This window comes from Silvimonas sp. (assembly GCF_031291215.1).
GTDB classification, from domain to species: Bacteria; Pseudomonadota; Gammaproteobacteria; order Burkholderiales; family Chitinibacteraceae; genus Silvimonas; species Silvimonas soli.
This window is the reverse complement of sequence record NZ_JARLJK010000144.1, coordinates 112,626-169,146: the sequence shown is the minus strand read 5'-3', so window position 1 is coordinate 169,146 and position 56,521 is coordinate 112,626. Positions and strand designations below refer to the sequence as shown.

General features: G+C 58.6%; 54 protein-coding genes and 1 tRNA gene (2 of these 55 only partly in view). 22 read left to right on the top strand and 33 right to left on the bottom strand.

All coding sequences use genetic code 11. From position 1 onward, the window contains the following. Positions 1-82: the end of a hypothetical protein gene (locus P4L78_RS20040; protein ID WP_309330257.1), read on the top strand. Its footprint begins 404 nt before the window's first position; the window shows 82 of its 486 coding nt (coding positions 405-486); its start codon lies off the left edge, out of view; the stop codon is at positions 80-82. Between the two features lie 47 nt (positions 83-129). On the opposite strand, the gene P4L78_RS20035 is transcribed toward P4L78_RS20040, so the two are convergent. After that, a complete protein-coding gene (locus P4L78_RS20035; protein ID WP_309330255.1) occupies positions 130-741 on the bottom strand; it encodes a LysE family translocator in 612 nt (203 codons plus the stop codon). A 144-nt stretch (positions 742-885) separates the two neighbouring features. After that, positions 886-4,608 (bottom strand): methionine synthase, encoded by a 3,723-nt coding sequence (gene metH, locus P4L78_RS20030; RefSeq protein WP_309330253.1) that lies wholly within the window; start codon positions 4,606-4,608, stop codon positions 886-888. A 308-nt stretch (positions 4,609-4,916) separates the two neighbouring features. Between metH and fabI the strand changes: the two genes are divergently transcribed. The 4 genes from fabI (at position 4,917) to P4L78_RS20010 (ending at position 8,600) form a co-directional block, all read left to right on the top strand. Beyond that, entirely contained in the window at positions 4,917-5,687 is a 771-nt protein-coding gene (gene fabI / locus P4L78_RS20025; protein ID WP_309330251.1) for an enoyl-ACP reductase FabI, read from the top strand. A gap of 286 nt (positions 5,688-5,973) precedes the next feature. Continuing rightward, entirely contained in the window at positions 5,974-6,951 is a 978-nt protein-coding gene (locus tag P4L78_RS20020; protein ID WP_309330250.1) for a quinone oxidoreductase, read from the top strand. 144 nt (positions 6,952-7,095) lie between these two features. Next, positions 7,096-7,671 (top strand): YqiA/YcfP family alpha/beta fold hydrolase, encoded by a 576-nt coding sequence (locus P4L78_RS20015; protein WP_309330248.1) that lies wholly within the window; start codon positions 7,096-7,098, stop codon positions 7,669-7,671. A gap of 2 nt (positions 7,672-7,673) precedes the next feature. After that, positions 7,674-8,600, top strand: coding sequence for a Dyp-type peroxidase (locus P4L78_RS20010; RefSeq protein WP_309330246.1), 927 nt, complete (start codon positions 7,674-7,676; stop codon positions 8,598-8,600). A 324-nt stretch (positions 8,601-8,924) separates the two neighbouring features. On the opposite strand, the gene P4L78_RS20005 is transcribed toward P4L78_RS20010, so the two are convergent. The 4 genes from P4L78_RS20005 to P4L78_RS19990 all read right to left on the bottom strand — a co-directional run bounded on the left by P4L78_RS20005 (position 8,925) and on the right by P4L78_RS19990 (position 13,647). Next, entirely contained in the window at positions 8,925-9,524 is a 600-nt protein-coding gene (locus P4L78_RS20005) for a glutathione S-transferase family protein (protein WP_309330244.1), read from the bottom strand. Between the two features lie 14 nt (positions 9,525-9,538). Further along, complete coding sequence (locus tag P4L78_RS20000) at positions 9,539-10,843, bottom strand: Hsp70 family protein (RefSeq protein WP_309330242.1); 1,305 nt, start codon at positions 10,841-10,843, stop codon at positions 9,539-9,541. Positions 10,844-10,946: 103 nt separating this feature from the next. Further along, positions 10,947-12,320, bottom strand: coding sequence for a tRNA uridine-5-carboxymethylaminomethyl(34) synthesis GTPase MnmE (mnmE, locus tag P4L78_RS19995; protein ID WP_309330240.1), 1,374 nt, complete (start codon positions 12,318-12,320; stop codon positions 10,947-10,949). A gap of 103 nt (positions 12,321-12,423) precedes the next feature. After that, complete coding sequence (locus P4L78_RS19990) at positions 12,424-13,647, bottom strand: multifunctional CCA addition/repair protein (protein WP_309330238.1); 1,224 nt, start codon at positions 13,645-13,647, stop codon at positions 12,424-12,426. 225 nt (positions 13,648-13,872) lie between these two features. Here P4L78_RS19990 and P4L78_RS19985 point away from each other — a divergent pair, with 225 nt between their 5' ends. Continuing rightward, on the top strand, positions 13,873-14,910 hold the full coding sequence (locus P4L78_RS19985) for a zinc-dependent alcohol dehydrogenase family protein (RefSeq protein ID WP_283151264.1): 1,038 nt from the start codon (positions 13,873-13,875) through the stop codon (positions 14,908-14,910). A gap of 70 nt (positions 14,911-14,980) precedes the next feature. On the opposite strand, the gene ilvA is transcribed toward P4L78_RS19985, so the two are convergent. Next, positions 14,981-16,501 (bottom strand): threonine ammonia-lyase, biosynthetic, encoded by a 1,521-nt coding sequence (gene ilvA, locus P4L78_RS19980; RefSeq protein ID WP_309330236.1) that lies wholly within the window; start codon positions 16,499-16,501, stop codon positions 14,981-14,983. Between the two features lie 507 nt (positions 16,502-17,008). Here ilvA and P4L78_RS19975 point away from each other — a divergent pair. The 4 genes from P4L78_RS19975 to metW all read left to right on the top strand — a co-directional run bounded on the left by P4L78_RS19975 (position 17,009) and on the right by metW (position 21,922). Continuing rightward, positions 17,009-17,731 (top strand): 16S rRNA (uracil(1498)-N(3))-methyltransferase, encoded by a 723-nt coding sequence (locus tag P4L78_RS19975; protein WP_309330234.1) that lies wholly within the window; start codon positions 17,009-17,011, stop codon positions 17,729-17,731. Between the two features lie 576 nt (positions 17,732-18,307). Then, a complete protein-coding gene (gene msbA, locus P4L78_RS19970; protein ID WP_309330231.1) occupies positions 18,308-20,089 on the top strand; it encodes a lipid A export permease/ATP-binding protein MsbA in 1,782 nt (593 codons plus the stop codon). Positions 20,090-20,180: 91 nt separating this feature from the next. Then, positions 20,181-21,320 carry a homoserine O-acetyltransferase gene (locus P4L78_RS19965; protein WP_283151260.1) on the top strand — a complete coding sequence of 380 codons (1,140 nt, stop codon included), beginning with the start codon at positions 20,181-20,183 and terminating at the stop codon, positions 21,318-21,320. Continuing rightward, positions 21,317-21,922: a methionine biosynthesis protein MetW gene (metW, locus tag P4L78_RS19960; protein WP_283151259.1), complete on the top strand. Its 606-nt coding sequence runs from the start codon at positions 21,317-21,319 to the stop codon at positions 21,920-21,922. The genes P4L78_RS19965 and metW overlap by 4 nt, the downstream gene beginning before the upstream one ends. A 102-nt stretch (positions 21,923-22,024) precedes the next feature. Here the strand turns inward: metW and P4L78_RS19955 are convergent, their stop codons facing one another. Beyond that, the gene (locus tag P4L78_RS19955) at positions 22,025-22,960 is read right to left on the bottom strand and encodes a peptidylprolyl isomerase (protein ID WP_309330228.1); all 936 of its coding nucleotides are present in this window, start codon (positions 22,958-22,960) and stop codon (positions 22,025-22,027) included. 313 nt (positions 22,961-23,273) lie between these two features. Here P4L78_RS19955 and P4L78_RS19950 point away from each other — a divergent pair, with 313 nt between their 5' ends. After that, positions 23,274-24,269: a Gfo/Idh/MocA family oxidoreductase gene (locus tag P4L78_RS19950; RefSeq protein ID WP_309330226.1), complete on the top strand. Its 996-nt coding sequence runs from the start codon at positions 23,274-23,276 to the stop codon at positions 24,267-24,269. On the opposite strand, the gene P4L78_RS19945 is transcribed toward P4L78_RS19950, so the two are convergent. The 5 genes from P4L78_RS19945 to P4L78_RS19925 all read right to left on the bottom strand — a co-directional run bounded on the left by P4L78_RS19945 (position 24,253) and on the right by P4L78_RS19925 (position 31,220). Next, positions 24,253-25,050, bottom strand: a complete 798-nt coding sequence (locus P4L78_RS19945; RefSeq protein ID WP_283151256.1) for an inositol monophosphatase family protein — start codon at positions 25,048-25,050, stop codon at positions 24,253-24,255. The two genes, P4L78_RS19950 and P4L78_RS19945, sit on opposite strands and share 17 nt — an antisense overlap. A 250-nt stretch (positions 25,051-25,300) precedes the next feature. Further along, entirely contained in the window at positions 25,301-27,688 is a 2,388-nt protein-coding gene (locus tag P4L78_RS19940) for a phosphoketolase family protein (RefSeq protein ID WP_309330223.1), read from the bottom strand. Between the two features lie 380 nt (positions 27,689-28,068). Further along, positions 28,069-29,469: a sodium:proton antiporter gene (locus P4L78_RS19935; protein WP_309330221.1), complete on the bottom strand. Its 1,401-nt coding sequence runs from the start codon at positions 29,467-29,469 to the stop codon at positions 28,069-28,071. Positions 29,470-29,760: 291 nt separating this feature from the next. Beyond that, complete coding sequence (locus tag P4L78_RS19930; protein ID WP_309330219.1) at positions 29,761-30,180, bottom strand: VOC family protein; 420 nt, start codon at positions 30,178-30,180, stop codon at positions 29,761-29,763. 218 nt (positions 30,181-30,398) lie between these two features. Next, positions 30,399-31,220: an AraC family transcriptional regulator gene (locus P4L78_RS19925; RefSeq protein WP_283151252.1), complete on the bottom strand. Its 822-nt coding sequence runs from the start codon at positions 31,218-31,220 to the stop codon at positions 30,399-30,401. Positions 31,221-31,468: 248 nt separating this feature from the next. Between P4L78_RS19925 and P4L78_RS19920 the strand changes: the two genes are divergently transcribed. The 7 genes from P4L78_RS19920 to P4L78_RS19890 all read left to right on the top strand — a co-directional run bounded on the left by P4L78_RS19920 (position 31,469) and on the right by P4L78_RS19890 (position 38,984). After that, a complete protein-coding gene (locus P4L78_RS19920; RefSeq protein ID WP_309330217.1) occupies positions 31,469-32,719 on the top strand; it encodes a sugar ABC transporter substrate-binding protein in 1,251 nt (416 codons plus the stop codon). A 58-nt stretch (positions 32,720-32,777) separates the two neighbouring features. Continuing rightward, complete coding sequence (locus P4L78_RS19915) at positions 32,778-33,668, top strand: sugar ABC transporter permease (RefSeq protein ID WP_309330215.1); 891 nt, start codon at positions 32,778-32,780, stop codon at positions 33,666-33,668. 10 nt (positions 33,669-33,678) lie between these two features. Beyond that, the gene (locus P4L78_RS19910; protein WP_309330213.1) at positions 33,679-34,593 is read left to right on the top strand and encodes a carbohydrate ABC transporter permease; all 915 of its coding nucleotides are present in this window, start codon (positions 33,679-33,681) and stop codon (positions 34,591-34,593) included. Between the two features lie 23 nt (positions 34,594-34,616). After that, positions 34,617-36,548 (top strand): beta-L-arabinofuranosidase domain-containing protein, encoded by a 1,932-nt coding sequence (locus tag P4L78_RS19905; RefSeq protein ID WP_309330210.1) that lies wholly within the window; start codon positions 34,617-34,619, stop codon positions 36,546-36,548. Then, positions 36,541-37,632, top strand: a complete 1,092-nt coding sequence (locus P4L78_RS19900; protein WP_309330208.1) for a sn-glycerol-3-phosphate ABC transporter ATP-binding protein UgpC — start codon at positions 36,541-36,543, stop codon at positions 37,630-37,632. Before P4L78_RS19905 ends, P4L78_RS19900 begins: the two co-directional genes overlap by 8 nt. Positions 37,633-37,907: 275 nt before the next feature. Further along, positions 37,908-38,849, top strand: coding sequence for a sugar kinase (locus tag P4L78_RS19895; RefSeq protein ID WP_309330206.1), 942 nt, complete (start codon positions 37,908-37,910; stop codon positions 38,847-38,849). A gap of 59 nt (positions 38,850-38,908) precedes the next feature. Next, positions 38,909-38,984, top strand: a tRNA-Lys gene (locus tag P4L78_RS19890). 14 nt (positions 38,985-38,998) lie between these two features. Here P4L78_RS19890 and P4L78_RS19885 read toward each other — a convergent pair. From P4L78_RS19885 to P4L78_RS19845, 9 genes are all read right to left on the bottom strand, one after another. Further along, positions 38,999-39,847, bottom strand: coding sequence for a site-specific integrase (locus tag P4L78_RS19885; RefSeq protein WP_309330204.1), 849 nt, complete (start codon positions 39,845-39,847; stop codon positions 38,999-39,001). Positions 39,848-39,930: 83 nt separating this feature from the next. Beyond that, complete coding sequence (locus P4L78_RS19880) at positions 39,931-40,254, bottom strand: helix-turn-helix domain-containing protein (protein WP_309330202.1); 324 nt, start codon at positions 40,252-40,254, stop codon at positions 39,931-39,933. Continuing rightward, positions 40,251-40,493, bottom strand: coding sequence for a hypothetical protein (locus P4L78_RS19875; protein ID WP_309330200.1), 243 nt, complete (start codon positions 40,491-40,493; stop codon positions 40,251-40,253). Before P4L78_RS19875 ends, P4L78_RS19880 begins: the two co-directional genes overlap by 4 nt. Further along, a complete protein-coding gene (locus P4L78_RS19870) occupies positions 40,490-40,915 on the bottom strand; it encodes a hypothetical protein (RefSeq protein ID WP_309330197.1) in 426 nt (141 codons plus the stop codon). Before P4L78_RS19870 ends, P4L78_RS19875 begins: the two co-directional genes overlap by 4 nt. Before the next feature lie 46 nt (positions 40,916-40,961). Beyond that, entirely contained in the window at positions 40,962-43,214 is a 2,253-nt protein-coding gene (locus tag P4L78_RS19865) for a replication endonuclease (RefSeq protein WP_309330195.1), read from the bottom strand. Continuing rightward, the gene (locus tag P4L78_RS19860) at positions 43,133-43,573 is read right to left on the bottom strand and encodes a hypothetical protein (protein ID WP_309330193.1); all 441 of its coding nucleotides are present in this window, start codon (positions 43,571-43,573) and stop codon (positions 43,133-43,135) included. The genes P4L78_RS19865 and P4L78_RS19860 overlap by 82 nt, the downstream gene beginning before the upstream one ends. A 5-nt stretch (positions 43,574-43,578) precedes the next feature. Further along, on the bottom strand, positions 43,579-44,112 hold the full coding sequence (locus P4L78_RS19855) for a replication endonuclease (protein WP_309330191.1): 534 nt from the start codon (positions 44,110-44,112) through the stop codon (positions 43,579-43,581). Positions 44,113-44,194: 82 nt separating this feature from the next. Further along, the gene (locus tag P4L78_RS19850; protein ID WP_309330189.1) at positions 44,195-44,692 is read right to left on the bottom strand and encodes a hypothetical protein; all 498 of its coding nucleotides are present in this window, start codon (positions 44,690-44,692) and stop codon (positions 44,195-44,197) included. Between the two features lie 3 nt (positions 44,693-44,695). Then, on the bottom strand, positions 44,696-44,995 hold the full coding sequence (locus P4L78_RS19845; protein WP_309330187.1) for a hypothetical protein: 300 nt from the start codon (positions 44,993-44,995) through the stop codon (positions 44,696-44,698). A gap of 82 nt (positions 44,996-45,077) precedes the next feature. Here P4L78_RS19845 and P4L78_RS19840 point away from each other — a divergent pair, with 82 nt between their 5' ends. The 3 genes from P4L78_RS19840 (at position 45,078) to P4L78_RS19830 (ending at position 46,706) form a co-directional block, all read left to right on the top strand. Further along, positions 45,078-45,485, top strand: a complete 408-nt coding sequence (locus tag P4L78_RS19840) for a helix-turn-helix domain-containing protein (RefSeq protein ID WP_309330185.1) — start codon at positions 45,078-45,080, stop codon at positions 45,483-45,485. Between the two features lie 5 nt (positions 45,486-45,490). Further along, positions 45,491-45,757: a hypothetical protein gene (locus P4L78_RS19835; protein ID WP_309330183.1), complete on the top strand. Its 267-nt coding sequence runs from the start codon at positions 45,491-45,493 to the stop codon at positions 45,755-45,757. A gap of 139 nt (positions 45,758-45,896) precedes the next feature. After that, positions 45,897-46,706 carry a hypothetical protein gene (locus P4L78_RS19830; RefSeq protein ID WP_309330181.1) on the top strand — a complete coding sequence of 270 codons (810 nt, stop codon included), beginning with the start codon at positions 45,897-45,899 and terminating at the stop codon, positions 46,704-46,706. Between the two features lie 13 nt (positions 46,707-46,719). On the opposite strand, the gene P4L78_RS19825 is transcribed toward P4L78_RS19830, so the two are convergent. From P4L78_RS19825 to P4L78_RS19790, 8 genes are all read right to left on the bottom strand, one after another. Continuing rightward, positions 46,720-47,250 (bottom strand): hypothetical protein, encoded by a 531-nt coding sequence (locus tag P4L78_RS19825; RefSeq protein ID WP_309330179.1) that lies wholly within the window; start codon positions 47,248-47,250, stop codon positions 46,720-46,722. A gap of 36 nt (positions 47,251-47,286) precedes the next feature. Continuing rightward, on the bottom strand, positions 47,287-48,345 hold the full coding sequence (locus P4L78_RS19820) for a phage late control D family protein (protein WP_309330177.1): 1,059 nt from the start codon (positions 48,343-48,345) through the stop codon (positions 47,287-47,289). Further along, a complete protein-coding gene (locus tag P4L78_RS19815; RefSeq protein ID WP_309330176.1) occupies positions 48,342-48,818 on the bottom strand; it encodes a phage tail protein in 477 nt (158 codons plus the stop codon). The genes P4L78_RS19820 and P4L78_RS19815 overlap by 4 nt, the downstream gene beginning before the upstream one ends. Before the next feature lie 8 nt (positions 48,819-48,826). Beyond that, on the bottom strand, positions 48,827-51,424 hold the full coding sequence (locus tag P4L78_RS19810; protein ID WP_309330174.1) for a phage tail tape measure protein: 2,598 nt from the start codon (positions 51,422-51,424) through the stop codon (positions 48,827-48,829). After that, entirely contained in the window at positions 51,424-51,525 is a 102-nt protein-coding gene (locus tag P4L78_RS19805; RefSeq protein ID WP_405051580.1) for a GpE family phage tail protein, read from the bottom strand. Before P4L78_RS19805 ends, P4L78_RS19810 begins: the two co-directional genes overlap by 1 nt. 23 nt (positions 51,526-51,548) lie before the next feature. Beyond that, positions 51,549-51,851 (bottom strand): phage tail assembly protein, encoded by a 303-nt coding sequence (locus tag P4L78_RS19800; protein WP_309330172.1) that lies wholly within the window; start codon positions 51,849-51,851, stop codon positions 51,549-51,551. A 109-nt stretch (positions 51,852-51,960) separates the two neighbouring features. Further along, on the bottom strand, positions 51,961-52,473 hold the full coding sequence (locus P4L78_RS19795) for a phage major tail tube protein (protein ID WP_309330170.1): 513 nt from the start codon (positions 52,471-52,473) through the stop codon (positions 51,961-51,963). 40 nt (positions 52,474-52,513) lie between these two features. Beyond that, positions 52,514-53,695 carry a phage tail sheath protein gene (locus P4L78_RS19790; protein ID WP_309330168.1) on the bottom strand — a complete coding sequence of 394 codons (1,182 nt, stop codon included), beginning with the start codon at positions 53,693-53,695 and terminating at the stop codon, positions 52,514-52,516. A 225-nt stretch (positions 53,696-53,920) separates the two neighbouring features. Between P4L78_RS19790 and P4L78_RS19785 the strand changes: the two genes are divergently transcribed. Beyond that, entirely contained in the window at positions 53,921-54,145 is a 225-nt protein-coding gene (locus P4L78_RS19785; RefSeq protein ID WP_309330166.1) for a hypothetical protein, read from the top strand. Between the two features lie 66 nt (positions 54,146-54,211). Here the strand turns inward: P4L78_RS19785 and P4L78_RS19780 are convergent, their stop codons facing one another. The 3 genes in view from P4L78_RS19780 to P4L78_RS19770 are tightly spaced (at most 33 nt apart) and all read right to left on the bottom strand, a layout consistent with a single transcriptional unit that may run on beyond the window. Beyond that, positions 54,212-54,994: a tail fiber assembly protein gene (locus P4L78_RS19780; protein ID WP_309330164.1), complete on the bottom strand. Its 783-nt coding sequence runs from the start codon at positions 54,992-54,994 to the stop codon at positions 54,212-54,214. Between the two features lie 33 nt (positions 54,995-55,027). After that, positions 55,028-56,284 (bottom strand): phage tail protein, encoded by a 1,257-nt coding sequence (locus P4L78_RS19775; RefSeq protein ID WP_309330162.1) that lies wholly within the window; start codon positions 56,282-56,284, stop codon positions 55,028-55,030. Next, a protein-coding gene (locus tag P4L78_RS19770; RefSeq protein ID WP_309330160.1) for a phage tail protein I crosses the window boundary here: on the bottom strand, positions 56,281-56,521 show its end. The gene runs 371 nt beyond the window's last position; 241 of the gene's 612 nt are visible here — the last part of the coding sequence; its start codon lies beyond the right edge, outside the window — the gene reads right to left on this strand; the stop codon is at positions 56,281-56,283. The genes P4L78_RS19775 and P4L78_RS19770 overlap by 4 nt, the downstream gene beginning before the upstream one ends.

The window sequence follows — 56,521 nt, the reverse complement described above, 5'->3', positions numbered from 1 at the left end:
AAGGGGTAATGGCACGTATTTTTATGAATTTGACGGCAAGCGGTTCAAGTTGCTGGCTGAGCGAACAAAGCCGGCCACGTAGCCATCCCATAAGAAAATACCCACAAGTTTCCCCCTTCGCTCGGCAGGTTAGCGCTCAGTCAACGCAAGCTTGAGCCCCAGACCCACAAAGGCCGCAGCGAAGGTTCTGCGCATCCAGGTCAGCACCTTGGGCCGTGAAATGATGTGGTCGCGAACAGCAGCGGCAAATACGCCGTAAATACTGAATACAACAAACGTCATCGCCATGAAGACCAGCGACAACTGGATCATGCCGGGCAAGGGATGGGCTTCGTTGCTGCCGACAAATTGCGGCAGGAAGGCAAAGAAGAAGATGGATAACTTGGGGTTGAGCAGATTAACCAGAATGGCAGACCAGATGACCTCCATGCTGGAGCGCGGGGTGTTGTCGGTATCAACTTTCAAGGTGCCATGTTCCTTCAAAGTCATCCAGGCCATGTACAGCAGATAGGCCACGCCAGCATATTTCACGGTTTCGAAAGCGACTGCGCTGGTATGCAGCAGCGCCGCGAGCCCGGTAATGGCGGCCAGCATGTGCGGCACAATCCCGAGGGTGCAACCAAACGCGGCGACGATGGCAGCCTTGGCCCCGCGGGTAAGACCGGCAGAAAGTGTGACGAGAACCCCGGTGCCTGGGGACGCAACAATAACCAGAGATGTCAGCAGAAACTCAGGGCTCATCGCTATTCTCCAGATCAATTTCACCAACCCCGGTGACTAAAAACTGTCAGATATCCGGTTAAGCCGGGAGACGGCATGGGGAGGAAGTGCCCAAGCCGTGCAGCTAGAAATGTATGCCGGACAGCCTTTGTTTTACACGGCGTTTTACGCGTTATAACCCAAATTCGGCGCCAAATCCCGCTCCGCCTGTTCCACCGTCACCCCACGCCGTTGCGCGTATTCCTCCACTTGATCCTTGTTCACTTTCCCGACCGCAAAATACTGCGATTGCGGGTGGCTGAAGTAGAAGCCGCTTACCGCCGCCGTAGGCAGCATGGCGTAGCCTTCGGTGAGTTGCATGCCGATGGATGTGGCGTCCAGGATTTCAAACAGGCCGGTTTTGGCAGTGTGGTCCGGGCAGGCGGGGTAGCCGGGGGCGGGGCGGATGCCGGTGTATTTTTCGTCCGTCAGTTCGTCCACGTTCAGGTGTTCGTCGGCGGCGTAGCCCCAGAGTTCTTTGCGCACTTTTTCGTGCATGTATTCGGCAAAGCCTTCGGCAAAGCGGTCAGCCAGCGCTTTGACCATGATGGCGCTGTAGTCGTCGTTGGCGTCTTCAAACGCTTTCACGTGTGGGTCAATGCCAATGCCGCCGGTGACGGCAAAGGCGCCAATGTAGTCGGTTTTGCCACTGTCTTTGGGGGCGATAAAGTCGGCCAGACACCAGTTGGGCTTGCCTGCGGCTTTCACATTTTGCTGGCGCAGGTTGTGCCAGGTCATCAGCGTGTTACCAGACGCCGGGTCATAGATTTCGATGTCTTCGCCATGCACGCTGTTGGCGGGGAACAGCCCGACCACGCCGTTGGCGGAAATCCATTTGCCAGCGATGAGTTGCTTGAGCATGGCTTGCGCATCGGCAAACAGGGCGCGGGCGGATTCGCCGACTACTTCGTCTTGCAGAATCTTCGGGTACTTGCCGAACAGCTCCCACGCGTTGAAGAACGGGCTCCAGTCGATATACGGTGCGATGTCTTCCAGCGGCACGTTTTCAAACTTCATCACGCCCAGTTTGTTCGGTTTGGGCGGGGTGTACGCGGCCCAGTCAAAACCGGTGGCCGGGGCAAAACCATTGGCGCGGGCGGTGGAGATCGGCAAGAACTTGGTGCGATCTTTATTGGCGTGGATGGTACGGATGTTCTCGTATTCCGCGCGCAGTTTGTCCACAAACGCGGGCTTGAGATCGTCACTTAACAAGTTGGAACACACGCCCACGGCACGCGACGCATCCGGCACGTACACCACATTGCCTGCCGGGTAGCCCGGCTCAATCTTCACGGCGGTATGCACTTTGGAGGTGGTGGCGCCGCCAATCAGCAGCGGCAGGGTAAAGCCCTGGCGTTGCATTTCTTTGGCCACGTGCGCCATTTCTTCCAGGCTGGGGGTGATCAGGCCAGACAGGCCGATCATATCCGCACCGATTTCTTTGGCGGTATCCAGAATTTTCTGCGCGGGCACCATCACGCCCAGGTCAGTGACTTTGTAGTTGTTACAGCGCAGCACCACGCCGACGATGTTCTTGCCGATGTCATGGACGTCGCCCTTGACCGTTGCCATCACGATATTGCCCTTGGCCGGCGCGTCTTGCAGGCCCATGGCAATTTTTTCTTCCTCGATGAAGGGTTCGAGGTGGGCCACCGCAGCTTTCATCACGCGGGCGGACTTCACCACTTGCGGCAAGAACATCTTGCCCGCGCCGAACAGATCACCCACATGGTTCATGCCGTTCATGAGCGGGCCTTCAATCACATGGATCGGGCGCTCGGCGTTCTGGCGGGCTTCTTCGGTGTCTTCAACAATAAACGTGGTAATGCCTTTGACCAGCGCGTGGGTGATGCGCTCCTGCAATGGCAACTGGCGCCAGCTCAGGTCTTCCCCCTTGGCCTGGTTGGCATCGCCCTTGAAGGACTCCGCCAGCGCGATCAGCGCCTCGGTGCTGGCCAGCGGGTCGGATTGGTCACCGCGCATCAACACCACGTCTTCGATCGCGTCACGCAGGGTTTGCGGAACTTCTTCGTACACTTCCAGCGCCCCGGCGTTGACGATACCCATCGTCATGCCTTTTTGAATGGCGTGGTACAGGAACACGGCGTGGATCGCCTCGCGCACCTTGTTGTTGCCGCGGAAGGAGAACGACACGTTAGACACGCCGCCAGAAATCTTGGCGTGCGGCAGGTTCTGTTTGATCCAGCCGGTGGCCTCGATAAAGTCCAGGCCGTAGCGGGCGTGTTCTTCAATGCCGGTGGCGACCGCAAAAATGTTCGGGTCAAAGATGATGTCTTCAGGCGGAAAGCCGATCTCGTCCACCAGAATGCGATAGCTCTTTTCGCAAATCTCGATTTTGCGGGCGTAGGTATCGGCCTGGCCGACTTCGTCAAATGCCATCACGATCACCGCTGCGCCGTACATACGCAGCAAGTGGGCGTGGTGCTTGAATTGCTCCACGCCTTCTTTCATGGAGATCGAGTTGACGATGCACTTGCCCTGCACGCACTTCAGGCCCGCTTCGATTACGCTCCATTTGGACGAGTCGATCATAATCGGCACGCGGCTGATATCAGGCTCGGCGGCGATCAGGTTCAGGAAGGTGACCATGGCTTTATGGGCGTCCAGCATGCCCTCGTCCATGTTGATGTCGATCACTTGCGCGCCCGCTTCCACCTGCTGACGGGCGACGTCCAGCGCGGTGGCGTAATCACCGTTCAGAATCAGCCGGGCAAAGGCTTTGGAGCCGGTAACGTTGGTACGCTCGCCCACATTCACAAACAGGTCGCTGTCGCCAATGTTGAATGGCTCCAGGCCAGACAAGCGACACTTGGCTTCAATTTCCGGCAGCTTGCGCGGGGGCAGGTCTTTTACGGCGGCGTAGATGGCGGCGATGTGTTCTGGCGTGGTGCCGCAGCAGCCACCGATCACGTTCACCAGGCCGTGCTCGGCCCATTCCTTGACCTGCGTCGCCATGGTTGCGGCGTCCAGATCGTAACCACCAAAGGCGTTGGGCAAACCGGCGTTGGGGTGGACTGATACGTAGGTGGCAGAAACGCGAGACATCTCTTCTACGTACTGGCGCAGCAAATCCGGGCCCAGCGCGCAGTTCAGGCCAAAGGTCAGCGCATCGGCGTGGTTCAGGCTGTTGTAGAAGGCCTCGGTGGTCTGGCCGGTGAGCGTGCGGCCAGATTGGTCGGTAATGGTGCCGGAGATCATCACCGGCAGGCGCTCGGCCTCGGGGTGATCATCAAAGTATTTGTGGATGGCGAAGACGGCGGCCTTGGCGTTCAAGGTATCGAACACCGTTTCGACCAGCAGCAAGTCCGCGCCACCTTTGACCAGGCCATCAATGGCTTCGGTGTAGCTTTCTACCAGCTCATCAAAAGTGACGTTCCGAAAGCCTGGGTCGTTTACATCGGGCGAGATGGAACAGGTGCGGTTGGTTGGCCCCAGCACGCCCGCGCAATAACGCGGTTTGTTCGGTGTTTTGGCGGTCTGCGCCACGCACAAGTCTTTAACCAGTTTGGCGGAGGCGTAATTCATCTCCCACACCAGTTCTTCCATGCCGTAATCGGCCATGGCAATGCGGGTGCCGTTGAAACTGTTGGTTTCAATGATGTCGGCACCGGCATCCAGATAGGCCTGGTGGATGTCGCGGATGATGTGTGGCTGGCTCAGTACCAGCAGATCGTTGTTACCCTTCAGATCGCTCGGCCAACTGGCAAAACGTTCGCCGCGATAATCGGCTTCTTGCAACTCATAACGCTGAATCATCGTGCCCATGGCGCCATCCAGAATCAGGATGCGTTGGTCTAGCTGTTTTTGCAGGTCGGCGGCACGGGTCATTGGCTTGATTCTCAAGGTGTTATGGCGAAGCTATTCACGTAGGGTGCGCATTCATGCGCACCGTGGTTCCGCGTTCGCACGTTAAAACGTGCAAACCCTACCAGGTGGAAGGCCAGGGCAAGGCGAATCGGCAATTTTAACATGAGGGCGAACCGTGAAACCCAAAGTGTGTGTTGTGTGGTGCGGGTGGTTTACCGGCGGGTTCTGCACCGGATTGTCACCGCTGCAAATATTTCAGCTTGCGGTGATCCAGCGGCGGGCTCATAACGAAAGCTTGCTACACGCTAGCCGCGAGAGGAAATCCATCCATGTCTGAACAAACACTGGCCGGGCAAGTCGCCTTGGTTACCGGTATTGCCAATGCCAACTCGATTGCCTACGGCGTCGCGAAGGCGCTCAAAGCACGCGGGGCGGAGCTGGTGCTGACCTATCTGAACGGCCGCACGCGGGACTTTGTGGCGCCATTGCTGGACGAACTGAAACCCGCGCTGTTTCTGGAGTGCGATGTGCAAGTGCCCGGCAGCATGGAGGCTGTGTTTGCCGAGATCGACGGGCGCTTTGGCAAGCTGGATATCGGCATTCATTCCATTGCTTTTGCGCCGATGGATGATCTGCATGGCCGTATCGTCGATACCTCCCGCGAAGGGTTTTTGCAGGCGATGGATATTTCCTGCCACTCATTCGTGCGACTGGCGGCACTGGCTGAGCCCTTGATGAAAACAGGCGGCACTCTCATCACCATGAGTTACTACGGCGCGGAAAAGGTTGTGCCTAACTACGGCGTGATGGGGCCGGTAAAGTCGGCGCTGGAATCCACCGTGCGCTATATGGCCAACGAACTCGGCCCCAAAAAGATACGCGTGCACGCCGTTTCGCCCGGTCCGGTGCGTACCCGCGCGGCCAGCGGCATCCGTGAGTTTGATTTGTTGATTGATGAAGCCGCCCGCAAAGCGCCGCTGGGTGAGCTGATTGATATTGATGACGTGGGCGCTGCGACGGCGTTTCTGTGCGAACCTGGCGCGCGGCGCATGACCGGCACCACCTTGCACGTGGATGGCGGCATGCACATCTTGGCATGATCGTTGCATGAATGGGCGGCTGGTCGAAGTGAGCACGTAGCCCGGATGAAGTGCAGCGAGAATCCGGGAGCAACATTTGCGAGATGCGCGTTGTTGATCTGGTCGCCTCGGCACCCCCGGATTCTCGCTCAAGCTCTATCCGGGCTACCGACGGGCGTTACGCGATGCGGGCTGGTTACCGGGCAATCTCACCCGGCCATCTGGCAAACGCTATGATGAAAGCAGTCTGGGTCATCAAGACCCAGGCGCCAATAACAAGAACGAAAGCAGTAAAAGGAGAAACGAAATGACGAAAGCCCATGCCATCCGTTTTGAGCAGACCGGCGACGCCTCTGTTCTGCGTTATACCGAAGTCACGCTGCCCGAACTGGCGCCAGGCGAAGTCCGTCTGCGCCACACCGCCGTCGGGGTGAACTTTGTGGATACCTATCACCGCAGCGGTTTGTATCCGGTGCCGTTGCCGTCGGGTCTGGGCCAAGAGGCCGCAGGCGTGGTGGAAGCGCTGGGGCCGGATGTCACCGAGTTCAAAGTCGGTGATCGCGTGGCATATGCGGGCGGGCCGATTGGTTCGTATTCCACCCACCGCAATATCCCGGCAGCGCGACTGGTGCCGGTGCCAGAGGCCGTGCCGGATGAAATCGCCGCCGGTACCTTGCTGCGCGGCATGACTTGCCAATACTTGCTCAAGCGCACCTTCCAGGTTGAGGCAGACATGACGATTTTGATCCACGCCGCAGCGGGTGGCGTGGGCCAGATTGCTACACAGTGGGCCAAGGCGCTGGGCGCCACGGTGATTGGTACGGTGGGTTCGGCGCAAAAGGCCGAGCTGGCCAAGCCGCATTGCGATCACGTCATTAATTATTCCAGCGAACATTTTGCCGAACGTGTGCGCGAAATCACCGCAGGCAAAGGCGTGCCGGTGGTGTATGACGGCGTGGGTGCAGCCACCTTCAATGGCTCGCTCGATAGTCTGGCGCTGCGTGGCATGCTGGTAAGCTTTGGCAATGCGTCTGGCCCGGTGCCGCCGTTTCCACCGGGGATTTTGTCGCAAAAGGGCTCGCTGTACTTCACTCGTCCCTCGCTGGCCCATTACACCGCCACCCGCGAGGAATTGCTGGCCACGGCGGCGGATTACTTTGCGGTGCTGGCCAGCGGCCAGGTCACCGCGCAGGTGCATCAGCGTTATGCCCTGGCTGACGCTGCCAAGGCCCAGCGTGACCTGGAAGGGCGCCAGACCACCGGTTCAATTGTTCTACTGCCGTAAGCGCCAATAATCTGCCGTTCTGACCGATTTGCCCGGCATGCCTGACTATGGCATGCCGGTGTGCAAAGCGCTGCAGCGGCTTCTGGAACAGTTTTGCCAGCGCGCCTAACCGGGCGTTTGAACTGGTCTTGCCGAGGTTCCACCATGGTTCACCTGATGTATCTCCACGGATTTTTATCCAGCCCGTTTTCACAAAAAGCCAATGAAAGCGCCGTCTGGATGGCCGAGCGCGGCTATTCGGACTATTTTCACTGCCCGCAATTGCCCATGGAACCGTACGAGGCCGGCAAAGAAATCCAGGCCGCGCTGGAACGCCTGCACGGCGAGCAGGTCTGCTTTATTGGCAGTTCACTGGGCGGTTACTTTGCCAATTGGGCGGTCGAGGAATTTGGCGGCAAAGCGGTACTGGTTAATCCGGCAGTACACCCGTACATCATGATCAAGCAGTATGTCGGGCAACAGCGCAATTACCAGACCGGTGAAATCCATATGATCGATGCCGCATTTGGCGAGCATCTGAAAACATACGAGCGCAGCGTCAGCGATCCATCGCGTTACTGGTTAATGGTGCAAACCGGCGATGAAACGCTGGATTACCGGGAATCGGTGACCAAATACGCGGGCTGCGCACAAACCGTCATCGAAGGCGGGGATCATTCGTTCCAGGGGTTTGGCGAGTATCTGCCGCTCGTTTGGGACTTTGCACAAGGAGGAAGTTAGTTATGTCTACGCCACAGCGCGGTGTTTTGCCTACCGCGTCCACGCACGCTATTTTTCTGACGATGCGGCGCCGCCTTGGCCGGCGTGGCGATCAAGCATTACGGGCCATTCTGGGCAAGTTTCCGGAACAGATCGACGTACTGGCTGCGGGTAATCCGGATGCGCAAATCAGCGCGGTGGTGGCCATTGGCAGCGATTGCTGGGCAGAAATTTTTGAGCACGGTCGCCCGGCCGGTTTGCGGCAGTTTCCACGTATTCCGGGTGCCATCCACCCGGCTCCCGCTACGGATGGCGACTTGCTGCTGCATATTCGCGGTGAGCGCTACGATCTGATATTTGAATTTGCCGATCACTTTGCCTCGCAAATGGGCGAGTGGTTTGAAGTGGTGGAGTCGATCAGCGGGTTCCGCTACCGCGACCGGCGCGATCTGACCGGTTTTGTCGATGGCACCGAAAACCCGGAAGGCGATGAAGATCGCACCCACGCTGCAGTAGTCGGTGAAGAAGACCCCAACTGGTTGGGTGGCAGCTATGTGCATACCCAGCGTTACGTGCACCGGCTGGAGCAGTGGCACAAGCTGCCGGTGAAGCAGCAAGAAGCAACCATTGGCCGGACCAAAGCCCACAATGTTGAACTGGAAGACGAGCACAAACCGCTCACCGCGCATATCTCGCGCGTGGTGATTGAAGAGAACGGCGAAGAACTGGAAATGCTCCGCCACTCTTTGCCCTACGGCACGCCGGGAGGGGATCGGGGTTTGATGTTTACCTCTTACTGCCGCACGCCAGAGGTGTTCGAAAAAATGCTGACCCGCATGGTCGCCCCGACGTTTGATGGCCGGGTGGATCACATGCTCAATTACACGCGGGCGGTGACGGGCGGATCGTTCTTTGCCCCAAGCCGGGAGGCTTTGGCACGGTTGGGGTGAGCGCTATGAGTAGTGTGCAATACGCCTGCTTGGGTATTGCACCAGCCACTTCGTAGCCCGGATGAACCGTAGTGAGAATCCGGGGTGGAATATCGGTAAATTCAACCGTCCGTGACCTGTTGAACCGTTGCAACCCCGGATTCCCGTTGCACTCCATCCGGGCTACGGACTTGGGTATTGCGCCAGCGATTTTGTAGCCCGAATGAAGCCGTAGGCGGGAATCCGGGGCGCCATATTGGCAAATCAGATGCGTTTACCCATGGCCACATTGTCACCCCGGATTCTCGTTACACTTCATCCGGGCTACAGGTTGGGTTAACTGGCTCAGCCCATCTCCACATAGCCAGGCTGCGATGCAACGCGCTCCAGCCAACCGCGCACCGCCGGGAACGGCTCCAGATCAATCAGCCCTTCATGTGCCTTGTGCGTGTAGGCATACAGCGCGATATCGGCGATCGAGTAGCGCTCGCCAACAAAATAACGGCGCTCGCTCAAGTGCTGTTCCATCACGCGTAACACACTCTCGCTATTGCGGATTTTCTGCTGCAACTCGGCTTCGCGCTCGGCTGGGCGACCGGCAAAGTGCACGATAAACCGCGCCACGGCAATTTGCGGCTCATGGCTGTATTGCTCAAAAAACAGCCACTGCATGACCTGGGCTTGTTCCAGCCGGTCTTCCGGGAACAGCGCTGAGCCCTGCGCCAGGTAATACAGAATGGCGTTCGATTGCGGCAAAAAGCTGGTCGTCGAAATCTGCAATACCGGCACCTGGCCGGCCGGGTTCATCGCCAGAAACTCCGGGCTGCGGGTGGCGCCACCCATCATGTCGACTTCGTTCCAGGTGAATGGTTTTTCCAGCTGGGCGAGGGTGAGTTTGACCTTGTAACAGTTACCCGACTGGGCAACGCCGTGAACGGTATACATCCAGGACTCCGGAATTAGCCGAACTTGCGGCTGGCATCAATGGCCAGACCGGCACCAATACTGCCGAACAAATCACCTTCTACATGGCGCGCTGCGGGCAACAAAGCGGAAACGCGCTGACGCAGCAAAGGCACGCCACTGGAACCACCGGTAAAGAACACGGTGTCGACCTGATCGGCGCGCACGCCCGCATCGGTCAGCAGGTTGTTCACGGTTTGTTCAATGCGGGTGATCTGACCCTCAATGGCGCCTTCAAATTCGTCACGCGTCACGTCGTGATACAGCCCGTCTTCGATGCGATCCAGTTCCAGGTGGTGAATGGATGCATCTGATAGCGCAATTTTCGTTTCTTCCGCGCGCATGGCCAGCCAGTGGCCGGTGCGGCGCTGGATCAGATTCAACAAGCGATCCAGCGAGGTGCGGGTCTGGTCGCCCGAATCGCGGAACACATCCTGCAGTTCGGTCCAGATTTTGCGGGTGTAAACAAAGTTGATGGTGTGCCAGGTCGCCAAGTTGAAGTAATAGCTGGACGGTACTTCCGAGTTGTTCTTCAGGCGGCTGTGATAACCCAGCAGCGGCATGATGGAACTCAGGCTCAGCGATTTATCAAAATCCGTACCGCCAATATGCACGCCGCCATTGGCCAGAATGTCGCCACGGCGCTCCAGCTGGCGTGCGCGTTCTGGCGATAAACGCAGCAGCGAGAAGTCAGATGTACCACCGCCGATATCCACAATCAGCGTCAGTTCTTCGCGTTGTAGTGTGCTTTCAAAGTCGAACGCGGCGGCGATCGGTTCAAACTGGAATTCCACATGTTTCAGGCCGTTGGCGCGGGCGATATCGGCGAGGATGTCTTGCGCCAGTTGGTCGGCGGCAGGGTTGTCATCGACAAAATGCACCGGGCGACCCAGCACCGCGCTATCAAAGCCACGACTGGCCGATGTTTCTGCGCGGCGTTTCAGTTCACCAATGAAGTGACCCAGAATGGTGCGAAACGACAGCGAACGCCCTTGTACTTCGGTCTGCAAATCCATCAAACCGGTGCCCAGAATGCTCTTGAGCGAACGCATCAGGCGGCCTTCGTAGCCTTCCAGATACTCGCCCAGCGCGGCGCGGCCAAAGCTGACGGTGTCTTCTTCCATATTGAAGAACAACATCGAAGGCAGGGTGGTTTTGCCGTCTTCCAGCGCCAGCAGATTTGGCGCGCCCGGGCGAACCCAGCCGACGGTGGAGTTGGACGTACCAAAGTCGATACCGCAAGCGTTGGCGGCGGTAACGGCAAGGTTGTGTTGTTCTGCTGCAGTGACTGAGTGATTCAAGGTGCTTCCTGACTAATCTGAGAGCCGTTAACAAAACCGCCCCAGCTGTGTTGAATGCATTGCTGGAACGATTTTGTTAACGACTCGAGTGCTATTTACTGACTTACTTACCAATACAGAACCGGCTGAAAATCACGCCCAGCAAGTCGTCCGAGCTGAATTCGCCGGTAATTTCGTTCAATGCCAGCTGCGCCAGGCGCAGCTCTTCAGCAAACAGTTCGAGTGCATAAAACGCTTTACCGGCGTTTTCCAGATGCTCCGCGCCACGGCGGATGGCATCCAGATGGCGCTCGCGGGCGATAAACACACCTTCACTGGCGCCATGCCAGCCAGCCATTTGCAACAGCCTGCCACGTAACGCATCCAGTCCGCTGCCAGACTGGGCGGAAACATGCACTTCGTTTTCGCCGACAACACCGGCGCTTTCCCCGGTCAGGTCGATCTTGTTGAAAACGCGCAAGACCGGCAGCGTAGCAGGCAGACGTTGCAAAATAGCTTCGTCGTGCGCGGTGATGCCCTCGCGGGAATCAAGCAATAACAGGGCCAGATCGGCTTTGTCGAGCGCTCGCCATGTGCGCTCAATGCCAATTTGCTCCACCGTATCGGTGGTTTCGCGCAAACCGGCGGTATCAATAATATGCAACGGCACGCCATCGAGCTGAATCAGTTCACGCACGGTGTCGCGCGTGGTACCGGCGATCTCGGTCACGATGGCGACTTCTTCACCCGCCAGCGCATTCATCAGGCTGGATTTCCCAACATTGGGCTGGCCGATCAGCACCACGTGCATGCCTTCACGCAGCAAGCGGCCCTGGCTGGCGGTGGCCAGCACTCGTGCCAGTTGCGCTTGCAGATCATTCAGCTTGCCGCGGGCGTTGGCCGCTTCGAGGAAGTCGATGTCTTCCTCAGGAAAATCAATTGTTGCCTCAACCAGCATGCGCAGGTTGATCAGTTGTTCCACCAGCGTGTTGATCTCACGCGAGAATGCGCCATCCAGCGATTTGAGCGCTGAGCGCGCCGCAGCCTCGGATTGCGCATCGATCAGATCGGCCACGGCTTCGGCCTGTGCCAGATCGAGCTTGCCGTTCAGGAACGCACGTTTGGTGAACTCGCCTGGCTCGGCATGGCGCGCACCCAGTTCCACACAGCGCGCCAGCAACATGCGCAACACCACCGGGCCACCGTGGCCTTGCAGTTCCAGCACGTTTTCACCGGTGAACGATTGTGGGTTGGGGAAGTACAACGCCAGACCCTCGTCGATCACTTCGGCATCCGCCGCTTTGAACTTGGCAAAATGCGCGTGGCGCGGTGCGAGTTCACGCCCGATCAACCCGGCCACAATCGCGCCCAAATCCTGCCCGGATACACGGATCACGCCCACGCCGCCCCGACCGGGAGCAGTGGCAATAGCAGCGATGGTATCAGGGTGATAAAGCACGGTTTGTGAGTCTTTGCTGACAGCTAAGTGGTTGATCATACATGGATTGCCACCTCATGCCCCGGTCATGCCCGGTGCGCGAAGGGCAGGCATTTTAAATCGAAGCGGCCGCTTTGCGATGTTTAATCTGCTACACGGCGCTTCAGACGTGTTTTAGTTCGGTCATTTTTTCAGCAATGGCCTGTTTGCGGGCCGCGGCGACCAGGTCGGGAATCTGCGCTTTATCGGGTGCGGACTGTGCAATGGCACCCGCATCCACGCCACGCGCCGCAGCCAGCAAATCCCGCAAATAAGCGGCTTGCGGATAGGCGCGACTCTCAAAACCCAAGCGCCCACGGGCGTCGGCTTCGCAGGCATCCAGCATCTGGCCAAAGCGATCCGGCTTGCGCAGCCCATCGCAGCGCTGCAACAAGGCCAGCACGGTTTCGGCGCGTAATTCCAGCGCCCGATGCACATTGGTGTGATCACGGCAGACCATGATTGCCAGATCGCGACAATCTGATGGCGCCCGAATGCGCTCGCAGAATTTCTCCACCAGCGGCACACCCTTGGCTTCATGCGCGATATGCGAGGGCAGAATGTGCTCTGGCGTAATCGCCTTGCCCAGATCATGGCACAGCGCAGCAAAGCGCACGGTCAGCGGGTGCTTTTGCTGCGCGGCGTAGTCGACCACCATCATCACATGCACGCCGGTATCGACTTCCGGGTGGTGATCGGCCCGTTGTGGCACGCCAAACAAGGCGTCGATCTCTGGCATAACGCGCGCCAGTGCGCCGCATTCACGCAGGATATTGAACATGCGCGAGGGTTTGTCTTCCATCAGCCCCTTCGCGACTTCCTGCCACACACGCTCGGGCACCAGATGATCTGCTTCACCATTGGCCACCATCTGGCGCATCAAGTCCATGGTTTCGGGCGCGACATCAAAATCAAAACGCGCGGCAAAACGCGCCAGCCGCAAAATACGCACCGGGTCTTCGATGAACGCAGCGGATACGTGTCGCAGCAAGCGCGCCTGCAGGTCTGCCTGGCCGTTGAACGGGTCGGTAATCTGGCCAGATTCATCCTCGGCCATGGCGTTGATGGTCAGATCACGGCGCAGCAGGTCTTCTTCCAGTGTCACATCGGGCGCGGCGTAGACGGCAAAACCGGTATAGCCGTGGCCGGATTTGCGCTCGGTGCGGGCTAGCGCGTATTCCTCGTAGGTTTTCGGGTGCAGAAACACCGGGAAATCCTTGCCGACCGGTTTGTAACCGGCAGCCAGCATTTCATCCGGCGTGGCGCCCACGACGACCCAATCCACATCTTTCACTGGCAAACCCAACAAGCGGTCGCGCACTGCGCCGCCGACACGATAAACCTTCATGGTTGCCTTCTTCGCTCGACCCACAACGCAAAATTAGCTTGAACAAAAACGCAAAGCCACCGGCAATGCGACTTGTGATTGTAGCGCGGGTAGCAGATTCCGGCGGGCAGACCGCTCATCCCATTTATTTACAAGGATATTGATCTGGCTGCGGTCGCATTCGCTGGCCCTTTGTCCAAAGCGCATATGGTGGATTTACCGATTGCATTAGCAAAGGAGATTTTCATGAAAGCACTTATCTACGGCGGCCCTGGCAAAATCACGCTGGAAGAACGCGCTCGCCCGGAGCTCAAGGCTAACGATGATGCCATCGTGCGCATCACCAAAACCACTATCTGTGGCACCGATTTACATATCATCAAGGGCGACGTGCCCACCTGCACGCCGGGGCGCATTCTGGGGCACGAAGGTGTGGGCGTGGTCGACGAAGTAGGCGCCGGCGTTACGGCGTTCAAGCCGGGTGATCGGGTGCTGATCTCCTGCATTACCTCTTGCGGCAAATGCGATTTCTGCAAAAAGGGCATGTACTCGCATTGCACTACTGGTGGCTGGATTCTGGGGAATGAAATCGACGGCACCCAAGCTGAGTTTGTGCGCATTCCACATGCCGATACCAGCTTGTATCCGCTCCCGGCGGGCGTGGAAGAAGAAGCGCTGGTGATGCTCAGCGACATTCTCCCGACCGGTTTCGAGTGCGGTGTACTCAACGGCAAGGTGGAGCCCGGTTCGACCGTAGCCATTGTCGGTGCCGGGCCGGTCGGTTTGGCGGCGCTGCTCACGGCACAGTTCTATTCACCCGCGCGCATCATCATGGTTGATCTGGACGATAACCGCCTGCAGGTGGCCAAGGGCTTTGGCGCGACCGATACCGTCAACAGCGGCAGTACAGACGCAGTAGCGGTCATCATGGCGCTGACTGACGGCAAAGGTGTGGATACAGCGATTGAAGCCGTGGGCGTACCGCCGACGTTTGCCTTGTGTGAAAGCATCATCGCTCCCGGCGGCAATATCGCGGTGCTGGGCGTGCATGGGGTGAAAGTCGATTTGCATCTAGAAAAGCTGTGGAGTCACAACATCACCCTGCGCACCCGGCTGGTGGATACAGTAACCACGCCGATGCTGCTCAAGACGGTGGTTGCCGGCAAGATCGACCCCAAGCGCTTGATTACGCACCACTTCAAACTCACGGATATGCTGGCGGCCTACGAGACCTTTGGTAAAGCGGCTGATAACCGGGCATTGAAGGTTATTATCGAAGCCTGATCTGCGGCATGGCGCATAAAAAAAGCGAGGACATTTGCCCTCGCTTTTTTGTTTTACCGTTGCGGTGCACTCAACCCAGGAACAACTGATACGCCGCGTTATCCGTTTCAATCCAATGTGGATAACCCAGTTTTTCCAGGAAGCTGGCAAATGCGGCGTCGTCTTCTGCCGGCACCTGAATACCTACCAGCGTGCGGCCATAATCGGCGCCATGATTGCGGTAGTGGAACAACGAAATATTCCACGACCCAACCATGCTGTTCAAAAAGTTGAGCAGCGCGCCCGGCCGCTCTGGAAACTCGAAGCGCAACACGCGTTCGTTATCCACTTGCGGTGCATGGCCACCTACCAAATGGCGCACGTGCAGCTTGGCCAGTTCGTTATCGGTGAGATCAACCGCCGCCAGTTTTTCTGCCGCCAGCTTCTCGATCAACTCCGTGACTTCCGCCCGGTTCTGGATTTGCAGTCCGACAAACACGTGCGCCTGGTCTTTGTCGCTGTAGCGATAGTTGAACTCCGTGATATTGCGCGAGCCGATGGCACTGCACAGCGCGCGGAACGCACCTGGGCGCTCGGGCAGCGTGACCGCAATTACCGCTTCGCGCTCTTCGCCTAGCTCTGCTTGTTCGGCCACGTAACGCAAACGGTCGAAGTTCATGTTCGCGCCGGAGGTGATCGCTACAAAGGTCTGCTCGGTCACTTTCTCGCGCGCTACCCAGGCTTTCATCCCGGCAATCGCCAACGCGCCAGACGGCTCCAGGATCGAGCGGGTTTCTTCGAACATGTCTTTGATCGCCGCGCACATGGCATCGGTATCGACCAGGATCACTTCATCCACCAGATCGCGACACAGGCGGAACGTTTCTTCGCCCACCTGTTTCACCGCCACGCCATCAGCAAAAATGCCCACTTGTGGCAGCACCACGCGCTCGCCCAGTTTGAGCGAGAGGTACATGGCGTTGGCATCAGTCGGCTCTACACCGATGATTTTCACGTTCGGGCGCAGACGTTTCACATACGCAGCCACGCCCGCAATCAGGCCGCCACCACCAATCGGGATAAAGATGGCATCCAGTTTGCCGGAATGTTGGCGCAGGATTTCCATGCCGATCGTACCTTGCCCGGCAATGACGTCGGGATGGTCGTATGGGTGGATGAAAGTGGCGCCGGTTTCTTCGGCCAGATTCACCGCGCTCTGATAACAGTCGCTGAACGAATCGCCGACCAACACGGCTTCTGCGCCGCGACGGGTGACTGAATCGACCTTGATGTTGGGCGTGGTGGTCGGCATGAAAATGGTGGCGCGGCATTTGAGCAATTGCGCTGAGTGCGCCACGCCTTGAGCATGGTTACCGGCCGATGCCGTCACCACGCCGCGTTCCAGTTCGGCAGGCGTCAGTTGGGCCATGCGGTTGTAGGCACCACGAATCTTGAACGAAAACACCGGCTGCATATCCTCGCGTTTAATCAACACGTGGTTCCCAATACGGCGCGAAATGTTCGGCGCAATATCCAGCGGGGTCTCAATGGCGGCTTCGTACACGCGCGCGGTGAGGATTCGTTCCAGATAATCGTTCGTGGTGTCTGACATATGTAGTGCCCAACTAATTAAGAGTGGGTAGGGCCTTGCATTGTAGCCATAAGCGCATGCATCAGTCATGGCGCAATCAGCGTGGATTTTGCGCAGTACAGTGGGGAAATCCGCGATGGGGTGTTGGCGAGGGTAATTGGGCGAAGGTAAGGCCGGGTCACCGTGCTGATTTCACAACCACTTTCGTCATCCCCGACCTGGGCGGTCCCTTTGACGGGAATCCAGTGGCAATGCCAACCGGGCACCCGCAGCTTGCGTTGTCCCCCACCCATTTCGGATCTGGTTCTCGTAGCCGGCCAAGCAAGCACAGTCATCCGTTTCCAGTTTCGTAGCCCGGATGAAGCCGCAGACTGGAATGCGGGGACCACCCTGTGCCAACGGACCACGCGCCGCCCCTGCTCCAGCCAATATTGCCCCCGGATTCTCGCTAACGCTTCATCCGGGCTACATGGCCACTTGGGACTCTGCCAGAATACGCACTTCACCGCTTCGCTCCGGATTTGCGCCATGCCCCGCTTTTTTGTAGATCACCCGCTTGCTGTCGATACCGCTTTCAACCTGCCTGAAGGCCCCGCCCGGCATGTGCAGGTGGTGCGCATGCAACCGGGAGAGACGATCACCTTGTTCAATGGTCAGGGCGGCGAGTACGAAGCGCGCATTACCTTGATGGGCAAGCGCGATGTAGCGGTGATCGTGACCGGTTTTAGCGCCGCTGAACGCGAGTCGCCGTTGCATACCTTGCTGATCCAGGCGGTGTCGGCAGCCGAGCGCATGGATTACACCATCCAAAAGGCCACCGAGCTGGGCGTGACTGAAATCCGCCCGATTCACGGCACGCACAGTCAGCAACGCTTGAGCGGCGAGCGGGCGGCCAAGCGGCTGGCGCACTGGCAGGCGGTGGCGCAAGCTGCCTGCGAACAAAGCGGGCGCACGCGGGTGCCGGTGATTCATGGCGTGGCAACACTGGAAGATGTGCTGGGTGATTTGCCGGCTGGAACGACGCGGTTGCTGCTGGCTCCTGAGGCCAGCGCACGCTTGGCCGCCCTGGCCAAACCGGCGGTGGGCGTTGCGATTCTGGTGGGGCCGGAAGGGGGCTTGAGCGAGGCGGAAGAAGCCGCGGCGCGGGAGGCTGGGTTTACTGGCGTCGTGTTGGGGCCGCGAATTTTGCGGACTGAGACGGCGGGGCCGGCGGTGCTGGCGGTGTTGCAGGTGATGTTTGGGGATTGTTGAGGGGGCTGTTTATCAGCAGGGACGGTGTGACTTATACGCACGTGTTTTGATTCAGATTCATCATTTACAGCTTGAGTGCCTGCGGCACGTTTGTGAAAAGCGTTTGATGCCCGGTGGTGACCGGGAGCACGACACCTTTCTTTGCGTCGCCAAAGAAAGGTGTCCCAAAGAAAGGCGACCCGACAGCGCAAGCGCAAACGGGGCCCAAGGTCAAAAGCCGCAACGAACCGTCTGTTTGCGAGAGGTCTTTGCGCGCATCCTGCGTTCCCTCGGTCGGCCGGAGTCTTGGTCTCCGGCTCTCGGTCGGCGTGGTGAATAGCAGCGGGTTGCCAGTTGAAAAGCAAACCAGGTACCTCTGGCACCACAATTACTTCGTCATTCCCGCGAAGGCGGGAATCCAGCGTGACGGCGATTACTAAGCAGCGGTAACAACAAACAGACCCACCCGGCCAATAGACGAAGTGCTTTTCCTCCAAGGTCACTACCGGGCATTCCCGTATACCCAATACAAGCAAAACACTCGTAAGTACCCAGGCCGTTTATAATCAGCGTTTTGCGCCGAGCGAAGTCGCCCGAATGAGCAACAGCAACACCAGTCGTAACCTCTATTTCCGCATCCTGCGCCAGATCAAGCCGTACTGGGGCATGGTGATCATTTCCATGGTGGGCTTGGCGGTGTCTGCCGGGGTGGATGCCACGCTTACCCGCATGCTGCAGCCGTTGGTAGACCACAATTTGCGAGCCGATTCACTGGCGCGGCGCGATGCGTGGATTCTGCCTGCCATCATTCTGGGTCTGGCCGTGCTGCGGCTGGTGTCCAATTTCTCCAGTGATTACTCCAGCGCCTGGTTGTCTTCCCGCGTCATGCACGACTTGCGCGAGCGCATGTTCAATCGCTTCATGCAATTGCCGGTGAAATATTTCGATCAGTCGTCCGTCGGCGTATTGGTGTCGCGCGTGACCTATGACGTGAACCAGATCATGGACGCTGGCGTGCAGGTGCTCACGGTGCTGGTGCGTGATTCCATGCTGGCGATCTTTTTGCTGGGCGTAATGGTTTCCACCGACTGGCAACTGACATTGCTGTGCCTGATTCTGCTGCCAGGTGTGGCGCTGAGTATCCGCTTTGTCGGCAAGCGCCAGCGCAAATTGTCGCGCGCTACGCAGTCATCAATGGGCGAGATGACCAGCATTCTGGATGAATCCCTTTCCGGCCAACGCATCGTCAAGATTTTCGGCGGCTTTAAATATGAAACCGCCCGCTTCTTCAATGTGAATAACCGTGTGCGCTCGCTGGCGGTGAAACGTGCGGCCACGTCTAGCACCAACTCGGGCCTGATCATGTTGCTGATCGGGATCACGTTGGCGGTCATCATTTATTACGCCAGTTTGCGGGCGCAGTCCGGCGTGCTGACGGCGGGTTCGTTCGTGTCGTTCATGGTGGCGATGATGGCGTTGCAACAGCCGATCAAGAACATCACCAAGATCAACGAAAGCCTGCATCGCGGGCTGGCGGCGGCGGAGTCGGTGTTTGCGGTGCTGGATGAAGAAATCGAGAACGATACCGGCACGCATGCTATTGAGCGTGCTCGTGGCGAGTTGCAGATCGACAAGCTGTTGTTCCACTACGGCGACGATACCCGCCCCGCGCTGGATCACATTTCGTTGAATGTGGCGCCAGGCGAGTCGGTGGCGCTGGTCGGCAGCTCCGGCAGCGGCAAGACGACGCTGGCCAATCTGTTGCCGCGTTTTTACGACCCGGTTGACGGCGCAATCCGCCTGGATGGCGTGTCGTTGGCCGATTACAAACTGCTCGACTTGCGCCGTCAGTTTGCCATGGTGAGCCAGGACGTCGTGCTGTTTAACGATACGGTCGCGGCCAATATTGCCTACGGCGATGCGCAACCCTCGCGTGAGCGCATCCATGCGGCGGCTGAAGCGGCATTTGCGCTGGACTTCGTCGAAGCGATGCCCAATGGTTTTGACACCATGCTCGGCGAGAATGGTGTGCGTCTGAGCGGTGGCCAACGCCAGCGCCTGGCGATTGCCCGCGCCATTTACAAAGATGCGCCGATCCTGATTCTGGACGAAGCTACCAGCGCGCTGGATACCGAATCAGAACGCAAAGTGCAGGCCGCGCTGGAAAACCTCATGCGCAATCGCACCACGATTGTCATCGCGCACCGCTTGTCCACCATTGAAAACGTGGATCGCATTGTGGTGATGCAACAAGGCCGCATTATTGAAACTGGTCGCCACGCCGATCTGATCGGCAAAGGCGGCCCGTATGCGCATATGCATGCGGTGCAATTCGCCAGCGAAGAAAGCGTGCCACAGGCCAACCCAGAACAGCTGTAACGAGCGAATGACGAACGGTTTTAACGTCGGGTGCCGTGCCAAGCACCCGATGCGCCAGTCAGAACAAGAATATTGCCAACAGGACCGACCCATGACCAACCCGTCAAGCGTAGGGATTGTGACTGCCCAGAAGGCGGTTTTCGATCAGCCCATCGCTTTGTCCAGCGGTGTGACCTTGCCGCGCTATGAGCTGATGTACGAAACCTACGGCACGCTCAATGCCAATCGCTCCAACGCCATCCTGATCTGCCACGCGCTGTCGGGGCATCACCATGTGGCCGGCCGTTACGAAGAAACCGACAAGGCGCCGGGCTGGTGGGACAACATGATCGGGCCGGGCAAGCCGATCGATACCAATCGCTTTTTTGTGATTGGCGTAAACAACCTGGGCGGCTGTCATGGCTCGACCGGGCCGTCGTCGATTGATCCGGAAACCGGCACGCCGTTCGGTTCGCGTTTTCCGCTGGTACTGGTGCGCGATTGGGTGGAAACCCAGGCGCGGCTGGCCGATCAGTTGGGTATTCATCAGTTTGCGGCGATCATCGGCGGCAGCTTGGGTGGCATGCAGGCGCTGCGCTGGACCATCACCTATCCGCAACGCGTGCGTCATGCGCTGGTGATTGCTTCGGCACCTAAACTGACCGCGCAGAATATCGCCTTCAACGATGTCGCCCGCCAGGCTATCCTCACCGACCCGGATTTTCATGGCGGCGACTTCTACGCCCACAACACCGTACCACGGCGCGGTCTGCGGCTGGCGCGCATGTTGGGGCATATCACGTATCTGTCTGATGATGGCATGGGCGAGAAATTTGGCCGCTTGTTACGCAGCGGTGAATATCGCTACAGCTACGAGGTGGAGTTCGAGATCGAATCGTACCTGCGTTATCAGGGCGACAAATTCTCGGATTACTTTGACGCGAATACCTATCTACTGATGACCAAAGCGCTGGATTATTTCGATCCGGCGCGTCATTACGGCGGCGATCTGGCCGTGGCGATGAAAGAAGCCATTGCCAAATTCCTGGTTATTTCGTTCACCACCGACTGGCGGTTTGCGCCGGAGCGCTCACGCGAGATCGTCAAAGCGTTGTTGGATGCCCGCAAACACGTGAGTTACGCCGAGATTGAATCTGCCCACGGTCACGATGCTTTCCTGATGGAGGATGAGCCGTATCACAAGATCATGCGGGCGTATCTGAACCGCGTGGCAGAGGAGGTCGGCGCATGAATGCACCAATGAACACGCAAAGCCTGCGCCCCGATTTGCGCAATGTGGCCGAATGGATCAAGCCCGATTCCACCGTGCTGGATCTGGGTTGCGGCGATGGTTCGCTGCTGTCCTGGCTGGCGGCCAACAAACGCGTGCAGGGTTATGGCGTGGAAATTGACGTCGATAGCGTCACCGCGTGCATTGAAAAGCACGTGGATGTGATCCAGACCGATCTGGAAAGCGGCCTTGGCACGTTTGAAGACAATACCTTCGATTTTGTGGTGCTGTCGCTGACCATTCAGGCCATGCACAACATTGAAAACATCCTGGCTGAAATGCTGCGGGTGGGCAAAACCGGCATCGTCACCTTTCCCAACTTTGGCTTCTGGGAAAACCGCTGGCAACTGGCGCTGGGCCGCATGCCGGTGTCGGAAACCATTCCCTACGAGTGGTACAACACGCCCAATATCCACTTGTGCACGATCTATGACTTTGGGTTGCTACTGAACAAGCTGGGTATGCAAAGCACGGGTCAGATCGTGATGCATCAGGGTGCCACGGTGCATTTCTTGCCCAATCTGCGCGGTAGTCTGGCGCTGGTGCGGTTCGATAAAGTCTGAACTCACTCAGACTTGGAATAGCTATGAAAAAGGCCGCAGAGATGCGGCCTTTTTGCGTAACGAACCGGCGTTGGGATCAACTTCGGTCGTTATCTGCCAGGTTCAATCATCGTCTATGTCGCTGTTACCACAGCCGCAACCGGATTCGTCTTTCAGGCCCAGTTCGGGCCATTTGACCTCAACCAGTGGCGCGCCGGATTTCGGAGCAACTTTGATGGCGGCGTTCTTTCTCCAGCTATCGAACGGGTCATTGAAGTGGCGTTGGCTGCGAGCTTCCAGCGTCTCCTTCAAATCATCGTGCATTTCGGCCAGTGACGGCAGTTGTTCCGGATAAACCCGGCGCAATCTCAACACTTCCCAGCCCGATACCGTTTTCAGCACGCCAGTGTTTTCACCCGTTTTGAGTGCGAGCACGGCTTTAGCAACGCCTGCGTCATATTCCTGCATTTGCGGCAGGGTGACTTCAACGGAGTCCCGTATGTCACGAGAAGACTCAGGCTGTAACGGGTTGGGTCTTTCGGAAAAGGCGCGTTTGTTGGTTTGCAGCGAGGCCAGAAAATGGTCTGCCGCAGCTTTGTTGCTGAATAGGACGCGTTGCAGTTCGAATTGACGATTCTTGCTGTTTTCCTCGACTTTCTGTTTGTAGAGATCCGCGATTTGCTGCTCCGTGACCGCTTGCGGTACCGGCTGGGCCAGTGCAGCAGCGTACCAATAGCCATTTTGCCCGGCCAGCCGCATGAAGGTGGCAAATTCCGGTAGTTTTTCCAGCGAACGATCTTTAGTGAGTTGTTCAAAATGCTGGCGGTCGAGCACATTGTGGATTGCGGTTTTGAGCAAGCGGCTACGGGCGCATTCGCGCTCTTGCGATGAGATGTCGGCCCCTGTTCCGCAAGTACCTAATCCGAGCTCGGCCTTTTTGAAGGCCTCCAGATCAGATTCGTTGATGATTTCACCATTCACGCTGGCCGCCGGGGCCGCCAGTAGGTGACCACTCATCAGTGCAGCGAGCAGCGCGAGTGCAGGCTTGAAGTTACGCATGACATTTGTTCTTTGTGATTCAAGGGAACAGGCATAGTGCAGCGCATTGCTTTGATCTTCGCGGTAACAAGTCTGAAAATATTGTGGAAAAATCTGAAAAGCTAATGGGTAATGTTTTGACGCAACCACAGGACTTAAGGCGCGGAGATGTATCCGTGTTGAGTCACCACTTATGATGGTCAGAGGCGGATAAGGCGCATACCCACTCTGGTCCGGTTGTTCAGTGCAGTATCATTCCGGACAAATACGTTGCGTTTGCTTGCTGGCAGAATCGCCGTCTCATATTTACTTCGTCTTTTGGCCTGGAACTACCATGACTACTTCGCAGGAAATCCGCTTTGGCATTATCGGCAGCGGCGGCATTGCGCGTCGCTTTGCTCAAGGGCTGGCCCATGTTGATGGCGCCAAATTGACGCAGGTGTGGAATCGCTCAGCGCAAAAAGCGCAGGATTTTGTCGGCGATTTTGGCGGCCACGTGGCTGAGTCGGTTGAAAGCTTGCTCGCTAGCGACATTGACGCCGTTTATATCGCCACGCCGCACACCCGCCATGCGCAATACAGCATTGCCGCGCTGGCTGCCGGTAAAGCCGTGCTGTGCGAGAAGCCGGCGGCGGTCAGCCTCGGTGAGCTGGAAGCCGTGCTGGCGCAGGCTGCGGTGAGCGGCAAGCTGTTTATGGAGGCGATGAAGCCGCCGTTCTACCCGCTGTATCGCAAGCTGCGTGAGACGTTGCTGGCAGACCCGATCGGGCCGGTGCAATTTGTCCGCACCGGGTTTTCCATTCCCGACGTCGAACCTGACAGCCGCTTGTATCAACCCGATCTGGCTGGTGGTGGTTTGCTGGATGTCGGCGTGTACGGCGTGTTCTTGTCGGTAGACTGGCTGGGTGCGGCGAAAGACGTACAGGTGCAAGGCCGCGTTGCCGCTGGTGTGGATACCTTCGCTGCCATCAACAGCCAGCATCACGGTGGCTGGTCACAGGTTTATTGCGGCTTGGGATTGTCTGGCGCGGGCGATGCCATGTTGGCGGCGGCCAATGGTCATGTGGTGATCCACGAAAAATGGTGGCACCCGGAGCGCGCCACCATTTGCTACACCGATGGCCGCAAGGTGGAACTGCATGAACCGGCTGAAGGTGGTGGCTTGAATTACGAGACTGCGCATTTCTGCGAGTTGCTGCGCACGGGCAAACTGCAAAGTCCGGTGCTGTCGCATGAAACCTCACGCTCGATGATCCGCTTGCTGGACCACGCCCGCGAAGGTCTGGGCGTGGTTTATCCGTTCGAGCGCGGTGTTATCGGTTCAATCTGACCCAGTCACGCCAGGGGCCGAATAAAGCGGGTGTGCGGGCGGCAATGGCCGAGCGCTGCATTACGCGGTCGGCCCAGTAGTCATCCAGATTGAGCGTGGCGAGCTGGCAACCGGCTTCTTCGGCAATCAGCGCCCCGGCCGCGTAATCCCACAGTTTTTGTGAGCCGTGCAGCATGATATCTACGCGTCCGGCAGCCAGGTAACACCAGTCAATGGTCGATGCGCCAAAATTGCGCAGGCTGTTGAACGGTGCCACCGAGACCACACGCGTGGGCAGGCGGCCGGTGAGATGCTTGGTTTCGACAATGGCGACGCCGTCTCCGGTTTTGATATCGGGTGCGATTAGTGGCAGCGGTTCGCCATTGCACCATGCGCCGTGGCCCGCTGCGGCGTAATAGCATTCATTCAGTACCGGCAGGTACACCACACCTAGCGCCGATCGGCCTTGGCGCATCAGGGCAATGGAAATGGCAAAGTACGGCAGGCCGTGGACAAAGTTGGTGGTGCCGTCGATAGGATCAACAATCCACAAGCCGTCCGGGTTTTGTTCCAGCAGCGCCAATTGTTCGGCGGTGGTCATCTCTTCGCCCAGCACCGGGCAGTCGACAATCTTTGGCAATCCGTCGACCAATGCGGCCTGGCTGGCCAGATCAGCCTCGGTAAATGTGCTGCCATCCTGTTTGCGCCCGCTGGCCACTTTCAGAAAACGTGGCATGACCTCTCGCGCGGCGACTTCCCGGGCGAGATCACAAATTTGGGCCAGCAGTTCCAGGTCAGACACGGGGTGCTCCAGCTAGGTTGCTTCGAGGTGATTGTATGCGAGCAAGCGCAAATGGTCTTTCGGAATTTGCCGCGCCGCAATAATGGTTTTCCATGGGAGTAGCGTTGGACAACGGGGCCTGCCCCATTTCAACGTGGCCGCGCCAGCCAGTCGCAGACCATGAGGATGACTGGATGGATATAACCGTTCCATAAAAAACGGCCCGCATTTGCGGGCCGTTCTGTTCAACAACCGCTTGCTATCTGATGGCTTAGTAAGGCCACTTCCAGTCACGTACTTCCGGCATGTCGTCGCCGTACTCGTTGATGTAGTGCTTGTGTTCAACGAGCTTGTCTTCGAACTTCTGCCGAACGTGCGCACCCTTCACTGCCAGAGCTGGAACGCGGTCGATCACATCAATCGCCAGCGAGTAACGGTCAACCTGGTTCATCACCACCATATCGAACGGTGTGGAGGTGGTGCCGTTTTCCACATAGCCACGTACGTGCAGATTGTCGTGACCGTTGCGGCGATAGCAGATGCGGTGAATCAGCCAAGGGTAGCCATGGAAAGCAAACACAATGGGTTTGTCGGTGGTGAAGACCGAATCAAACTCATGATCGTCCAGACCGTGCGGATGCTCGACCTTGGGTTGCAGCGTCATCAAGTCGACCACGTTCACAAAGCGGATTTTCAGGTCCGGGAAGTGCTGGCGCAGCAAGTCCGTTGCGGCTAGAGCTTCCATCGTCGGCACGTCACCGGCGCAAGCCACCACGACGTCGGGCTCGGTGCCTTGATCGTTGGATGCCCAGTCCCAAATGCCCACGCCCTTGGTGCAATGCTTGATGGCCTGATCCATGGTCAGGTATTGCAGCGCTGGCTGCTTACCCGCAACCACCACGTTCACATAATGACGTGAGCGCAGGCAGTGGTCGGTTACCGACAACAAGGTGTTGGCATCAGCAGGCAGATATACGCGGATGACTTCGGACTTCTTGTTGACTACGTGGTCAAGGAAGCCTGGGTCCTGGTGTGAGAAGCCGTTGTGATCCTGACGCCAGACGTGGCTGGTCAGCAGGTAGTTCAGCGACGGAATCTGTTTGCGCCAATGGATGTCACGTGTGGTTTTGAGCCACTTGGCGTGCTGGTTGAACATGGAGTCGATCACGTGAATGAACGCTTCATAGCAACTAAAGAAGCCGTGACGACCAGTCAATAGATAGCCTTCGAGCCAGCCTTGGCAGGTGTGCTCAGACAGGATTTCCATCACGCGGCCATCTTGTGCCAGATAGTCGTTGTTGGCGTCTTCTGGCTTGTGCTCGGCCATCCAGTCTTTGCCGGTCACGTCATACACGTCTTGCCAGCGGTTGGATGCCGTTTCGTCCGGGCCAAAGATACGGAAGTTCTTGGCGTCCAGATTTTCTTTCATCACGTCGCGCAGGAACTTGCCCATAACGCGCGTGGCTTCGGCGTTGACGGTGCCCGGCTTTTTGACTTCAACCGCATATTTGCGGAAGTCCGGCATTTTCAGGTCTTGCGAAACCAGACCATGCACATGTTTGTTGGCACCCATGCGCAGGTCGCCCTTCGGCGCCAGTTCACGCAGTTCTGGCTTGAGGGCGCCGTCATCGGTGAACAGTTCTTTTGGTTTGTAGCTCTTGAGCCAGTCTTCCAGATTCTTGACGTGCTCTGGCGTCATGTCGGAGAACGGCACCTGGTGGCTGCGCCAGTAATCCTCAACCTTCTTGCCGTCGATTTCCACCGGGCCAGTCCAGCCTTTAGGGCTGCGCAGAACGATCATCGGCCATTGCGGACGAGTCAGTTCTTTACCGGCTTTTTGTTCTTTCAGGGCTTTCTCGCGGATCGCCTTGAATTCGTCCAGCACGGTGTCCATGGTGGCGGCAAAACGCTGGTGCATGTCGGTGTAGTCATGGACATCTTTACCCACTTCAACAAAGTGCGGCTTGTAGCCATAACCTTCGAACAGTTTTTGCAGTTCTTCTTTGGGGATACGGGCCAGCAAGGTCGGATTGGCGATCTTGTAACCGTTCAGATGCAGAATTGGCAGCACCAGGCCGTCATTGATCGGGTGCAGATACTTGTTGGAGTGCCAGCTGGTGGCCAGCGGGCCGGTTTCTGCTTCGCCGTCGCCGACAACGCAGGCGACCAGCAGATCCGGGTTATCAAACGCAGCGCCAAAAGCGTGGGAAACCGAATAACCCAGCTCACCACCTTCGTGCATCGAGCCCGGTGTTTCCGGTGCCACGTGCGAAGGAATGCCGCCAGGGAAAGAGAACTGCTTGAACAGACGCTGGATACCATCAGTGGTCTGGCCGATGCTCGGATAGATCTCACCGTAAGTGCCTTCCAGCCAGGTGTTGGCAACCAGACCAGGGCCACCGTGGCCAGGGCCGGCAATATAAGCCACCGACAAATTGCGTTCTTTGATCACTCGATTCAAATGCACGTACACAAAGTTCAGACCCGGCGTGGTCCCCCAGTGACCCAGCAGGCGCGGCTTGACGTGTTCGCGCTTGAGAGGCTTTTTCAGAAGGGGATTGTCGAGCAGGTAGATCTGACCAACTGAGAGATAGTTGGCGGCACGCCAGTACGCGTGCATCTTGTCGATGAGGTCCTTAGGGAGAGCTTTTTGAGCCACGGTTCACCTCGTTTCCTGGTTGTGATTGCAAAAACTTTTTTGACAGTGATGACCTTTGCCCTGCTGACAAGACAAAGGTGCCGGGTTGAAGTCAGTCTATGCCGTTTACATAAGAGTCATCTGATGCAGATCAACACGAAGAGTTGCGTTTCTGCTTGCTGTGACAAAATTACCGAGTAACCACCGAGAAATCTCTAACCGAAGATGAAGAAAGACAGCTCATGGTCTTTACCAGTTCCATCGCGGCAAAAAGAAAGCACTGTGCAAATTATCATGGCATATATTTAAAAATATGCACGGTAGGACGGCGTGATTTCAGCTGGCTGACCAAATAAAAAAAGACCGCAGCAGCGGTCCTTTTTGACAGGCGAAAATCGTCATCAGAAATGAAAGAAAATCAGTGTCACCAGCAGGTATAGCGGCATCAGAATGGCACCGGACCAGAGCATGTAACCGAAGAACCCCGGCATCTTGACCTTGCCTTGCTCGGCAATCGCCTTGACCATGAAATTGGGCGCGTTACCAATATAGGTGTTGGCGCCCATGAACACGGCACCCATGGAAATCGCAAGTAGCGTGGATGCCATTGGCCCCATCATGTGCGCCGCATCGCCGTGGGCCAGGTTGAAAAACACCAGGTAGGTCGGGGCGTTATCCAGAAAGCTCGACAGCAGGCCGGTCATCCAGAAATACATGCCATCAATGGGCTCGCCGTTGCTGTTGCTGACCACCTTGACCAGCGCCGCCAGATGTCCCGCTTCACCCGCGCGCAGGATGGCAATGGCGGGCGCGATGGTAATGAAGATCGCCAGAAACAATTTGGCGACTTCCAGAATCGGAAACCAGTTGAACTCGTTGCCAGCGCGGATTTGCTTGGGCGTTAACCACAACGAGATCAGCGCAAAGACCAGCAGCAAGACATCGCGCACCACGCTTTGCAGATCAACCGGCGTGCCATACACGTCAAACTGCACGCCGCTATTCCACACGCCGGACATCAACACTGCGGCAACCACGCCGCCAATCAATGCCATGTTCCACAAGCCGTAGAGCTTGATCGGTTGCGGCTTTTCGGTGGCCACGGGTGCGGGATCACGCTGCCAGAAGCGCCGGTCCAGCACGTAGAACACAGCCAGCAACACAGCCGAGCAGAACAACACGGACGGGAACATGTGTTTCACCGTCCACATGAAGCTCACGCCCTGCAAGAAACCGAGGAACAGCGGTGGATCGCCCAGCGGGGTCAAGCCGCCACCGATATTGGCTACCAGAAAAATAAAGAACACCACCACATGTACGTTGTGCTGACGGTGTGCGTTGGCTTTGAGGATGGGCCGGATCAACAGCATGGCCGCACCGGTGGTGCCCATGATCGAGGCCAGCGCCGTGCCCAAAGCCAGCAGACCGGTGTTCAGACCGGCCGAACCGCGCAGCGTGCCCCAAACCAGAATGCCGCCGGAAATCGTGTAGAGCGCAAACAGCAGCAAGATGAACGGGATGTACTCGCCTACCAGCGCATGCACCACGCTATGCAGCGCCGCATCCGGACCGAAAGCCATGGCAAATGGCACGAGAAAAACCGCAATCCAGAAGGCGGCGATCTTGCCAAAGTGGTCATGCCAGAAATGCGGAGCCAGCAACGGAAAAACAGCAATGGACAACAGCATGCCGGCAAACGGAATCGTCCACGCCAATGACAAATTGGCGCCGTCGGGGCTAGCGGCAAAGGCGGCGGCAGGGAGCAAAAAGGTAAGTAAAGCGGCAAAGCGGTGGATAGTCATGAGCGGGATGGCTGTCCTGAAGAGATGGTAAGTGTCACCGAACAGACGGTGGCATGAGCGTTTTTTTAAGTGTCCGGTGACCCGGCAGCACGCGGTGCGGCGAACGGGTAAACAAAGGCGAGCACAATATTGATTTAGACGGTATTGCCTAGATAGCTACATGGTTATAGCCAGGCGGCCATGCAGTGCAGCATGTTTCGGGTTTTCCCCGCTTAATGCCAGCGGCCAAGCCGGTTTTGTCCTGCCCTGCATAGGACAAGGACAAAACGGACCAGGCCAAAACTGTGCCTGTTACCAGGTGCCCACGTTAGCGCGGGAAGCCCATGGTTCTGCAGCGGGTAGTGCAGCGCCGGCTTGCAGCAGTTCGATAGAAATACCATCTGGCGAACGTACGAAAGCCATGTGGCCATCACGCGGAGGGCGCAAAACTGTTGCGCCGTGTGCTTCCAGCCGGGCACAAGCGGCGTAGATGTCTTCGACCTCATAGGCCAGATGCCCAAAATTGCGCCCGCCGGTGTAAACCTCCGGGTCCCAATTAAACGTGAGTTCGACTTGCGCGTCGGTATCGCCAGGCGCTGCCAGGTAGATCAAGGTAAAGCGGCCGCGCTCGCTTTCTTTGCGCGAGACTTCTTCCAGACCTAGCGCGTCGCGATAAAAACGCATGGATTCTTCCACGTCGGTGACGCGAACCATCGTGTGTAGGTACTTCATTTTTTTCTCCTTGTTCATTGCTCAGGCTGCGGGGCAAACTCAGTCGACCCTTATCCGGGCAACCAGCCAGCTCGCCATTATCGGTTGATTGGATGACACACCCGAATTTTTCTTGAGCGTATGCCAGCGCCAGGCCGGTCAGACAAGCCATGGCGAGATGTGTTCCGTACAGCTTGTCATGCGTACCGGCACGTTACTTCACGGCAACCGTAGTGGTCTTAGCCATGGTTGATATGCGTACGGGTATGCAAAGAGCGAAACGCACCCGGCGTCATGCCCTGGTTGCGTTTGAATATCCGCCGGAAATACACGGTGTCGGCAAATCCGCACTGGCGCGCAATCTCGTCGATGCCGCTGCGGGTTTCGGCCAGCAACGCGGCGGCGTGACGTGTGCGGCGTTCGTTAATGGCATCGGTCAGCGTCTTGCCATATTCGGCGCGAAATACCCGGCCCAGATAATCGGGATTGCAACGCAGTTCGGCAGCAATACTGGATGACGAAATCGCGTCCTGAAACTTGGTTTGTATAACCACGTCGGCTTTGCCCGCCAGCACCGATGCCGCGCCTTCTTCGGTTCGGGCGGACTGACTGGAGCGCGCCAGCTCGCACAATATCAGCATCATCAGTAGGCTCAACGTGGCCGAACGCGCGCCGAATAACTCCTGGTCGTCCAGCAGGCGCCGGAATAAAGCGGTGACATGATCCGGCCGCGCCACGGCGGCGTGCTGGCGCGCTTGTAACTGGCCTTCTTGCGACATGACCGCGAGCGCATCGTGGGTAAAGTGTGCCCAGTAGAACTTGAGATCACGCGAGCTGGGTCGCGTGCCTCGATGATGACGGCCTGGCCACAGTAACAGCGCTTCACCGGCGCGAACCTCGAAGTCGTTTCCTTCCTCGCTCAGATACAGCACGCCCTCTTTGACGAAAACCAGCTCATAAGAATTGAGGATGCGTTCCGGGTGCGTCCACGTCGCGCAGGTGGAGACGAACAAGCCGCCATTCTGCGCATGTAGTGGCAAAGAGGGATCAAACCGCAGCATGCGATGTGTCCTTATAAGTGTCTGAATTATCCATATCTGGCTATCCAGCCTAAACAGTTCCGACTAAGCGTACCGGTATCGATGTCGGAATAGTCCTGTTTTGTGTGGTTTGATTGCTTGTCGCCGCATTGGCGGTCTGTAGTATTGCGGCCAGCACTACATAACGTCCAGTACACAGGTGCAGGTCCATTCAATGTGCTGGCAATGCCGATGGCCAATCTGCCATCCCCTGATCACGGAGCCAAAAAATGAATACCTCTGGAAGGGCAACTCTGCTTTTGGGCGCGAGCCTGATATTTGCTGCGTCGGCCTGCGCCGTTGCAGATGATGCAAACAACGCGACGTTCTGGGTCCGCATGCAGGATTCGTCAGTCGCCACGCCTCTGGTCAAGGCCTGGAACGCCAGCCACAAAGACCAGATCAGCCTCACCATCGTTCCCAACGATGATTTCATGACCAAGTTTGGCACTGCCGCCGCCTCAGGCAACGTGCCGGATATCCTGGCGGTGGATTTGATCTACGTGCCGCAACTGGCCAAAGCCGGGCAACTGACCGATATCACTGACAAAGCCAAAGCACTGCCATTTGCCGGAACGCTGTCCAAAGCGCATATGCGGCTGGCCAATTCCGGCGGGCGTCAATATGCCCTGCCATTCAGCGCGGAAGGCTCCTTGCTGGTTTACAACAAGGGGCTTTTCAAGAAGGCCGGGCTGGACCCCAACAATCCGCCCAAAGACTGGGCCGGGATTGAAGCAGACGCCAAAAAAATCACCGCTTTGGGTGGCGGCGTAAAAGGGTTCTATTTCTCGGGTGCTTGTGGCGGCTGCCAGATTTTCACCTTCACGCCGTACATCTGGGCATCGGGCGGCGACATTTTGAGTGCCGATGGCAAAACACCGACGCTGGACAAACCCGAAGTCAAAAACGCGCTTAATTTTTACCATCGCATGTGGAGTACCGGGCAAATCTCGGCTGGCTCTAAAACAGATGCGGGCCAGAACTTTATCAACACCTTCCTCACCGGCAAGGTCGGCATGGTGGGCACCGGTGCCTTTGCCATTGGCCTGCTCAAACGTGAACATCCGGAAATCGACTTTGGTGTGACGCCATTCCCCGGTGAAAAAGGCGGCACCGCCAGCTTTGCCGGTGGCGATTCGATTGGTATCCCCAAGGGCTCGAAACACCCTGGCACTGCATTTGAGTTCATTAGCTGGTGTCTGACCGAGCCAGTGCAGGTGGAATACTTCGCCAAAAACGGCAGCATTCCGGTGCGTTCTGACCTGGGCAAAGCCTACGTCAACGGCGACCCGCGTTTGCAAGTGGCGTTCGATGCGTTTAGTCAGGGTCAGGCTCCCTATAGCGACAAGTTCAATCAGCTGATCAACGACAACAACGGCCCGTGGGCGACGATGGTGCAGGAAGCCGTGTATGGCGGTGATGTGGATGGCGCCATCAAGAAAGCACAAACGCGCTTTGCCGAAATTCTGGCTGGCAAGTAACTGCTCCTAACGCCGCACTGCGCTGCCACGCGGAGCGGCTTTCCCTCGGGGGATTGCCATGGCTGCTCAAGCCAGTATGACCACGCGCAATGCATGGGCCGGTTATTTGTTCGTGGCGCCGTGCCTGTTGATGATCGCCACCTACTTTTTCATTCCGCTGGGCATGACCTTGTGGATGTCGCTGCATGACTGGCCGTTGTTTGGCGCACGCAGTTTCAATGGCCTGGATAACTACGTGCAATTGGCGCACGACGAATCGTTCTGGCAGAGCCTGCTGTTCACCACCAAATACACGCTGCTGGTGACGCCCGCGTTGTTTTTCGCTGCCTTCATTCTGGCGCTGGTGGTGCAACGCCCGGGGCGCTGGTCAGGATTGTTTCGCACTGCGTACTTTCTGCCGGTGGTGATTGGCATGAGTGCAGCCAGCCTGTTGTGGGTGTGGCTGTACAACGATCAGGTGGGCGTTTTCAGCGCCATTCTGATGAAAGCGGGGCTGCTGGATGAGCCACTGGAATGGTTCGATACCGCCAACGGTGCGCTGTTTTCCATCGTCGCCATGGTTACCTGGAAGATGACCGGCTTCACCATGGTGCTGCTGCTGGTCGGCATGCAGGCCATCCCGGAAGACCTCTACGAAGCCGCGCGCATTGATGGCGCCAATCGCTGGAATCAGTTGCGCTACATCACGCTGCCGTTAATGCGGCAGACCTTTGCGCTGGCGCTGACGGTGTCGGTGATTGGCTCCTATCTGGCGTTCGACCAGTTCTACATCATGACCCATGGCGGGCCACAGAACAGCACCATCTCGGTGGTGTACTGGATCTACCGCGCCGCGTTTACCTATTCCAAAGTGGGCTATGCCTCGGCCATGTCGGTGGTGTTGCTGCTGATCCTGATCGTAATGAGTTTTGTGCAGCTGTATTTGCTGCGCAGTGACGACAACGCCTGAGAGACCGATCATGAACCAACCTTCCCTCACGCTCCCGACCATGGAACACGCAGTCATGCCGGATGACGATGTAGCGGTCGTGGTGCCGCGCGCATTGCGCTGGCGTAGTGGCCTGGTGCTGGCCTTTGCCTTCCTGGTGATGCTGCTGTTTTTATTCCCGGTGTTCTGGTCGATTGTGACGTCATTCAAGCCAGCGGCAGAAGCTTCGGCCTCGCCACCCACGTTCTGGCCCAGCCGGATGTCGCTGCAGAACTACGAAGAACTGCTGCATTTTGGCGCGGGTTTGTGGCGCTATCTGTGGAACAGCACCTGCGTGGCCCTAATGACGGTAGCGGGCGTTGTAGTGCTGTCGGTACTGGGCGGCTACGGCTTTTCGCGCTTTCGCTTCCCGTACAAGAAGCTGATTTTCATGCTGGTGCTGGCCACCATGATGATCCCGTTTCAATCCATCCTCACGCCGCTATTCATCCTGCTTAATTTTCTGCATCTGCATAACACGCTGGGCGGGCTGGCGCTGGTGTACATCACCTTCCAGCTGCCGTTTTCCATTTTCATGATGCGCAACTCATTTGACTGCGTGCCACGTGAACTCGAAGAAGCCGCCACGCTGGATGGCTGCAATGTGCTCAGTTCGTTGTGGCGAGTGATGTTGCCAATCGTGAAGCCTGGCATCGTCACGGTGGCGCTATTTGCCTTCTTTACTGCCTGGAATGAGTTGCTGGTCGCGTTGGTGCTGATCTCGGACGCCGACAAATTCACCCTGCCAGTGCTGCTGCAAAGTGCGCAATCCCAGTTTATGGGCGGCGTGAACTGGGGAGTGATGCAGGCTGGTATCACCATCAGCATTTTGCCCTGCGCCGCGCTGTTTCTTTTGCTGCAACGTTTTTATATCAACGGTTTGATCGCCGGTGCGGTCAAGGCCTAACCCACTCTCAATCCAGGAAAAACATGATGATGACCGAGAAACAGAGCGACCAGCCGCGGGTGGTGGACTTGTCGAAAAGCCCGCATGCGCGCATCACGCCGGTATCGCCGCTGGCGGTAACGCTCGGAGGCGAATTCTGGGGGCCGCGGCAAGAGCGCAATACCCGCGTTTCCTTGCTGTCGCAGTACCAGCAAATGGAAGAGTGGGGCAATTTTGATAACTTCCGCCGCATCCGCAACCCGCAACTGGGGCCGTTCCGGGGCAAGGTATTTAACGACTCGGACGTTTACAAATGGATCGAAGCCACCAGTTGGGCGCTGGCGTTACGTGCCGACGCGCAGCTGCAGGAAAAACTCGATACAGCGCTGGGCCTGATTGAAGCCGCGCAGTGCGACGATGGCTATCTCAACACGTATTACGCGGTGGAACGGGCGCACGAACGCTGGAGCAATCTGCGCGATAACCATGAACTCTATTGCGCGGGCCACTTGCTGCAAGCGGCGGTCGCGCATCATCGCACCCAAAAAAACCGGCGGCTGCTTGATGTGGCTGTCCGCTTTGCGGACCTGATCTGCGAGGTGTTCGGTACGGTGATCGAGGGCAAGAACCCGGGGATTGATGGCCACGAAGAGATCGAGCTGGCACTGGTCGAGCTTTATCGCGAGACCGGCAGCATCAAATATTTGCGTCTGGCCGAACACTTTATCGATGCGCGTGGTTATGGGCATTTGACCGGTGGCTGGTTCGGCCTGGAATACTTTCAGGATCATGCGCCATTGCGTAAACAAAGTGCCATGGCCGGTCATGCGGTGCGGGCTTTGTATTACAACACCGGTGCCGCCGACGTGTTTCTGGAAACCGGCGACCGCTCTTTGCTCAATACCCTGGAAACCATGTGGTCACACATGCAGGGCCACCAGATTTATATCTCCGGCGGTTTGGGCTCGCGTCACCATGGCGAAGCACTTGGCGCGGATTACGAACTGCCCAATGCGCAGGCTTATACCGAAACCTGCGCGGCCATCGGCAGCATGATGTGGAACCAGCGCATGCTGGCCGCCACTGCCGATGCCCGCTATGCCGATCTGCTGGAACACACGCTGTATAACGCCATGCTGCCAGGCTGGTCGCTGGACGGAAAGCGCTACTTTTACGTGAATCCGCTCGCTAACGACGGCAATCACAAACGCCAGGCCTGGTATGAATGCGCCTGCTGCCCGCCCAATGTGGCGCGTACTGTCGCGGCGCTCAGCGGGTCGGTTTACAGCACCAGCGCCGCGGCTGTTTGGGTGCATTTGTATGCCAGTTGCGATGCGCAGATTGAACTTGATGGCAAAGTGATCGGCCTGCACCAGCAAACCCGTTACCCGTGGGATGGTGATATTGAAATCACCATTGATGCCGAACATACCTTTGACCTGATGCTGCGCATCCCGGGCTGGGCCACCACGCAAACGCAATTGAGCATTAACGGCAAGGTGGTGGGCGAAGAGCTGACGCCAGGCAGTTATATCAAGCTCAACCGTGCCTGGCGCGCTGGTGACCAGATTCGACTGTCGCTGCCGATGCCGGTCCGGGTCATGGAAAGCCATCCGCATGTACTGGAAAACACCGGACGCGTGGCCTTGATGCGCGGGCCGCTGCTGTATTGCATTGAAGCCGCCGACCACCCCGGCATTGCCTTGCAGGATATCGAACTGGCCAACGGCAGCGTACAGGCGCAATGGGAGCCTGAATTGCTGGATGGCGTGATTGCATTGCGCGCAGTGGGCAAGTTGCCGGTGCCGGAGCGGCGCTGGTCCAATGTCTTGTATCAAGAGCGAAACGGTGCCGGTCGCCAGTCTTCGCGCGACGTCGCGCTGGTCGCCATTCCCTATTTTACCTGGCATAACCGCAACGCGGGTCCCATGCAGGTCTGGCTCAAACAAGCCGTGACGGAGGCAACCTATGGCTAGCCTGGTGATGCGCAATCTGCGCAAAAGCTTCGATACCACCCATGTCATCAAAGGCCTGGACATGGAAGTAAAACAGGGCGAATTCGTAGTGTTTGTCGGGCCATCCGGATGCGGTAAATCTACCTTGTTGCGGATGATTGCCGGTCTGGAAGACATCACCTCCGGCACGCTGGAAATTGAAGGGCAACTGGCCAACAACTTGCCAGCGGCGCAGCGCGGTATTGCCATGGTGTTCCAGAGCTACGCCCTCTATCCGCATATGACCGTCGCCGAAAACATGGGCTTTGCGCTGAAGATGGCCAAAGTACCTGCCGCCGAGATAGACCGCGCAGTGCGGCGTGCCGCCGAGGTGCTCGACATTACCCGCCTGCTGGCCCGCAAACCCGGCGCGCTTTCCGGCGGGCAACGGCAGCGCGTGGCCATCGGTCGCGCCATCGTGCGTGAACCCAAGGTGTTTTTGTTTGATGAACCGCTGTCCAACCTGGATGCCGCTTTGCGCGTGCAAATGCGCATGGAACTGGCTCGGCTGCATAAAGAGCTGGGAACGACCATGGTTTACGTCACCCACGATCAGGTGGAAGCCATGACGCTGGGCGACCGGATTGCTGTGTTCAACGATGGCTATCTGGAACAGATCGGCACGCCCACTGAACTCTACAACACGCCGCGCAATACCTTCGTGGCCGGGTTTCTGGGCTCGCCCAAGATCAATCTCCTGCCATGTACCCATGTCGAAGCAACCCGCGAGGGCAATCTGGCGACGACCGCCGGCGGGCAGAAACTGAATATCGAAGGCATCGCCTTGCCGGAAGGCTTTGGCCAGGCAGCTACGCTCGCAGTGCGGCCAGACCATTGGCGCCTGGTTACGCCAGATCAAGGGCTGGCGGCGAATGTGGAACTCACCGAGAACCTGGGTGACGCTTTGCTACTGCATACCGCCGCGCAAGATGGCACGCGCATCACCGTAAAAATTTCGCCTGATTTACCTACCCCGCTCGCCGGCGAATCTGTGTTCTTGCAACCCGTGCCGGGGAAAGCCATCTGGTTTGGAGCGGACGGCAATGCATTGAATCGACCCGGATAATCACGCACGTCACGGCACCGCAGTAAATGCCAGGCGCAACAGAGGGCAAGATCATCTGTTTGGCCTGGCATTCGCATTTCTCAAATCGCGTACCCCAAAATACAGAAAAGCAAGTCAGAAACGCCCAGTATTGCCCTCGCGCAGCACCCAACTTCGCAAACGCGTGGATAATTACGCATTGGTTAACCCAAATCACAGACAGGGTTAGCTGCATGGCAGCCGGGTTGCCCCGGACGAATACTGGTCAGTCGTTCCAATAAACAAGGAAGCACCCGATGAGTTCCCCGCAACGCATTGCCTTGATCGGCGAATGCATGATTGAACTGCAGGAAGAAGGGAGTGGCCTGCTGCGCCGCACCTTTGGTGGCGACACACTCAACACCGCCGTATATTTGTCCCGCCTTCTGCAAACGCACGGCGTACAAGTCAATTACGTCACCGCTTTGGGCGATGACCCGCACAGCGAAGCCATGCTGCAGGCATGGCAGGCGGAAGGCATCCAGACCGGTCTGGTGCAACGCCTGGCAGGCCGAGTGCCTGGCTTGTATATGATCCAGGTTGATCCCGATGGCGAACGCCATTTCAGCTATTGGCGCGACACCAGTGCTGCCAAAGCGTATTTTGCTGCCGCAGAGACCCCGCTTGAACAAACGCTGGATCAACTGGATGTGCTGTATTTCAGCGGCATCAGCCTGGCCATCCTGCCCGATGCTGGCCGCGAACGCTTGCTGAGCGCCGCCGCCAAAGTGCGGGCCAATGGCGGCAAGGTCATCTTCGACAACAACTATCGTCCACGCTTGTGGCAAGGGGCAGACCAGGCCCGTCAATGGTATCGCCGCGCCTATGAGGGTTGCGATATCGCCCTGATCACCCTGGACGACGAAATTGCCATGCTCCCGCCAGGCACCGACGTACAAACCGCACTGGCTGCAGCGCTGGCGCTGCCAGTGCCAGAAGTCGTAGTCAAACAAGGCGGTAACGACACTGTGGTCCGCGTTGTGAACCAGCAACCTCAATCTATCCCGCCGACTCGCGTCGCCAAAGTGGTTGATACCACCGCTGCAGGCGATTCGTTTGGTGCCGGCTACGTGGCTGCACGTCTCACCGGGCATACCCCGGAGCAAGCTGCCGCCACCGGCAACACACTGGCTGGCACCGTCATCCAGCACCGCGGTGCCATCATCCCGACCACCGCCATGCCTGCCATCAAACTGTAAAAAAGTGCGGCCCGGTGCTTGACAGCTTTTAAGGCCATATATAATATTGCGGCCTCGTTGGGTTGTTAGCTCAGTTGGTAGAGCAGCGGACTCTTAATCCGTAGGTCGAGTGTTCGAGCCACTCACAACCCACCAATGAATTCAAGGGCTTATGCGCTTTCACGCATGAGCCCTTTTTCATTCTGTGCCGTAAACGTGTCGTCGGTCGTACCAAGTAGGCTGTCCAGCTTGCTGGCGTGGCTATGCATGTGATCTGGTGCCAGATGCGCATACCGCCGTACCATTTCTGCTGATTCCCAGCCCCCCATTTCCTGCAATTCCGCCAGCCCGGTGCCATTCTGGACGTGCCAGGACGCCCAAGTGTGCCGCAGATCGTGAAAGCGGAAATTGGTAATGCCCGCCCGTACCAATGCCGAGCGCCATGCCGAGTTGCTATCAATGCGCATGGGTTCGCCTTTGTAAGTAAATACAAATTCACTGTGCTGACCCATGCAGCCACGAATGGCATTGATCGCTGTCTGGTTCAACGGAACGCCAATGCCGTGATCTGCTTTGGCTTCGTCGGGGTGGACCCATGCAACCCTGCGCGTCATATCGATCTGGTTCCAGCGCAGTTTCAGAATATTGTTTTTGCGCAGGCCAGTGGCCAGTGCAAAAGCAACGATAGGCTTCCAGTGATCCGGAAGCTCTTTCAGCAGCCGCTGGGCCTCACCTGGGTTTAACCAGCGGATACGCCGCTTTGCTTCCTTGTACAGCGTGAAGGCCGGCGCGTTATCCAGCCATTCCCATTCGCGGTGTGCCTTGCGAATGATCGACCGCAGCAAGGCCAGGTAACGATTTCGTGTTGCGCCTGATGCTGGCTTACCACGCTGGCGTAGATTTTCCAGTACCTTGCGGGCAATCTCGTTATTGATCTGATCAAGCGTGTACGGCTTCAGGCCAGCGCGCATGCCTTTGATCCGGCTGCGATCATCGTCAATGCTGCGCTTGTGTTCCATTTCCCGCAGCCACCGGAGTGCTGCTTCGTCGAATGTGCGCTTGGGTTTTTGACCAAGCTGCGCCTCCCGCCACATATCCGATTTCAGGCGGTCGTGAAGCTCCTGCGCCGCGCGCTTGTCGTCGGTCTTAAGGCTCCTTCTAAGTCGCGCTCCATCTGGTTTTGCGATATCGCACCACCAAATCTCACCACGTTGTTTGATTGACATGAGTGCTTCTCCTTAGCCACTCCTGCTGCCGCAGGAGCATTCTGCAACTTCTGGACCATTGCGACCAGATCGATATCCAGATAAATCACCCGCTTGCCGATCTTGGCGCGGGGTACGTCGTTTTCTTTGGCAATCCGGCGAAACGTGCTGACCGGGAGGCGAACAAATGCTGCCGCCTCGTCGACGCTTAATGGCTTCATTGCCGCAGCATTCCGTTGATCCGCGCTGCGGTCTGTTTGCGCTCGTTGTGTTCTTGCCAGTCTTTCGCGCACTCGGTGCAGCAAAAGACGTCATCCGGCGCGGCGGTTGGATCGCTGCACCAAGGACACAAACCGGTGGGCAGCGGGGTGATGCGTTTTGCGCTGGCGCGAATGTTGGCCAGTGCCAGATCGCGCTCCACCATTTCGCGGTCGCTGGCCATGTCGATAGCGCGGCTCATGCGGTCACCTCGCTGGCTGTGGCAAACAGTGGGGCGGCTTCGGTGATCTGCAGCGGCACCAGCACCCAGCTCAGATCACGCTCGCGGGTGCTGTGGGCGATGTACCAGGTAAAACCGGCACGCGGTGCCATGCTCGGGTGCGATTCAAAGCGATCCCAGCCGCTGGCTGCGGTGATGTCGCGCAATTCGTCGAACAGGAATTCGCTGCTGAGGGTGACTTCCACCCGGTGCGGCATGGTCGGGTTGAGATCGGCCCTGATTCCGGCGATGCGGTTCAGGTCGGTGGCCAGCGCTTCAATGCGTTCGATGGTGGTCCGGGTCGTGGTGAAGTCGGCCAGTCGTCTGGCCAGCTCGGCGACCTGGGTCACATACTCTTCATGCGCCGCCTGGATGGCCTGTTCGTAAAAAGTGGGGCGTGTCATTACATTCTCCGGCATGCCTCTGCGGGCTTGTGGGTGCGGTTGGGGATTACGGGCGGATGTCATAGGCATCCGCCCCGATGGATTCGAGCTGCGCCAACTGCTCACGCAGGCGTGCAGCAGCGTTGGGACTCTGGTTTTCCACGCGCGGGATGCTGGCCATGAGGTCGGCAATGGCCTCGGCATGCGATTTGCCGCGCTGTGAATTGATGCGTTCTTTCGCCGCTACCCGGTTCAGGGCCGCTTTGAAGTCGGGTGAGTTGATCCGGGCATCGGTTTCGGCCCTGATCAGCGCCATGTCGGCCTCGAGTTCGGCCAGCAATTGCTGCTGTGCCCGGCGCTCGCTCTCGGGCTGGTTACAGTTATTCACACAAGTCCAAGTGCTCGCGGCTGCGCCGCTGCGCTCAAAATCAACACCAACAGCCACCTCAAAAACCACGGTGCTGGCCAGTTCCTGAATGCGCTTGCTGCTGGTGTCGCGTTTCCAGTTGACGCTCCAGGTATGCAGGCGCGTCTGGATACGTTCGATGATTTCGCCTGCCGGGCTGAAGAGGGCCACGGCATTGCGCACAAAGGTTTCTTCGCCGTACTTGTTGGCGGGCTGTTTCATCTCGCCTGTGCTCTTGTCGGCTTCGGTCAGTGGTTCAAAGCCCACCCGGTAGCCACCGAGCAAACTGCCGTAGAACCGGGTGTAGGCGGCCCAGTCGCCCCGGTCTGCTGCGGCATGCAGGTCATGCAGTACCCGTTCGTCACGGTTGGCTTCGGCCAGCAAATCGGCCTTGCGCAGTTCGCGCCATACGGTCACTGGTGGCTGGCCGAACATCTGGAACTGGCGGATACGGTGGCAGCTCGCCCACTTGGTGACGCGCAAGGCGCCACCGGCAGCGGTCAGGCCCGATTCCCAGTCATCCTCGACAAAGGCACCGTCAATGTTCTTGGCCAGATACTTGGCGACGTAGCCCACGGCACTGCCTTTGCGCGGGTCGATCTTTTCCACCTTGAAGCGCGCTTCGTCGGCGCCGGGTTCTTTGCCGTCCACTTCCATTGCCTTGCCGCGCAGGATGGCCAGCATCTTGTCGGCCTGATGCGGTGCCACCCACACCAGCATGTGCCAGTGCGGGGTGCCGTCGTGATGCGGCTCCGCCACGCGCACGCCATAGATGGCTATGCCGTGGGTTTTCTTTTTGAAGATGGCGCGCGCCTGTTTCCACTTCAGGCATAAATAGTCCTGGGTATCGCGCGGGGAATAGGGTTTGCGGTAATAACGCGGTAGCGCCTCCGGCCCCTTATCAATGGCATCCGGGTCAGCCATGCCGTGCGCCGGGTTGCTGTACGGTTGGCCGTATTTGTCTGACCACGCGTGGTATTTGCTGGGGGCGGTGATGGTCACGAAGTGACCAGCCATGCCCAGCTCCTGCATCACCTCCTCGGTACCGCGAATGCGCACCATCAGTTCGGTGCGGCGGTTGGCCGGATTCGCCACGGTGCGACGGCTCAGGTCGGCCAGGGTGAAGGTGTCACCGTTCTCGTTGGTGGCTTCGGCCAGAGCCAGTGCTTTGGCGTTGTTGGCATCGCGCAGCATCAGCCGCGACAGCGAGCCTTCACTCAGGTACGGATCGCGTTTGCGGTTCACCGAACCGAGTTTTACGGACTCCTGTTCCACTGCGGTGGTGACCAAGCGTTTCAACCGGCCACGCCACCACTTCTCGTCGGCCAGACGCTTCTGTAGCTTGCCGAACAGCTTCTGCAACTGCTTCGGCTTCATGGCTGCCAGTTCGGGCAGCACACCGTGGTCGAGCGCCTTGGCAAACGCTTCCAGCACAAAGCGCGGGCGGCGGATCCAGCGACCACCGCACAGTACCGGAATGGCTTCGCCGGACTCGGCCTGCGAAATGATCCTGGCGCAGTCATCGGCAGCGAGCCGGGCCAGCGTGCCGAGGTCATCGTCGGTCAGACCAATCGGCAGGTTGCCGCAGACCACGGGCAGTGAGGCCACGTATCCACGGACAAAGCTGTTGGCCTGCTGCAGAGCATGGGCGACGGGTTTCTGGCGCAGGCCGTGCCAGTTGGCCAGCAAGGGATTGCGCAGCTGGTCAGGCAAACCTGCCGTCAAGGCATACACGTCATCCAGTTGTCGCTGCGCCACCCGTTCGCGCGTGGCCTTGATGCGCGCCGACGGCGCGTCATCCAGCATTACCAGCGGGGCGGGGCAGTCGATCATCATGCCGCCAGCCTCACCGGTTCTGGCCGACGCAACGGGCTGTGGCGGGTGATGCGCGACAGTGCGCAGTGATCCTTGCATAGCCGGTACCCGGTCGAATGCGACAATTTGCCGCAGCCATTCGGGATGGCGCGAATCTCGGCGGGGGAGATATCGATCACCGGGTGCAGTTCAAAGAAGCGGGCCAGTTCATCCAGCCGGGCGCCGTACACCGCACTGATCTCATGCGCGATGGCGCGTACTTCAAGGATGTGATCCCGGACCTGTTTCAGCAGCGGCAGTTCGTCCGAACGCGGCGCCAGCGACAAGACCGGTGACGGCAGCGACACCGTAGCCACCAGACTGCTCTCGCGCTCGGGCCGCGACGCAAACGCTGCCACCTGCGCGAGCAGCGCGGTACGCGCCGCTGCAGCCTGAAAGGAGTCCGGGATCCGGGACATGAAGCTCAGGCCACGCGACCGGCAAGAATGCCGAAGAAGGTGACCACGGAGATTTTCATGGCGGTGAGCCATGAGGCCAGCAGGGGCAACGGGGTATTGGTGCTGGACAGATACTTGGCCGCATACATGGCCACGTCGCCGCGCTGTAGCTCGGTGACGGTCAGACAGCGATCATCCGGGCACACATCGCGCAAGGTATTGCGCAGGGTGCTGCGGATGGTGTCCACGCTGGCCGGGAAGGTCCAGACGATGACATGCCAGTGGGGCGTGCCGTCGCGGTGCGGCTCGGCCAGCTTCATGCCGGTCCACTGGATGCGTGCGGCGCTGACCGTGCGGCTGGCTTTTTGCCAGAAGGCACGCAGGAAGGCGTGCGCCTGCTGCGGGGTCGAGCCGTCAAACCACGGCGATACCGCATGAAAGCGGCAGGGCGGGCTGATCGTGATGAACAAACCGACCATGCCGACGTTGTGGGCCGACTGTTCCATCTTGAGCAGCTTGCCGATCACGGTGTGGGTGCGGTGTCTGGTAAAGCCGAGCATGTGCGTTTCTCCGGGCAAAAAGAGTCCCTCACCGCCCGCGAGCGGGCATGAAGGGGGTGAATCAGTCAAAGGGGTAAGCGGGTTAGTGCAGGGTCAGCGAATACTGCTCACGGCGCTGGTAACGAATGGGTCGGGTACGCAGGGTGGTGCGCACCAGGCCAGGTTCAGGGGCTTCAATTTCGATGAATTCATAAACAGCCACAAAGAGGTGACCGCAGGCCAGGTTATCGCAGCGTACAAAGCGTTCAATGCTCTGGTAACTGGCACGGCGCCCGCTGTAGGTTTTGAGTGCCCCGCCGCAATACCAGCAGCCGAGGAAGGCGTCGGCCCGTACCGGCACGGTCATGGGATGCGGTGCCGGATAGCGGTCGCGGATGATCCGCAGGATCACCTTGAACCAGCGGCAGCAATTGCCGCAGCTCACCCGGAACTGCTTGCCACCGTCTGCTTCATCTTCCAGCCGCTTGAAGGTGCGGATCGGGAAATCGCATTCCGGGCAGGGCGGATGACCCGAACCAGCGGGCGGTGCACTGTCCCGGTTGGCAGGGCGGACACTCGGGCAAACGATGCGGCTTTGCATTGGTCACGCTCCGGCGAAGGCGTTTGTGTCGTAATTCACAGCGAGGAGTGCTTTGAGATCGTGCGCACACTCGGTCAGCTTGTCGTCATGTAAAACGATAGGGGAACTATCCAGCGGTAAACGCTGCAGGGCATAAGCCATCATGGCGCGGGCCAGTTTGGCCTTGGCATGAGAGGTCGTATCTTTCAGGTATTCGAGAAAATCGTCTTCACCTGCAGGCATACTCAGGTTCACCCGCACGCGTTCCGGGTCGTCGATGTGCTTTCGGGTCGAGCGGGTCACCGGCTTTCTGGGGGCTGTCATAATGTATGATTGCTCTTGGGTAACATAAAATACAGTCACATTATTGCATTCGAACGAGTGCAAGTAAATAGGTTTAACTCGAATGAGTTCAATTGGTGAGCGTCTCAAGAACGAGCGCAAGCGTCTGGGCATGAACCAGGCTGAGTTTGCAGCCTTGGGTGGTGTGCAGCGCACGGCACAAAGTAACTACGAAATAGATGGGCGCGCGCCGGATGCGATTTACCTGGCCGCTATCACGCAGGCGGGCGTTGATGTGCTGTACGTGCTGACCGGTGTACGTAGCAACGTATCGTTTGCCCCTGATGCCATGCAGTTACTGGCATCATACGAAGCCGCTTCCCCGGCTGTACGGGCGGCCGCCCTGGCGGCGCTGTTGTCGGGCTCCAGCCCTGCCAGCCCCAAAATGGTCGTTCACGGCGATGTGGGCCAGACCGTGAAAGGCAATGTCACCATCGAAGGTGGTTTTTCAATGGGCGGCCGGAAGAAGTAAACGATATGGAACACCGGTACATTTCAGAAGAGCGCCCCGGGTTCGACGCGACCGTGGATGCGGTCATCAAGGCTGCAGAGGATTACTGGGGCAGTGGTGCCATGCCCATGCGCGTAGGCATTTACGGGCCGAGCGGAGAAATCTACCGCGAGATTCGTGCCTGGGGCATGGGCGAATACAACCGGCTGACCAAGCGGCTGATCGAGGCCGGTTTTACCGGCAGCGGCAAAGCGGGCAAGTACGACGACCTGTTCCAGCACGCACCGCAATAATCGCTTTTACGCTCACAACACGACCGCCAGCGCAATTTGCCTGGCGGTTTGTTTTTGGTGGTTTATGACAACGGGAACTTATGTCCCGCTTCGCCAACTATGTGCAGTTCGACTCATTCAATCTGCACAAAAAACAAAAATGTCATCAGAAAATATCATTCACGGCGATGTCGGCATCGTGGCCGAGGGCGACGTCATCCAGAACAACAGCAACGTGATCCACCTCGGGGCGGCCACCTTGCCAGCGCTAAAACCCCTTATCGATGCGCAGCGCTCGCACCTGAACGAGCTGGTACGCAAGATCATCGAACTGAAACCCGAAACCCCGCGCTGGCAAATCTGGAAAGGGGTACACCGCGAGGTGGGCGCCGACAGCATTGACGAAATGACCACGGCGCAATATCCCGATGCCGTGTCGTGCCTGACCCGGATGATTGATTCATGCGATGAAGAGGCCCAGTGCCATTTGATGGTGCGGCGGGTAATCGCGCTGACACAGGATTCACAGCATGACCACGAGCGGGCAGTGACCTGGTGCATCGATCACTATGGCAAGGACCGGTTCCTGGATCTGGACCGCAGCGAATTGCGCGAACTGCTGGCCGCGTTGCCTAAACTTGCCGAGGTTGAGCTGGCAGCGAGGTGTGACCATGATTGTGTGACTTGCCGGGCACAAACCAGCCGCCAGCATGACACGGCACTGGCCCGCGCAAACGTGACGGCCAATAACGACATCCAGCGCATCCGGCAGGCTGCCGATGTCCGGCTTAAAAAGGTGTCCACCGACTTTGCTGCTTTCAAGGACAAGACCATGCGCGAATACCGCCAGCGTGAACAGAACCTGCAGTCAGCTCTTAAAACCCAGCGTGAAAGGGCCATGCAGTGGATTGTCGCGACAGCACTGGCTGGGATGTCCAGTGGCGTTGCGCTGGGTGCGTGGATATTGTAAGGCAGGGGGCTGCTCAGGGTTTAAGCGCCTTGAGCCGCCCTTTGAGAAGACGTCTGCGTCGTTGGTAATTGGTAATTCGTTGCTTCAACTCTTCCTGCTTTTTGGCCAGTTCTTCGGAACTCAGTCTCGAATCGGGATTGCTGATGTATTTTTTCAGAGCTTGAATCGCGGATTTGTGGCACTGGCGATGCGCTTTGATGTCTCGCCGAGCCTCTTTGATAGCTTCCCTGTTCAGGAACAAGGCCCGATTTGTGACCGCTACGCTGACGAGGGCGCCAGACAATATCAGGGCAATATTGTTGAAAAATGAAAAGCCGAGTTTGATGTCATAGAGATGAACTGTGTGGGGGTCGAGCTTGTCAAGTGCATTTGCCATTACCTCAACGCAGGTCTGCATCAAGAATGTGATGCTGAGCGGAGCGAGCGCTATAAAAAAGAAGCGTCTGGGTTGTGCATACATTTCTTTTGTGATGAGGGCGTAGATCGCCACAGCATTCAAGGTTGCGAGGACGATCCAGACAAGTAGTGTTATCAGCGTTTGCATGTGCTTATCCAAAGGTGAAGGCTGAACGCAGGTTATTCAGTCGGCGCATCGTACCGGCTGAGCCTCCCACCATCTACATGTTCTGTCTTCCAGCAGCTTCACTTCCAGTTCGAGCGCCGTACCCAGGCCATTGCCATCCAGCGTATGGGTGGCTTTGGCCAGTAACCATTTGCCACCGTCAATCTCCGCCTTGAAACCTTGGACCGTGGCGGGTACTTCCGGGATCAGCTCCGGTCGCCCGAGTGCCAGGGTGATGCTGAAACTGGCCACCCCGCGCTGGATGCGGTTCCAGCTTGCCTTTGCTGCATGTTCGGCGGTTTTCTGGCTGGCGTAGACATGGCGCAGGGTTTTGAGGTTGTTTTTCTCCCCCACGATCACTTCGCCTTTCTGGCCCTTTTTCGTGTTCTGATACGTCGCACGCACGCCGCTGTAATTGTCGCGGTTGGCCACGCTGTGGCGGTGGCTGTCACCGCTTTGGCGAGTGATGGTCACCGGCGGCAGCGGTTTGCCGCTGGCGGTCGTGCCTGCACCGGTCGGCATGAACAGCAGCCGCCCGGCCTTGATGGTGGCGATGGCGTCATAGGTTTGCGCCAGCCGCGTCAAAAAGCTGGCATCGCTCTCGCCGGTCTGGTCAATGTGCTCGACCACTACGCGGGCCAGCGTGTCTGAAACAATGGGCTTGACCTTCGCTACCGTGGCCACCTGGCGCACGATATCGCCGAGTGACTTGCCGTGGAAACTGCGCTCGCGCTGCATCAGCAAACCGTCGCACAGGTCGGCGCTGCGCGCCCGGATCGTGAGCTGGTCGGGTGTGCCGCTATGCTCGACTTCATCCACCGTATAGGTGCCCTTGTCGATCAAGCCGGAATCGGCCCAGCCGAGCCACACCTGAATGCTGGCTTTCAAGGGCGGGATCGCCAGCCGCCCGTCATGATCGTGCAGTACCAGGTCGAGCTGGTCCGCCTCGAAGCCGCGGTTGTCGGTGAGCGTGAGCAAGGCGAGCCGGTTGTCCACGGTGCTGGTGATGTCCTTGCCGTTCACCACCAGTTTGTAGATCGGTCGCGGCTGCAGCCTTCCGGTGCGGTTGTCGCTCATGGTTGCCCACTCACCGGTTCATCCGGTTCGCTGCGTTTCAGGCCGATGGTGAACTCGATCCGGCGCGCGGCGCCGTCGTGGAAGAACAGGCTGCGGCCTTCGTCGATTTTCTCGATCACGAACTGGCCGTAGATGGTGCCGTTGCCTTCAATCAATGGCCACGCGCCGCCTTCATCGGCCATGGCCCGCAACGTGTCGATGGCGGAGGTGCCCCCGGTCAGCTCGGGCAGCAGTACGCCTGAAAGAGTGATGGTTTCCTCATCCGGCCCGGCAAACTGCGACACGGGGCGCGCACCGACGCGGGTGCCCGACGGATGCCGCCAGCCTGCCTGCCGCTGCAATTCTTGATAGGGCAGGGAGCCACGTTCAAACACGAACATGCCCAGGCTCATCAGGTTGGAGCTGTACACCGGCGCCACATCAAGCGCGCTGGCGGTGCTGTTGACGAGATTGCGGATATCGGGGTTGAGCATGTTGTTGGTCAGTCCTTGTCCTGCAGCCGCGAACGGGAGCGGGCCTGCTGCTCGCGTACCAATTTTTCAAACTCGGCGCGGACCTGCTGGCCGATGGCCACGTTGTCGGCACCGGGCGCGGTGGTGATTGCAATGGTGAGCTGGTTGATGACAATGCCGCCGCCACTACTGGCAGCACCCGCACTCGCTGCCATCGCCGGGCGCTTGTCCAGGGGGATGCCTGCCGCACCTGCAGTGCCGATGGAAATGCCCGCACCCACGGCAGCGAGTTTTTTGCCCAGCCCGGCGACCGACTTGAGCGGCCCGGATTGCCCCGCCTGGATGCCGTGATCCAGCCCGGCCATGGTGAATCCGCCCAGCTGTGCAAACACGCGCGACGGTGAGTGGATGCCCAGGCGTTCCTTGAACCAGCCAATGGTACTGTCGGCAGCGCCCGTGATCGCGGTCCTGACCGCGCCGAGTGCGCCGGTGATGCCGTTGGCCAGCCCGGTCAGGATCATGGCGCCGAAGCCGGTAAATTTTGCGGGCAGGTCAATGCCGAACCAGCTGAGCACACCGGCAAACGCTTTGTAGAACAGGCCGAGTGGCGACCAGTTCAGGACCAGCGCCGCAATGCCGCCAATGCCGCCACCGAATGCGGCCTTGATCTCGGCCCAGCGCGCCGCAAAGAACCCGCTGATCGGCGCCCAGTAGCGGTAGATCAGCAGTGCGGCAACGGCAATGCCGGTGATCGCCAGCCCGACAGGATTGAGCAACATGGCGCGGCCCACCACCAGCAAGGCACGCCCGAGGAACGGCAACACCTTCGCGCCGATGTTCCACAGCATGCTGCCGAGACTGGCACCCTTGATCCCCAGCACCGCCATACTCAGTTTCATCACGGCCAGCGGCCCGAGTACCGCTGCGACGGCCAACATCAGGCCACCGAGCAATACCAGCAGGATCGCCAGCACGGCGGTGATCTTCACCAGCGCTGCCACCAGTTGCGGGTTCGCTTTGGTCCAGCCGGTGATCGCGGTGATGATGCCGCCGACACTGCGCATCACGTCCATCAAGGGCTGGCGCAGGGTCGCGCCGAGCCCGCTGGACTGGTTGAACGCCTTGTTCTTCAGCATCTGCAGCTGTGCAGTGAGCGTGTCATTCTTCGCCGCCGATTCGCTGTACATCGAACCACGCGCCTTCGCATCGTTCACCAGCTCAAGCTGTTTGCGGTACTCGCCCACGTTGTTGGCCAGTTTCGCGGCATCGTCGCCATATTCCTTGCCGAACAACTGGGTGGTGATTTCCAGCTGTTTGTCTTTGGGCAGCAGGTTGATGGCATCGAGCACTTTTAAAATGGTGCCGGTCGCATCCTTGCTCATGTCCTTCTGTACTTTGGCCGCATCCATGCGCAATGCCGCCAGCCCCTTCTTGAAGCGTGCCGGTTGCATGTTCGCAATGGCCAGTTCGCGCATCATGGCGTTCGATGCAGTTGCTGCAATCTCTGCCGAGGCACCCAGCGACAGGAACGTGCTGCCCAGTGCTGCCGCATCCTTGAACCCCATGTTCACCGTGGCGGCGGTACCGGCCACCCGCTTCATCACGTCGATGATGTCCGAACCCTTGGACAGGGCGTTGTCATCGAGATAGTTGATCGCATCACCGAGCTGGGCAATGTTTTTGACGGGCACCTTGTACAGCCCGGCCAGCTTGCCCATGTCTTCACCGACCTGATCGACCGGCAGCTCGAACGCCGTGGCCGTGATCGCGGTGGTTTCGGCAAAGATCAACAGATTCTCTTTACCCTGGATGCCCATGCGCGCACCGGCTTCCACCAGGGCGGCAATCTCGGTCGTGGCCATCGGCACGCGTTCGGCCATCGCCTTGATGCCGTCGCCCATGTCGTAATAGATACGGGTGAGTTTGCCGCTGGCATCGCGCGCACCCTCAACCTGTTTGGCCACGCCCAGCATGGCGTCTTCCCAGCTGCTGTAATCCTTCACCATCTTGACGATGGGCAGGCCCACCGCAGCCCCGGCCACGCTGGTGGCCACACCGGCACCACCGACGCGATCCCGCGCGCCAATGGTCTTGTCGTAACCGGATCGCGCACCGTGCATGCGCTGCGCGACTTTGTTGTGACGCTCGAGCACCCGTTCCTGTTTCGCCAGAGCGACAGTCGCCGCGTCGGTCTGGGTCTTGAGCTGCTGCTCATGCTGGATCAGGTGCTTCACCCCGGCGGCGTTCATGGCACCACGCAGGCGTAACAGCTCCTGCGCCTGCTGCGCATGTTTGAGTTTCAACGCTGCGGCGGCTTTGTCGGCCTGCTTGAATTCACGCACCATCTCGCGCGTGGGATGGGTGGTGCGTTCGAGCTGGGTGCCCAGTGCCTTGGCATACGCCTGGGCGCTTTTCATGCTGATGGCCGTGGCTCTGGTTTGCGCCTGCAGGTCACGAAGGGCCGTCACCTGTTCCTGGGCCTTGTTCAGCGATTTCAACTGCTCGCGGGCGGCCTTGATCGACTTCGCTACCGCCGAGCTGCTGCCCACAACCTGGCGCAAAGGGCGGGTGGCACGGTCGACCGCATCCAGAATCACCCGCAGCTTCATTTCATTGCCACCCGCCATCAGTCCTCAGATCCACTACGTTTGCGGGCGCGCTCGCGCCACTGGGCCAGTTCGGTCAGGGACAGCGGATCCAGCACGTCCGGCCCCCACGTAAAGATCACCGCGATATCTGCGTAGGCTTCTTCTACACAGTCGGGGAGGGGTCCGGCCTGTTCGCCTTCGGCACCAAAAAACCGGCCACCTCGGTCCCGAGCTGCACCAGGTCAGCCGGATCCAGGTTGCCCACGTCCTGGCGGGTCAGCGTCGGTGTGGTCAGGCGCGGCAGGATGGTCGATAACGCATTCACATCCATTTGCAGCACGTCGGTCAAAGTCACACCGCGCAATTCACCGGACGCCGGTTTGCGCACGGTGATGTCGGTGAGGGTCTGCTCGGCCCGGACCAGCGGGGTATCGAGCACGATCAAGGCGGTAACGGGTTTGCTCATGGTGGTTTTTTCCTTTGGGTTAGACTGGCGGGGTATCCGGTTCGCCGATTGCAACGTTGGCCGGATACCGCCCCGCCATCGCGGGGCATTTCTGTTTATGGGGCGTGAATCACGCCAGGCCGATGGCCTTGCGCTGCTCGCCCAGGCGGTCCACGCCGTTGACCATCTCGATCATGTTCAGGATGTCGATCTCGATCACCACCGTGCCGTTGATGGTCAGCTTGTAGTAGCTGACCGCGCTGGTGACCTTGAACTCGGTGTCGTCGCCGCCTTTGGCCTTGCCCGGATCGATTTCCTTGTGCCGACCCCGGATGACCACTTCCACCGCATCCACGTCCGCCGTGTCATCGCGCTGGTAGCTACCGGCAAAGCGCAACAGCACACCGCCGACGGTGGTGGTGCCGAACTGCTCGAACACCTGGCGCATCAGGCCGCCGCAGGTCCATTCCAGCTCGATTTTTTCCATGCCGAGATCAACATCGACCGGCGCGTTCATGCCGCCACCGCGCCAGTCCTCCAACTTGCGCGACAGCTTGGGCAACTGCACTTCAGCGATCTCGCCCATATAGCTGATGCCGTCATTGAACAGGTTCATGTTCTTCAGTTTGCGGGGCATGCCCATTGTGTATTCCTCCTGCCGTACCGTCGTTGGGTGTGACGGGTTACGCCTTCACGGCAGCGGCAAAGTCGACCAGGTAGCGGTCGGTGATGCGCTGGCGGAACGACAGGTCTTCCAGCGGCGGCACCGGCGTGTAGTCGTAGTCAATCCACAGCTGTCCGGCCTTCAGCGTGTCTTTGGTATTGATCTGGTCGTCAAACCACGCTTCGCCCCCGATCAGATAACCCAGTGACTTCAAGTTGCGGAACTTGGCGTTGACGCCTTCAATCAGGTCGCGGGCAATGGACGGGTTGAGCGCCGCATCGACGGCCCACATGTGCGCTTCGGCGATGGTGTCGGCCAGAATCTGTGCCGTGCGGGTGTAGCTCTCGAACTGGAATAAAGGATCATCGGAGCAGGTACGCGAACCCCAGAAGCGGAAGCCGTCGCGCTGGACCAGCGTGGTAACGTCGTTGCTGTTCAGGTAATTGGAATCGGTGGTCGCTTCCTGCAGGTCGAAGAACACGTCGGCACTGATGCCGTCGACGCCATTCACCCCCACGTTCGACAGGGTCTTGTGCCAGCCCAGTTGCGGGCTGCCGACGTTGTCGATGTAGGCACGCAGACCGGCAGCGCGCGCGGTGGCATAGGCCGTGGCTTCCTGATTCTTGACCGTATCCCAGCTCACGAAATCCGGCCAGATCAGCATCAGCTCGCGCGCCGAGAACTGCTCGCGGTAGGCGACGGCTTCCTCTTTGGTCTGGCAGCCATGGGCGCAGGCATAGGCAAATGCGCGCAGCTTCTTCGCAATGCTTGCCATCTCCGTGGCCACCGGCAGCGAATCGAAGCCTGGCACTGCCAGAATGCGCGGTTTGACCTTCAAGCGTGCCTGCGAAGCGAGCAGGGCTTTAAGACCGGTATAGCGACCAGACTCGGTGGTGGTGCCAATGATCGCGCTGGTGGTTTCGGCCTCAGAAGCGCCTTCCTTCACCCGCACGATGACGGTGGCGGCATTGGCCTGATCGACAATCGCATCGAGCGATGCCGCCAGCGTGCCTTTGACCCCGGCCTTGCCGATGGCGGCCTGCACGTTGGTGAGCAAAACCGGCGTGTCATAGGGGAAGGTCTTGGCATCCGCGTCTTCCGCCGTGCAGACCATGCCGATGATGGCACTGTCGACCGTGCGGATGGAACGGGTGCCGTCATTCACTTCCGTGACGCGCACGCCGTGGTGGTAATCAGGCATGAATCTCTCCGGGTTGGGGTACCGGGAGAGATTGCCGAAAGATTCAAGGGATAGCTTGCGGCGGGTGTTGTGCCAGAGAAGGGCACCTGTTCTGGCATGCGCTAAAAGGCGGGATCGCGAAAAATACGAAAAAGCTGACACGTCTGCGCGTGTGATTGTCACGTTAGAATTATTTTGCAGTGACTGACATGGCATCAACAATAATCAGCTCAAAGGAGCAACATCATGTATTTTTCGATTCAGAAAGTGCACGACAAGGCAGGTAATCACATTGGCTGGTGCATTGTGAATGCCAAGGGTGAGCAGGTATCCCGGGTTTTCTCAATTCATGAGCGGGTACGGCTGTATGCCGAACTCGACCGACTCGAAGATGAATACAAGGCAATGCTCAGCAGGCAGGAACAGAAGCCTGTATCCGTGACCTACGAAGACGATGGTCCGGGAATGTGAAAGTGATCAGCCCGGTCGTTTACGCTGCCGGGCTGGTTTTTATCTCTCTGGTTCCGTTGACCACGTTCAGGCTGGCAGTGCGGGCCAGTCAATCGCGGCAGGGTACATTTCCTGTTTGGGCACCCGGCTCAGCAGCACGCGGTAGCGCTTCCAGTCGGTCAGCGCCGCCGCTTCCGCGTCGGTGGCCATCTCCAGTGCCACCGCATCGGCCAGCGTGGTGATGCGCTCACTGGCAGTGGCTGTGCGCCGCGCCAGTTCTTCCTGCGCGTATTGCACCTGGTGCTGTTCGCGCAAGAGGTCATCCACCACCCAGTTGCCCGTGACCGAATCCCACGCATGCGTGACATCGGGTCGCGCGGTTTGTGTCAGACCGGCCGGGATATCGCCCACGGCCACAATGGCAACCTGCAGCCCGCTCTCCTGGCTGTACCAGACTTCACCGCGATGATCGGCCACCAGCGCCCAGTCCTTGCCCGACCACTGCACGACCTGACCGGCCGCCGTTGTCGGTGGCGCGAACAGGGTGAGGTTTGCGGGCAATGCATCACCAAAGCGCGGCGGCGTGCCCGGCAACGCGGTCGTGGTATCCCACACCGACGCCGTGCTGTAATCGGAAACGGTCTTCCATTTGCCGGTGGCTGCGTCGAAGCAGTGGCCCTTGCCGTGAGCCGGGGCCGCCGCTGGTGGTTTCACCGTGGTCGCGCACGGCGGCACGATATAGCGCGTGGTGCCGTCGGTTTCCCATGCCAGCGGATCCAGATACGCCACATCTTCGCCCAGCAACTGGCCGGTGTCGGCAGCAAAGCGCCAGATGGCGAAGGTGGCGGCAGGTTGTTTCGGGAGAGCCATCGTTCGTTCCTTGTTATCTTTTCGTGATTGTCATCAGTAGCGGATGCACACCAGCACCTTGAGACCGGCGGCGTAGTTGGCGGGATTGCCGCTGGCGGCGACCGTGACGTTGTGGGCATGGTTGCCTGCCGCTGCCACGCTGATGTTGTGGCCGTGGGCGCCGTCCCAGCCGATGCCGTGGACATGGTCGCCCACCGTATTGGTCCACAGCGTGGTGCCTTCGCCATAGTTGCGGATGAAGTCCGGATCGGCCTTGCCATCCGGGGACGACTGCGAGCCCACCGAACCAATACCGTGATTGTGGGCACCACCGCCGCCGGTGGCGCCGCCATGGACGTGCGAGCCCTGCGCATCGGTGCTGGCACCGTGGCTGTGGTTGCCCTGGGCATCGGTCGACGCACCGTGGCCGTGCAGGATCACTGCCCCCACCACGCTGGTGCCGACCGCTGCCGCCGAACCGCCCAATAGCGCATAGCCGTCCGGCACGTTGGGCAGGTTGAACGTCGCGGCGCCATCCCCCCCGCCATATTTCGTGCCGATCTGCGCAAACAGTTTTGCGTACTGGGTGCGGCTGACCGCACCGCCATTGCACGCCAGCGTGCCCGGTGGCGGAGTGATGCCTGCGGTCAGCACATACTGACCCGCCGTACCGGCCATGTATTGCGGGTGGGGGTCGGCTTTCGCTTCGTGATCGGTGATTTTTTGTGCGGCCATCTGCGCGTATTGCGGATGTGGATCCGCTTTCGCTTCATGGTCTGCCACTTTTTGTGCGGCGAAGATGATGTATTGCGGGTGCGGATCAGCCGCCGCAGCATGTGCTGCATCCTGGCTGTCGACGTACTTGCGCGTCGCCAGCACCACCGACGGGTCGATCTTCAGTTCCACCGCTGCCGTGCTGGTCACGATCAGCACCATGCGGATCACCTGCACCCGGCCACTGCCTTCGGCCAGTTGCGGCTTGTAGCTCGGCGCGCAATTCGCGACCGCGCACAGATTGCCATCCTTGTCATACAGCCCCAGTTCGCGGATCCACCAGCCACCGACTTCTTCGGGGATCACCTGCTCGGTGATGATCTGGCTGGGGTTCTGCGGATCGAGGGACAGGCTATTCAGCGGTGCCCGGCGTTTCTCGTTGACCAGTTTCGTCTGGAAGCGGTCAGGTTGCGGTGTGGCGCCATTGCCGTCACCCACGGCGAGGTGGCTCAGCTGCAGCGGGATGCCCAGCGCGGTGGCATTGGCCAGTTTCGCCTCACCGATGGCGGTGAGGATCGCAAAATATGGGGCGCTCATGGATAGATGCTCATGGTGTCGATGATGTGGGCGTCACCCACACCGCTGGCGATGCCGCCTACGGTGAGGATTTCAGGCATGTAGGCGTAAACGGTGAGGATGTCGCCGCCGTAGGTGGTCAGTGCAACCGGCAAAGTGCCGCGCGTTTCCATGGTGATGGCCAGTCCGATCAGGTGCTGGCTCTTGCGCCTGGCGTCGTCGATCAGCCGCTCGAGTTCCTGGTAGATCGCGTCGGTG

Excerpts from the sequence above, each read along its gene's own strand:
- P4L78_RS19820 (WP_309330177.1), bottom strand. The coding sequence starts at position 48,345 with ATGAGCGACAACCGCACCGGAAGGCTGCAGCCGCGACCGATCTACAAA.
- P4L78_RS19875 (WP_309330200.1), bottom strand. The coding sequence starts at position 40,493 with ATGAGCCGCGCTATCGACATGGCCAGCGACCGCGAAATGGTGGAGCGC.
- P4L78_RS19885 (WP_309330204.1), bottom strand. The coding sequence starts at position 39,847 with ATGGAACACAAGCGCAGCATTGACGATGATCGCAGCCGGATCAAAGGC.
- P4L78_RS19935 (WP_309330221.1), bottom strand. The coding sequence starts at position 29,469 with ATGACTATCCACCGCTTTGCCGCTTTACTTACCTTTTTGCTCCCTGCC.
- P4L78_RS19915 (WP_309330215.1), top strand. The coding sequence starts at position 32,778 with ATGGCTGCTCAAGCCAGTATGACCACGCGCAATGCATGGGCCGGTTAT.
- P4L78_RS19815 (WP_309330176.1), bottom strand. The coding sequence starts at position 48,818 with ATGCTCAACCCCGATATCCGCAATCTCGTCAACAGCACCGCCAGCGCG.
- P4L78_RS19825 (WP_309330179.1), bottom strand. The coding sequence starts at position 47,250 with ATGCAAACGCTGATAACACTACTTGTCTGGATCGTCCTCGCAACCTTG.
- P4L78_RS19810 (WP_309330174.1), bottom strand. The coding sequence starts at position 51,424 with ATGGCGGGTGGCAATGAAATGAAGCTGCGGGTGATTCTGGATGCGGTC.
- P4L78_RS19795 (WP_309330170.1), bottom strand. The coding sequence starts at position 52,473 with ATGGGCATGCCCCGCAAACTGAAGAACATGAACCTGTTCAATGACGGC.
- P4L78_RS20010 (WP_309330246.1), top strand. The coding sequence starts at position 7,674 with ATGTCTACGCCACAGCGCGGTGTTTTGCCTACCGCGTCCACGCACGCT.
- P4L78_RS19870 (WP_309330197.1), bottom strand. The coding sequence starts at position 40,915 with ATGACACGCCCCACTTTTTACGAACAGGCCATCCAGGCGGCGCATGAA.
- P4L78_RS19775 (WP_309330162.1), bottom strand. The coding sequence starts at position 56,284 with ATGAGCGCCCCATATTTTGCGATCCTCACCGCCATCGGTGAGGCGAAA.
- P4L78_RS19920 (WP_309330217.1), top strand. The coding sequence starts at position 31,469 with ATGAATACCTCTGGAAGGGCAACTCTGCTTTTGGGCGCGAGCCTGATA.
- P4L78_RS19990 (WP_309330238.1), bottom strand. The coding sequence starts at position 13,647 with ATGAAGGTTTATCGTGTCGGCGGCGCAGTGCGCGACCGCTTGTTGGGT.
- ilvA (WP_309330236.1), bottom strand. The coding sequence starts at position 16,501 with ATGTCAGACACCACGAACGATTATCTGGAACGAATCCTCACCGCGCGC.
- fabI (WP_309330251.1), top strand. The coding sequence starts at position 4,917 with ATGTCTGAACAAACACTGGCCGGGCAAGTCGCCTTGGTTACCGGTATT.
- P4L78_RS19880 (WP_309330202.1), bottom strand. The coding sequence starts at position 40,254 with ATGAAGCCATTAAGCGTCGACGAGGCGGCAGCATTTGTTCGCCTCCCG.
- P4L78_RS19910 (WP_309330213.1), top strand. The coding sequence starts at position 33,679 with ATGAACCAACCTTCCCTCACGCTCCCGACCATGGAACACGCAGTCATG.
- P4L78_RS19965 (WP_283151260.1), top strand. The coding sequence starts at position 20,181 with ATGACCAACCCGTCAAGCGTAGGGATTGTGACTGCCCAGAAGGCGGTT.
- P4L78_RS19860 (WP_309330193.1), bottom strand. The coding sequence starts at position 43,573 with ATGTCCCGGATCCCGGACTCCTTTCAGGCTGCAGCGGCGCGTACCGCG.
- metH (WP_309330253.1), bottom strand. The coding sequence starts at position 4,608 with ATGACCCGTGCCGCCGACCTGCAAAAACAGCTAGACCAACGCATCCTG.
- P4L78_RS19905 (WP_309330210.1), top strand. The coding sequence starts at position 34,617 with ATGATGATGACCGAGAAACAGAGCGACCAGCCGCGGGTGGTGGACTTG.
- P4L78_RS19780 (WP_309330164.1), bottom strand. The coding sequence starts at position 54,994 with ATGGCTCTCCCGAAACAACCTGCCGCCACCTTCGCCATCTGGCGCTTT.
- P4L78_RS19900 (WP_309330208.1), top strand. The coding sequence starts at position 36,541 with ATGGCTAGCCTGGTGATGCGCAATCTGCGCAAAAGCTTCGATACCACC.
- msbA (WP_309330231.1), top strand. The coding sequence starts at position 18,308 with ATGAGCAACAGCAACACCAGTCGTAACCTCTATTTCCGCATCCTGCGC.
- P4L78_RS19845 (WP_309330187.1), bottom strand. The coding sequence starts at position 44,995 with ATGACAGCCCCCAGAAAGCCGGTGACCCGCTCGACCCGAAAGCACATC.
- P4L78_RS19930 (WP_309330219.1), bottom strand. The coding sequence starts at position 30,180 with ATGAAGTACCTACACACGATGGTTCGCGTCACCGACGTGGAAGAATCC.
- P4L78_RS20015 (WP_309330248.1), top strand. The coding sequence starts at position 7,096 with ATGGTTCACCTGATGTATCTCCACGGATTTTTATCCAGCCCGTTTTCA.
- P4L78_RS19895 (WP_309330206.1), top strand. The coding sequence starts at position 37,908 with ATGAGTTCCCCGCAACGCATTGCCTTGATCGGCGAATGCATGATTGAA.
- P4L78_RS20020 (WP_309330250.1), top strand. The coding sequence starts at position 5,974 with ATGACGAAAGCCCATGCCATCCGTTTTGAGCAGACCGGCGACGCCTCT.
- P4L78_RS19955 (WP_309330228.1), bottom strand. The coding sequence starts at position 22,960 with ATGCGTAACTTCAAGCCTGCACTCGCGCTGCTCGCTGCACTGATGAGT.
- P4L78_RS19800 (WP_309330172.1), bottom strand. The coding sequence starts at position 51,851 with ATGAGCAAACCCGTTACCGCCTTGATCGTGCTCGATACCCCGCTGGTC.
- mnmE (WP_309330240.1), bottom strand. The coding sequence starts at position 12,320 with ATGATCAACCACTTAGCTGTCAGCAAAGACTCACAAACCGTGCTTTAT.
- P4L78_RS19975 (WP_309330234.1), top strand. The coding sequence starts at position 17,009 with ATGCCCCGCTTTTTTGTAGATCACCCGCTTGCTGTCGATACCGCTTTC.
- P4L78_RS19950 (WP_309330226.1), top strand. The coding sequence starts at position 23,274 with ATGACTACTTCGCAGGAAATCCGCTTTGGCATTATCGGCAGCGGCGGC.
- P4L78_RS19925 (WP_283151252.1), bottom strand. The coding sequence starts at position 31,220 with ATGCTGCGGTTTGATCCCTCTTTGCCACTACATGCGCAGAATGGCGGC.
- P4L78_RS20035 (WP_309330255.1), bottom strand. The coding sequence starts at position 741 with ATGAGCCCTGAGTTTCTGCTGACATCTCTGGTTATTGTTGCGTCCCCA.
- P4L78_RS19790 (WP_309330168.1), bottom strand. The coding sequence starts at position 53,695 with ATGCCTGATTACCACCACGGCGTGCGCGTCACGGAAGTGAATGACGGC.
- P4L78_RS19985 (WP_283151264.1), top strand. The coding sequence starts at position 13,873 with ATGAAAGCACTTATCTACGGCGGCCCTGGCAAAATCACGCTGGAAGAA.
- P4L78_RS19830 (WP_309330181.1), top strand. The coding sequence starts at position 45,897 with ATGTCATCAGAAAATATCATTCACGGCGATGTCGGCATCGTGGCCGAG.
- P4L78_RS19865 (WP_309330195.1), bottom strand. The coding sequence starts at position 43,214 with ATGCAAGGATCACTGCGCACTGTCGCGCATCACCCGCCACAGCCCGTT.
- P4L78_RS19850 (WP_309330189.1), bottom strand. The coding sequence starts at position 44,692 with ATGCAAAGCCGCATCGTTTGCCCGAGTGTCCGCCCTGCCAACCGGGAC.
- P4L78_RS19840 (WP_309330185.1), top strand. The coding sequence starts at position 45,078 with ATGAGTTCAATTGGTGAGCGTCTCAAGAACGAGCGCAAGCGTCTGGGC.
- P4L78_RS20005 (WP_309330244.1), bottom strand. The coding sequence starts at position 9,524 with ATGTATACCGTTCACGGCGTTGCCCAGTCGGGTAACTGTTACAAGGTC.
- P4L78_RS19785 (WP_309330166.1), top strand. The coding sequence starts at position 53,921 with ATGTATTTTTCGATTCAGAAAGTGCACGACAAGGCAGGTAATCACATT.
- P4L78_RS19855 (WP_309330191.1), bottom strand. The coding sequence starts at position 44,112 with ATGCTCGGCTTTACCAGACACCGCACCCACACCGTGATCGGCAAGCTG.
- P4L78_RS19835 (WP_309330183.1), top strand. The coding sequence starts at position 45,491 with ATGGAACACCGGTACATTTCAGAAGAGCGCCCCGGGTTCGACGCGACC.
- metW (WP_283151259.1), top strand. The coding sequence starts at position 21,317 with ATGAATGCACCAATGAACACGCAAAGCCTGCGCCCCGATTTGCGCAAT.